Annotated in this window: 47 protein-coding genes, 2 rRNA genes and 1 riboswitch (1 of these 50 running past the window's edge); of the genes, 11 read left to right on the top strand and 38 right to left on the bottom strand. The window is 43.6% G+C overall.

Annotated elements, in window-relative coordinates:
• From GGQ95_RS10035 to gatC, 4 genes are all read right to left on the bottom strand, one after another.
• Nucleotides 1–899, bottom strand: partial view of a glycine betaine ABC transporter substrate-binding protein gene (locus tag GGQ95_RS10035; RefSeq protein ID WP_066148443.1) — the 5' portion only. It extends 4 nt beyond the left edge of the window; 899 of the gene's 903 nt are visible here — the first part of the coding sequence; its start codon is at nucleotides 897–899; the stop codon falls past the left edge of the window.
• Nucleotides 900–2,579: 1,680 nt separating this feature from the next.
• The gene (gene gatB, locus GGQ95_RS10030) at nucleotides 2,580–4,010 is read right to left on the bottom strand and encodes an Asp-tRNA(Asn)/Glu-tRNA(Gln) amidotransferase subunit GatB (protein WP_044741363.1); all 1,431 of its coding nucleotides are present in this window, start codon (nucleotides 4,008–4,010) and stop codon (nucleotides 2,580–2,582) included.
• Nucleotides 4,011–4,024: 14 nt separating this feature from the next.
• Complete coding sequence (gene gatA, locus GGQ95_RS10025; protein ID WP_066148436.1) at nucleotides 4,025–5,482, bottom strand: Asp-tRNA(Asn)/Glu-tRNA(Gln) amidotransferase subunit GatA; 1,458 nt, start codon at nucleotides 5,480–5,482, stop codon at nucleotides 4,025–4,027.
• A 13-nt stretch (nucleotides 5,483–5,495) separates the two neighbouring features.
• A complete protein-coding gene (gatC, locus tag GGQ95_RS10020; protein WP_044741361.1) occupies nucleotides 5,496–5,786 on the bottom strand; it encodes an Asp-tRNA(Asn)/Glu-tRNA(Gln) amidotransferase subunit GatC in 291 nt (96 codons plus the stop codon).
• Between the two features lie 511 nt (nucleotides 5,787–6,297).
• Between gatC and ade the strand changes: the two genes are divergently transcribed.
• From ade to GGQ95_RS09990, 6 genes are all read left to right on the top strand, one after another.
• Entirely contained in the window at nucleotides 6,298–8,028 is a 1,731-nt protein-coding gene (gene ade / locus GGQ95_RS10015) for an adenine deaminase (protein WP_080859694.1), read from the top strand.
• Nucleotides 8,029–8,294: 266 nt separating this feature from the next.
• The gene (locus GGQ95_RS10010; RefSeq protein WP_044741359.1) at nucleotides 8,295–9,245 is read left to right on the top strand and encodes a DPM/DPG synthase family glycosyltransferase; all 951 of its coding nucleotides are present in this window, start codon (nucleotides 8,295–8,297) and stop codon (nucleotides 9,243–9,245) included.
• On the top strand, nucleotides 9,229–10,965 hold the full coding sequence (locus GGQ95_RS10005; protein WP_183186695.1) for a DUF6020 family protein: 1,737 nt from the start codon (nucleotides 9,229–9,231) through the stop codon (nucleotides 10,963–10,965). Before GGQ95_RS10010 ends, GGQ95_RS10005 begins: the two co-directional genes overlap by 17 nt.
• On the top strand, nucleotides 10,962–11,309 hold the full coding sequence (locus GGQ95_RS10000; RefSeq protein ID WP_044741357.1) for an EamA family transporter: 348 nt from the start codon (nucleotides 10,962–10,964) through the stop codon (nucleotides 11,307–11,309). Before GGQ95_RS10005 ends, GGQ95_RS10000 begins: the two co-directional genes overlap by 4 nt.
• Nucleotides 11,296–11,631 (top strand): EamA family transporter, encoded by a 336-nt coding sequence (locus GGQ95_RS09995; protein ID WP_311975581.1) that lies wholly within the window; start codon nucleotides 11,296–11,298, stop codon nucleotides 11,629–11,631. The genes GGQ95_RS10000 and GGQ95_RS09995 overlap by 14 nt, the downstream gene beginning before the upstream one ends.
• Nucleotides 11,632–11,937: 306 nt before the next feature.
• Entirely contained in the window at nucleotides 11,938–13,689 is a 1,752-nt protein-coding gene (locus tag GGQ95_RS09990; protein WP_244963673.1) for a DUF6020 family protein, read from the top strand.
• 102 nt (nucleotides 13,690–13,791) lie between these two features.
• Here GGQ95_RS09990 and galU read toward each other — a convergent pair whose 3' ends face one another.
• Entirely contained in the window at nucleotides 13,792–14,673 is an 882-nt protein-coding gene (gene galU / locus GGQ95_RS09985) for a UTP--glucose-1-phosphate uridylyltransferase GalU (RefSeq protein ID WP_183186694.1), read from the bottom strand.
• A 710-nt stretch (nucleotides 14,674–15,383) separates the two neighbouring features.
• On the opposite strand from galU, the gene GGQ95_RS09980 reads away from it, so the two are divergent.
• Nucleotides 15,384–16,589: a polysaccharide deacetylase family protein gene (locus tag GGQ95_RS09980; RefSeq protein ID WP_183186693.1), complete on the top strand. Its 1,206-nt coding sequence runs from the start codon at nucleotides 15,384–15,386 to the stop codon at nucleotides 16,587–16,589.
• Nucleotides 16,590–16,661: 72 nt separating this feature from the next.
• On the opposite strand, the gene GGQ95_RS09975 is transcribed toward GGQ95_RS09980, so the two are convergent.
• The 4 genes from GGQ95_RS09975 to GGQ95_RS09960 all read right to left on the bottom strand — a co-directional run bounded on the left by GGQ95_RS09975 (nucleotide 16,662) and on the right by GGQ95_RS09960 (nucleotide 22,558).
• Nucleotides 16,662–17,921: a dihydrolipoamide acetyltransferase family protein gene (locus tag GGQ95_RS09975; protein WP_183186692.1), complete on the bottom strand. Its 1,260-nt coding sequence runs from the start codon at nucleotides 17,919–17,921 to the stop codon at nucleotides 16,662–16,664.
• A gap of 513 nt (nucleotides 17,922–18,434) precedes the next feature.
• Complete coding sequence (locus GGQ95_RS09970) at nucleotides 18,435–19,469, bottom strand: alpha-ketoacid dehydrogenase subunit beta (protein WP_044741354.1); 1,035 nt, start codon at nucleotides 19,467–19,469, stop codon at nucleotides 18,435–18,437.
• A gap of 24 nt (nucleotides 19,470–19,493) precedes the next feature.
• Nucleotides 19,494–20,489 carry a thiamine pyrophosphate-dependent dehydrogenase E1 component subunit alpha gene (locus GGQ95_RS09965; RefSeq protein ID WP_066148430.1) on the bottom strand — a complete coding sequence of 332 codons (996 nt, stop codon included), beginning with the start codon at nucleotides 20,487–20,489 and terminating at the stop codon, nucleotides 19,494–19,496.
• A gap of 221 nt (nucleotides 20,490–20,710) precedes the next feature.
• A complete protein-coding gene (locus GGQ95_RS09960; protein WP_159719266.1) occupies nucleotides 20,711–22,558 on the bottom strand; it encodes a sigma-54-dependent Fis family transcriptional regulator in 1,848 nt (615 codons plus the stop codon).
• A gap of 294 nt (nucleotides 22,559–22,852) precedes the next feature.
• Here GGQ95_RS09960 and GGQ95_RS09955 point away from each other — a divergent pair, with 294 nt between their 5' ends.
• Nucleotides 22,853–23,647: a VOC family protein gene (locus GGQ95_RS09955; RefSeq protein ID WP_183186691.1), complete on the top strand. Its 795-nt coding sequence runs from the start codon at nucleotides 22,853–22,855 to the stop codon at nucleotides 23,645–23,647.
• Between the two features lie 83 nt (nucleotides 23,648–23,730).
• Here GGQ95_RS09955 and GGQ95_RS09950 read toward each other — a convergent pair whose 3' ends face one another.
• From GGQ95_RS09950 to GGQ95_RS09880, 15 genes are all read right to left on the bottom strand, one after another.
• A complete protein-coding gene (locus GGQ95_RS09950; protein WP_159719264.1) occupies nucleotides 23,731–26,160 on the bottom strand; it encodes an ABC transporter permease in 2,430 nt (809 codons plus the stop codon).
• Nucleotides 26,157–26,834, bottom strand: a complete 678-nt coding sequence (locus GGQ95_RS09945; RefSeq protein ID WP_044741348.1) for an ABC transporter ATP-binding protein — start codon at nucleotides 26,832–26,834, stop codon at nucleotides 26,157–26,159. The genes GGQ95_RS09950 and GGQ95_RS09945 overlap by 4 nt, the downstream gene beginning before the upstream one ends.
• Nucleotides 26,835–27,344: 510 nt before the next feature.
• Entirely contained in the window at nucleotides 27,345–28,286 is a 942-nt protein-coding gene (locus tag GGQ95_RS09940; protein ID WP_244963672.1) for a hypothetical protein, read from the bottom strand.
• A complete protein-coding gene (locus tag GGQ95_RS09935; RefSeq protein ID WP_080859651.1) occupies nucleotides 28,264–28,746 on the bottom strand; it encodes a hypothetical protein in 483 nt (160 codons plus the stop codon). The genes GGQ95_RS09940 and GGQ95_RS09935 overlap by 23 nt, the downstream gene beginning before the upstream one ends.
• Nucleotides 28,747–28,907: 161 nt before the next feature.
• Nucleotides 28,908–29,558: a response regulator gene (locus GGQ95_RS09930; RefSeq protein ID WP_080859653.1), complete on the bottom strand. Its 651-nt coding sequence runs from the start codon at nucleotides 29,556–29,558 to the stop codon at nucleotides 28,908–28,910.
• Nucleotides 29,559–30,037: 479 nt separating this feature from the next.
• Nucleotides 30,038–30,190: a hypothetical protein gene (locus GGQ95_RS09925; RefSeq protein WP_161491015.1), complete on the bottom strand. Its 153-nt coding sequence runs from the start codon at nucleotides 30,188–30,190 to the stop codon at nucleotides 30,038–30,040.
• A gap of 305 nt (nucleotides 30,191–30,495) precedes the next feature.
• Nucleotides 30,496–31,227, bottom strand: coding sequence for an HI0074 family nucleotidyltransferase substrate-binding subunit (locus GGQ95_RS09920; protein WP_080859679.1), 732 nt, complete (start codon nucleotides 31,225–31,227; stop codon nucleotides 30,496–30,498).
• Nucleotides 31,228–31,729: 502 nt separating this feature from the next.
• The gene (gene pruA, locus GGQ95_RS09915) at nucleotides 31,730–33,277 is read right to left on the bottom strand and encodes an L-glutamate gamma-semialdehyde dehydrogenase (protein ID WP_183186690.1); all 1,548 of its coding nucleotides are present in this window, start codon (nucleotides 33,275–33,277) and stop codon (nucleotides 31,730–31,732) included.
• A gap of 94 nt (nucleotides 33,278–33,371) precedes the next feature.
• Nucleotides 33,372–34,499, bottom strand: coding sequence for a CamS family sex pheromone protein (locus tag GGQ95_RS09910; protein WP_080859656.1), 1,128 nt, complete (start codon nucleotides 34,497–34,499; stop codon nucleotides 33,372–33,374).
• A 5-nt stretch (nucleotides 34,500–34,504) separates the two neighbouring features.
• Complete coding sequence (gene ligA, locus GGQ95_RS09905; protein WP_159719254.1) at nucleotides 34,505–36,517, bottom strand: NAD-dependent DNA ligase LigA; 2,013 nt, start codon at nucleotides 36,515–36,517, stop codon at nucleotides 34,505–34,507.
• A gap of 18 nt (nucleotides 36,518–36,535) precedes the next feature.
• On the bottom strand, nucleotides 36,536–38,734 hold the full coding sequence (gene pcrA / locus GGQ95_RS09900) for a DNA helicase PcrA (RefSeq protein WP_183186689.1): 2,199 nt from the start codon (nucleotides 38,732–38,734) through the stop codon (nucleotides 36,536–36,538).
• 51 nt (nucleotides 38,735–38,785) lie between these two features.
• Nucleotides 38,786–39,481 (bottom strand): heptaprenylglyceryl phosphate synthase, encoded by a 696-nt coding sequence (gene pcrB / locus GGQ95_RS09895; RefSeq protein ID WP_159719252.1) that lies wholly within the window; start codon nucleotides 39,479–39,481, stop codon nucleotides 38,786–38,788.
• 286 nt (nucleotides 39,482–39,767) lie between these two features.
• On the bottom strand, nucleotides 39,768–40,097 hold the full coding sequence (locus GGQ95_RS09890; protein ID WP_044741340.1) for a YerC/YecD family TrpR-related protein: 330 nt from the start codon (nucleotides 40,095–40,097) through the stop codon (nucleotides 39,768–39,770).
• Nucleotides 40,098–40,124: 27 nt separating this feature from the next.
• The gene (locus tag GGQ95_RS09885; protein ID WP_044741339.1) at nucleotides 40,125–41,141 is read right to left on the bottom strand and encodes a DUF3048 domain-containing protein; all 1,017 of its coding nucleotides are present in this window, start codon (nucleotides 41,139–41,141) and stop codon (nucleotides 40,125–40,127) included.
• A 28-nt stretch (nucleotides 41,142–41,169) separates the two neighbouring features.
• Complete coding sequence (locus GGQ95_RS09880; RefSeq protein WP_183186688.1) at nucleotides 41,170–42,912, bottom strand: adenine deaminase C-terminal domain-containing protein; 1,743 nt, start codon at nucleotides 42,910–42,912, stop codon at nucleotides 41,170–41,172.
• A gap of 96 nt (nucleotides 42,913–43,008) precedes the next feature.
• Here GGQ95_RS09880 and GGQ95_RS09875 point away from each other — a divergent pair, with 96 nt between their 5' ends.
• Both GGQ95_RS09875 and GGQ95_RS18840 read left to right on the top strand, forming a co-directional pair.
• Nucleotides 43,009–43,251, top strand: a complete 243-nt coding sequence (locus tag GGQ95_RS09875) for a YgaP family membrane protein (protein WP_080859668.1) — start codon at nucleotides 43,009–43,011, stop codon at nucleotides 43,249–43,251.
• Complete coding sequence (locus GGQ95_RS18840; protein WP_370514181.1) at nucleotides 43,203–43,424, top strand: EYxxD motif small membrane protein; 222 nt, start codon at nucleotides 43,203–43,205, stop codon at nucleotides 43,422–43,424. The genes GGQ95_RS09875 and GGQ95_RS18840 overlap by 49 nt, the downstream gene beginning before the upstream one ends.
• Here the strand turns inward: GGQ95_RS18840 and purD are convergent.
• From purD to purE, 12 genes are all read right to left on the bottom strand, one after another.
• Nucleotides 43,387–44,670: a phosphoribosylamine--glycine ligase gene (gene purD / locus GGQ95_RS09870; protein WP_159719250.1), complete on the bottom strand. Its 1,284-nt coding sequence runs from the start codon at nucleotides 44,668–44,670 to the stop codon at nucleotides 43,387–43,389. The two genes, GGQ95_RS18840 and purD, sit on opposite strands and share 38 nt — an antisense overlap.
• 12 nt (nucleotides 44,671–44,682) lie before the next feature.
• Nucleotides 44,683–46,221, bottom strand: coding sequence for a bifunctional phosphoribosylaminoimidazolecarboxamide formyltransferase/IMP cyclohydrolase (gene purH, locus GGQ95_RS09865; RefSeq protein ID WP_080859671.1), 1,539 nt, complete (start codon nucleotides 46,219–46,221; stop codon nucleotides 44,683–44,685).
• A gap of 19 nt (nucleotides 46,222–46,240) precedes the next feature.
• Nucleotides 46,241–46,807: a phosphoribosylglycinamide formyltransferase gene (gene purN, locus GGQ95_RS09860; RefSeq protein WP_066148397.1), complete on the bottom strand. Its 567-nt coding sequence runs from the start codon at nucleotides 46,805–46,807 to the stop codon at nucleotides 46,241–46,243.
• On the bottom strand, nucleotides 46,804–47,844 hold the full coding sequence (purM, locus tag GGQ95_RS09855; protein WP_183186687.1) for a phosphoribosylformylglycinamidine cyclo-ligase: 1,041 nt from the start codon (nucleotides 47,842–47,844) through the stop codon (nucleotides 46,804–46,806). The genes purN and purM overlap by 4 nt, the downstream gene beginning before the upstream one ends.
• A gap of 13 nt (nucleotides 47,845–47,857) precedes the next feature.
• Nucleotides 47,858–49,273, bottom strand: coding sequence for an amidophosphoribosyltransferase (gene purF / locus GGQ95_RS09850; RefSeq protein WP_066148396.1), 1,416 nt, complete (start codon nucleotides 49,271–49,273; stop codon nucleotides 47,858–47,860).
• Nucleotides 49,249–51,474, bottom strand: a complete 2,226-nt coding sequence (purL, locus tag GGQ95_RS09845; RefSeq protein ID WP_183186686.1) for a phosphoribosylformylglycinamidine synthase subunit PurL — start codon at nucleotides 51,472–51,474, stop codon at nucleotides 49,249–49,251. Before purL ends, purF begins: the two co-directional genes overlap by 25 nt.
• Nucleotides 51,458–52,144, bottom strand: coding sequence for a phosphoribosylformylglycinamidine synthase subunit PurQ (gene purQ / locus GGQ95_RS09840; protein WP_044741331.1), 687 nt, complete (start codon nucleotides 52,142–52,144; stop codon nucleotides 51,458–51,460). The genes purL and purQ overlap by 17 nt, the downstream gene beginning before the upstream one ends.
• Nucleotides 52,141–52,395, bottom strand: coding sequence for a phosphoribosylformylglycinamidine synthase subunit PurS (gene purS / locus GGQ95_RS09835; RefSeq protein WP_044741330.1), 255 nt, complete (start codon nucleotides 52,393–52,395; stop codon nucleotides 52,141–52,143). The genes purQ and purS overlap by 4 nt, the downstream gene beginning before the upstream one ends.
• On the bottom strand, nucleotides 52,383–53,111 hold the full coding sequence (purC, locus tag GGQ95_RS09830) for a phosphoribosylaminoimidazolesuccinocarboxamide synthase (protein WP_183186685.1): 729 nt from the start codon (nucleotides 53,109–53,111) through the stop codon (nucleotides 52,383–52,385). The genes purS and purC overlap by 13 nt, the downstream gene beginning before the upstream one ends.
• 78 nt (nucleotides 53,112–53,189) lie before the next feature.
• A complete protein-coding gene (purB, locus tag GGQ95_RS09825) occupies nucleotides 53,190–54,482 on the bottom strand; it encodes an adenylosuccinate lyase (RefSeq protein WP_183186684.1) in 1,293 nt (430 codons plus the stop codon).
• Between the two features lie 31 nt (nucleotides 54,483–54,513).
• On the bottom strand, nucleotides 54,514–55,647 hold the full coding sequence (gene purK / locus GGQ95_RS09820; protein ID WP_183186750.1) for a 5-(carboxyamino)imidazole ribonucleotide synthase: 1,134 nt from the start codon (nucleotides 55,645–55,647) through the stop codon (nucleotides 54,514–54,516).
• A complete protein-coding gene (gene purE / locus GGQ95_RS09815; RefSeq protein ID WP_183186683.1) occupies nucleotides 55,634–56,122 on the bottom strand; it encodes a 5-(carboxyamino)imidazole ribonucleotide mutase in 489 nt (162 codons plus the stop codon). The genes purK and purE overlap by 14 nt, the downstream gene beginning before the upstream one ends.
• 109 nt (nucleotides 56,123–56,231) lie before the next feature.
• A riboswitch (purine riboswitch) is annotated at nucleotides 56,232–56,333 on the bottom strand.
• Between the two features lie 231 nt (nucleotides 56,334–56,564).
• Between purE and GGQ95_RS09810 the strand changes: the two genes are divergently transcribed.
• Nucleotides 56,565–57,017, top strand: a complete 453-nt coding sequence (locus GGQ95_RS09810; RefSeq protein WP_066148383.1) for an Hsp20/alpha crystallin family protein — start codon at nucleotides 56,565–56,567, stop codon at nucleotides 57,015–57,017.
• Nucleotides 57,018–57,193: 176 nt separating this feature from the next.
• Here GGQ95_RS09810 and rrf read toward each other — a convergent pair.
• Together rrf and GGQ95_RS09800 are read right to left on the bottom strand one after the other, a co-directional pair.
• Nucleotides 57,194–57,310: ribosomal RNA gene (gene rrf / locus GGQ95_RS09805) — 5S ribosomal RNA — on the bottom strand.
• A 215-nt stretch (nucleotides 57,311–57,525) separates the two neighbouring features.
• Nucleotides 57,526–57,671: ribosomal RNA gene (locus GGQ95_RS09800) — 23S ribosomal RNA — on the bottom strand; the annotation flags it as partial.

Genomic DNA, 57,671 nt, shown 5'->3' with positions numbered 1-57,671 from the left:
TCAATGAGTCCTTCCGATTTGAGGAAGTCGATCGCTACTTGTTTTGGCTGCTTCCCTTCGATATTGACCTGTCCGTTCAACTCCATCATTTTTTCATCAGATAAGATATTTTCAAGCTTGTTTAGCGCTTCTTCTAATCCCGGATTGGCATCCAAAACCTCTTGGCGAACAATCGGTACAGCATAGTATGGAGGAAAATAATGTTTGTCATCTTCAAGCACAACGAGGTTGTATTTTTTGATACGCGCATCGGTTGTATAAGCAGTAATGACATCAATATCGCCGTTTTTAGCGGCTTCATATTGCAAATCAGGGTCGATATTCGTTTTTTTCTTAAACTGAAATCCATATTCCTTGACTAACCCGTCGTATCCATCGCTCCGCTCAAAAAACTCGGCATCTGAACCGAATACGAGCTGATTCGATTTTTTTGCTAAATCCGAGCTTGTTTTCACCCCAAGCTCATCCGCCAGCTCTTTTCTCATAGCCAAAGCATACGTATTATTAAATCCAAGCGGCTTAAGCCAAGTAATATTAAATTTTTCCTTATATTCTTTTTTCGTTGCTTGATAGATATCATCTGGCGTTTGCGATGCGTCATATTGATTTTTTAAAATATTTAAGTAACCGGTACCCGTATATTCTACATAAGCATCGATGTCGCCACCTTCGATCGCCTGTTGCAGCATAAACGCGCCGCCCAGGCTATCCTTTACCTCTACATCCAAATCTGTATTCGCTTTTACGTATTCGGCCAGCAAATGCGTTAAAATCATTTGTTCGGTAAATTTTTTACCGGCAATCACAATCTTTCCTTTCTCTGCTTTTTCTCCCGTTCCGCAGGCCACCAGTGATAAGACTAATAAAATCGTTCCGATCAAAGCTGCACATTTACGCAATGAAATTCCTCCCCTTTACATGATTGAGCTAGCTCAAAGCTGTGATAGAGGATGTACAATCATCATTTAGAAACAATCACGTAACTATTCAGCATGTTATGCCTCATCACTAGAAACTTTATAAGAAAAACTCTTCCATAGCCAAAAACAAATCCCACGCCATTCAAGCGCTGCAAATTACTTTAAATGAACTTTCAAGGTCACATGACGATTAGCTGATTGTTTTAGATAGCGGAGACATATAGATGCGATGTACCATATTTCCAATGGCCGTTCCTTTAGACAGTGAAGAAACAACGAACAAGCGCCTACTCTTTTCTGTTTACCGGACTTGTATCAAAGGATGGAGCGCCGCTCTCATTTCTTTTCACGCTGAAGACAGATGACGGAAGCTGTCTTCAAACACTAAAAGATGGCGTTCATGCCAACAAACGAAGCAATGGAAGTCGTATGTTGCATCTGCTTCATATGCGGGTATGAAATGTGTGACTGGTAGAATTCGCTACGGAATTTGATGAAAGAGGAGATTAAACATCTACTGGATATTCAACTGATGAGGAAACAAGACGAAGGGAAATCCGATCATACATAAAGCGATTGGTTATTCAAACATTTGAACGATTACCTTCATCAAAACAAAGCACCCTTCTGTCCAAAATGGACGAATTATCTTTTTTGCTCTAAGCAAAAACAAAAATCTCATGACCTCATTTGTATAAAGCAGACCTACTGATTCATCTTGCCAGGCAAGATCGCTTCATACGCGCCACGAGCGTCAAACAAGATTTCATAGATTACGAAGCATCCTGCTCCATACAGATCGTTGAGCCAACAAGGCTCTGCCTTCTAAACGATGATCGTTCATCCACTAGGAAAAACGATAGAATGTTTACAAAATGAAAAAAGACTCTTGTCTCAGCGCTGTCTCACAGTGAAAACCCGCCTCCATAGATAAAGGAAAATACAGCTTAAGATGAAGCAAGGGATGAACGAAGATCACTCCATCATACATGGATTTCTAAATTTCAACTCATGATTCCCTTTCATCTTCTGTATTCTTGGGCATGCTGCTTTCATAGCCCTGTTATGATCATCTTCACTCTTTATTTTTGATGCCTTCCGCCAGAGCAAATCCCCTCTTTCCATGGTTCTGAAAACAAGATCCAGCGATAATATGCTGAATAGTTACATAATTACAATGATTATTATACCGATACATAGATATGGTTTACAAATGGGAAATAAGTGTATATAAAGCGATATGTGCGAATTTCCCACGATACTAGTCGGATATATCCAGAATCCTCAGAAATACATCAATATCCTCCCATATGCTCTTATATACTTCCATATCCTTTCCTTTCAATACTCTCATTACAAAAAATGGAATCATCCCCCAAACGGCATGACCTTTATATTCAGAAGCGCTGCCACCAGCCGAAAGGACAACATCCATGAAAAGAAGGTCCAATACCCTTTCATTGATATAGACACCTGCGCAAAAACATTTTGGCACCATCAGGAGGGTGAAAATCTCTTTTTCCTGTTTGATAAACAAGGAATTTTCGAGATAAATGTACCTTTTCAGCTCATACAATCAGCGCTTGCACTGAATGATCAAATAAAAAGGCTGTCCCAAAAGGTTTCGCCTAGTGCTTTTTTGGGACAGCCATATATTGGTTATCGTTGATTGATTTCTTCTAACAGCAACTTATTCACAAGCTGCGGATTCGCTTGTCCTTTTGTTGCCTTCATAATTTGGCCAACTAAGAAGCCAATGGCACGGTCTTTTCCATTTTTATAATCCTCAATGGACTGCGGGTTGGCATCAAGCACTTCCAGCACAATTTTGCGCAGCGTTCCCTCATCAGAAATTTGGACAAGCCCTTGTTCTTTGACGATTTTTTCTGGGTCGCCGCCTTTTTCAACAAGCTCTTTAAAGATTTTTTTAGCGATTTTCGATGAAATCGTGCCGTTTTGAATCAGCTTAATCATGCCTGCCAAGCTTTCTGGAGTAAGCGCAATGTCGTGAAGCTCTTTTTGTTCGGCGTTCAAATAGCCTGATACTTCTACCATGAGCCAGTTTGACGCTAATTTCGGATCAGCGCCATTCGCAACTGTCGCTTCGAAGAAATCGGCCATTTCTTTTGTGATGGTTAACACTTTCGCATCATACTCCGGCAGACCAAGCTCTTTAATATAACGAGCCTGACGAGCATCCGGCAACTCAGGAATCGAGGCGCGAACGCGCTCCTTCCATTCATCGTCAATATAAAGCATGACAAGATCTGGCTCTGGGAAGTAACGGTAGTCTTCAGATCCCTCTTTTGTGCGCATCAAAATAGTGGTTTTTGTCGCTTCATCGAAACGGCGCGTCTCTTGGTGAATGACGCCGCCAGAAAGCAGAATTTTTTCTTGGCGTTTCGCTTCATATTCCAATCCTTGACGCACAAAGTTAAACGAGTTTAAGTTTTTTAACTCGGTTTTGGTACCGAATTTGTCCGATCCGATCGGACGGAGCGAAATGTTCGCGTCGCAGCGAAGCGAGCCTTCTTCCATCTTACAATCAGATACGCCTGTATATTGAATAATCGATTTTAACTTTTCCAAATAGGCATACGCTTCTTCTGGAGAGCGAATGTCCGGTTCAGAAACAATCTCAATCAACGGCGTGCCCTGGCGGTTGAAATCCACCAATGAATAGCCATCGCCTGTATGCGTCAGCTTTCCGGCATCCTCTTCTAAGTGAATGCGCGTAATCCCGATTTTTTTCTTTTTGCCGTTGACTTCAATTTCAATCCAGCCGTTCTGGCCAATTGGCTGATCGTATTGCGAAATTTGATACGCTTTCGGGTTGTCTGGATAAAAATAGTTTTTTCGGTCAAATTTCGTTTCCGTGGCAATTTCGCAATTTAATGCCATCGCCGCCTTCATCGCAAATTCAACCGCTTGTTTATTCAACACAGGGAGAACCCCTGGATAGCCTAAATCAATCACGCTCGTTTGTGTATTTGGGGGTGCTCCGAATGCGTTTGGACTGCTGGAAAAAATTTTCGATTTTGTTTTCAGTTCGACATGGACCTCAAGCCCGATGACAATTTCAAAATTCATCTTCATTTCCCCCCTTACAATACCGGTTTTTGTTTATGATAGTCCGTCGCTTGTTCAAATGCATGCGCAACGCGATAAATCGTGCTTTCATCAAAGTGCTTGCCGATGATTTGCAAGCCGACCGGAAGCCCGTTCACCAATCCGCATGGAATGGAAATGCCCGGAACGCCGGCAAGGTTAACTGGAATCGTTAAAATGTCATTCGCATACATGGTTAGCGGATCGCTCGTTTTTTCGCCGATTTTAAACGCTGGTGTCGGCGTTGTCGGACCAATGATGACATCATATTTTTCAAATACGTTTTCAAAATCCTGCTTAATTAATGTCCGCACTTTTTGCGCTTTTTTATAGTACGCATCATAATAGCCAGAGCTTAATGCAAACGTTCCAAGCATAATGCGGCGCTTCACTTCATTGCCGAAGCCTTCGCTGCGCGTCTGCTTGTACATATCAATTAAGTTTTTCGCATTATCCGTACGATAGCCGTAGCGGACACCGTCAAAACGGGCAAGGTTCGCAGATGCTTCAGAAGAGGCAAGTAAATAATAAGTGGCCAATGCATATTTAGAATGCGGCAACGATACTTCCTCCCATGTTGCGCCAAGTCCTTCCAATACTTTTAATGCATGTAATACAGACTGGCGCACCTCCTCAGAGACACCTTCGCCTAAGTATTCTTTTGGCACGGCAATTTTTAGACCGCGAATATCGCCTGTTAATGCCGATACATAGTCTGGTACATCGACATTGGCTGATGTTGAATCCATTGGATCAAGCCCGGAAATCACCTGCAACAAATAAGCGTTGTCTTCAACGGTACGTGTAATTGGTCCAATTTGGTCCAACGAAGAAGCAAAAGCAACAAGACCAAAGCGCGATACCCGTCCATATGTAGGTTTTAAGCCGACGACACCACAAAACGCAGCCGGCTGGCGAATCGAACCGCCTGTATCAGATCCTAGCGCAAATGGCACCTCTCCTGCCGCAACAGCCGCAGCCGAACCGCCGCTTGAGCCGCCAGGTACGCATTCGATATTCCATGGATTGCGTGTTAATTGAAAACCGGAGTTTTCCGTGGAAGATCCCATCGCAAACTCATCCATATTCAATTTTCCGACTGTCACGGCATCGGCTTCCTGCAAGCGCTGTACAACCGTCGCATCATAAATTGGATCAAAATTGTAAAGAATTTTGCTGGCGCACGTCGTACGAAGGCCTTTTGTCACGATGTTATCCTTCACACCGATCGGCATGCCAAAAAGCAAGCCGAATTCTTCTTCGGTTGCTAGCTTTTCATCTAATTCTTTTGCTTTCGCACGTGCACGCTCCTCATCAAGTGTTAAAAAGGCTTGTACCTTCTCTTCGACTTCATGAATCCGCTTAAAGGATTCGCTCACTAAATCGGAAACGGAAATTTCCTTTTTATGCAACAGGCTATGTAATTCAGACATTTTGTAATCAAACAGCGACATGCTCTTCCCTCCCTTATTCTAAAATCGCTGGCACCCGGAATTGTCCATCTTGCTGATCTGGTGCATTTTTCAACACGTCTTCAAGCGGAAGGCCTTGTGCCGGCACATCTTCACGCATCACATTTTTCATATTCAGCACATGCGACGTTGGCGGAACATTTTCCGTATCCAGTTCATTGAGCTGCTCTGCAAATGTAATGATCGCATCTAGCTGCTTCGTAAACATTTCGGCTTCCTCTTCAGTAATCGCTAAACGTGCCAAATGAGCTACGTGCTTAACTTGCTCGATCGAAATTCTTGACATTTTCGTTCACCTCCAACATTCTCGACCTTTCACAATACTATGATGATACCAAACTTTCACTGATTAAAGCAACATGCGCTACTGGATTTAAATGCTTGGTCTTTTATCTTAACGAATCATTTGACGAGCGGACCCTCTCAATCATACAATGAAAACAATTTACATGGACTTATCCGTCATGATGGGAAAGCGGCCATGATGCTGTACCTGTCCTCCTATTTTTGATAGATTCACTTTACAGATTACCATTTTTTAGATATGAAGTTAGGACTGTGCTTCCACGGCCGATTTCGTTACAGGGATGTTGGACAAAAAAGCAAGGCATCAGCCGCTTCCAAATGCGCCATTCATTCAGGCTTGATTTAAGCAACTATGCCACATTGTGGAAATGGCGCTTTGAAGCGTTGTCAAACTCCCTTTTCAGCTACTATTGGAAGATTCGCTCACATTTCAATCAATAGCGAACACGAATCAGGTGATTTTGGTAAAAATGATGAGAGGAGCAAGACTAATGAAATCGTTATTATGGAAGCGGCTCGCCGTTGCCGCCCGGAAAGAGCCGGCTGATCTCGTGGTCAAAAACGGGAAAATTATCAATGTATTCACTCATGAGATCGAAGAAGGAGATATCGCCATTGTTGACGGAATGATTGCAGGCATTGGACAATATGAGGGCCATTCGATCATTGATGCCGGAGGAAAGTATGTTTGTCCGGGATTCATTGATGCGCATGTGCACATTGAATCTTCCATGGTCACCCCAAGCGAATTTGCTCAAGCCGTGATCCCTCACGGTGTGACAGCCGTGATCGCCGATCCTCATGAAATCGCCAACGTATCTGGAGTGGAAGGAATACAATTTATGCTGGACGATTCCAAGCATGTGCCGCTGGACGTTTATATCATGCTCCCTTCCTGTGTTCCAGCGACATCGTTTGAACATGCGGGAGCTGTATTGACCGCGCAGGAGCTGGCTCCATTTCTCTCCGACTCTCGAGTTCTCGGATTGGCAGAAGTGATGGATTACCCGTCTCTTTTGCACGAGCGCTCACATATGCTCGATAAGCTCATCATGGCAGAAGAAGCGAACAAACGCATCGATGGGCATTTGGCCGGCTTGGATCATCAAGCGGTAAACGTGTACGCCAGCGCAGCCATAAAAACAGACCATGAATGTGCAACGGCCGCAGAAGCTTTAGAACGAATTCGCCGCGGCCTATATGTCATGATTCGCGAAGGATCCGTCGCTAAAGATTTGCTTCAGCTGATTCCGGCGGTTAACGTCCAAAATGCACGGCGATTTTTATTTTGCACAGATGATAAGCATTTAGATGAACTAATGGCCGAGGGAAGCATCGATCATAACATCCGCCTTGCTATACAGGCAGGAATCGATCCGATCACGGCCATTCAAATGGCGACACTTAATGTGGCTGAGTGCTATCGTTTAAATACAAAAGGAGCCATCGCTCCCGGATATGAAGCCGACTTTTTACTGATTGACGATTTGCGTTTATTGCAAATTTCACACGTTTATAAAAAAGGGGTGCTCGTGGCCGAAAACGGCAAAGCCGTCTTTTCCACATCAGCAGAAAAGAAAAATTTAGGAGACCGAATTCTCCAATCTGTTCACGCCCCCGTCATCACAGAAAGAGATCTGCAAATTCCTTTTTCAAAAGGGACGAAGGCCCATGTTATTGAAATTATTCCCAATCGCTTACAAACGAAGCGTATGATCGAATCAGTCGATGTCCACCAAGGACGATTCGTCCCTTCCATAACAAAAGATTTATTGAAGCTTGTTGTTGTTGAACGGCATCAACAGCGCGGAATCGGACTTGGCATTGTGAAAGGGTTTCAACTGCAAAACGGCGCGATTGCTTCATCCATCGCCCACGATTCGCATAATATTATCGCCGTCGGCACAAACGATCGCGATTTACTGCTGGCCATCGATCATATCAAGCAGCTTAACGGTGGACTCGTTGTCGTGAAAGACGGAGCAATCATAGCCGACCTGCCGCTTGAAGTTGGCGGTCTTATGACGACAAGAAGCTGCAGCGATGTGTGCGAAAACTTGCAAAAAATCAAAGAGGCATTGATGGATATCGGGGCATCTCAAGCGTTTAATCCATTCATTACCCTCGCTTTTTTAGCTTTGCCAGTCATCCCAGAACTGAAATTGACGGACCAAGGATTGTTTGACGTACAGACCTTTCAATTTATTCCGGTAGAAGCATAAGTCGGATCCCCTCTTTCGGATGAAAGAGGGGATTTTTTACTTATTTATGTATGATTTTGGAAAATAAACAGAACCAAACTAACAAAAATTCACAAAATCAAGCTTCATGTGGAAAAAATAAATGGAAAATGATATTCTTAACCGTGTAGTTTTTTACAGCGCTAGCTTAGATAGACCAAACCCGTTTGTCCCTATGACGAAAAGCACATATTGATAACAAAGTGCTATTCATGGCATATAAACCATAATAGAAAAGGAGTGAAAACATGAAGATCGCCGTACTCATTCCTTGCTATAACGAGGAACAGACCATTGGAAAAGTGATCTCAGATTTTCAAAGAGAATTACCAGAAGCCGATATTTACGTATATGACAACAACTCAAAGGACCGCACTTCAGAAGTTGCGTCCCAGCATGGCGCTATTGTTCGAAAAGAAACTCGCCAAGGAAAGGGACATGTCGTTCGTTCGATGTTTCGGGAGATTGATGCCGATATTTATGTCATGGTTGACGGCGATGACACATATCCGGCCGAATTTGTTCATCGGCTAATTGAACCGATTAAAAACAAAGAAGCCAATATGGTGATTGGTGACCGCTTGTCAAACGGCACCTACTTTCAGGAAAACAAACGACCTTTCCACAACTTTGGCAATAATTTGGTAAAAGGATTAATTAACTTCCTTTATAAAAGCGATATTAAAGATATCATGACTGGCTATCGCGCGTTTGATAAGTGGTTTGTCAAATCCATGCCCGTCATGAGCCCGGGATTTGAAATTGAAACGGAAATGAGCATCCATGCTCTTGATAAAAAGTTTTTAATTAAAGAGGTGCCGATCGATTATCGCGATCGTCCAGAAGGCAGCGAATCCAAGCTTAATACGTTCTCTGATGGATGGAAAGTGTTAAAAATGATTTTCACCTTATTTAAAGATTACAAACCATTCTTATTCTTTTCACTATGGGCGCTGTTATTTTTCATTCTTGGACTAGCCGCAGGGATTCCGGTTATCGTAGAGTTTGCCAAAACAAGCTTCATTACTCGTATCCCGTCGGCGATTTTAGCCGTTGGATTAATGATTTTTGCCTTGCTATCTTTCGCATGTGGATTGATTTTAGATACCGTTGCCGCTGCACACCGAAAGCAGTATGAATTGGAGTTGAACCAAATTTATAAGCAAATGCGGAGGGAAGAAAATGACTACATCTCTTAATCGCTACGCTATAAGCGTAGCTGCCGCTTTGCTCAGCGGTATAGCAGTCATCTTTTTTTTCACGCCAATTCTTGATGTTTCCTTTCTTGTTATCCTTTTGGTGATCGCATTGCTCGCTTTTTGCTATTATCAGCTTTTTTTTATGGCTTCGTCCCTTGCATCCTTTAACAAACGCAAAAAGCACATCACCATTGGGTTTACATTGGTCTTTTCATTCTTAGCCTTTCTTAGTTTAAAAGGAGAGCAATTTTATTTATCAGATAATTCTTGGTTGACGCGCGCATATGTATATATTGGTACATATGCAACGATTTGCTCGCTCGTCCTATGGATCATTTTGTCGCTTGTAAACATTAAAATGAATGAAGTTCCTCGCTCTGTCAGCAAATGGAACATCCTTAAATATGCTCTCCCTTCTCTAGTAGTTTGGACCCTTTATCTGTTGGCGATTTTTCCTGGGGGAATGACCGCTGACTCCATTTATCAATGGGAGCAAGCTCATACAGGAAAATTTAATGATTGGCATCCCTTAATGTATACATTTTTCATTATGATTCTAACAAAAATCTGGGACTCACCTGCCGTGATCGGCCTCTCGCAAATCATCATCATTTCGTTGATTTTTGGCTATTGTATGCGGCAATTTGAAAAAGCTGGGGTTAAACCATTTTTGCTTTGGATCATATCGATTATTTTTGCTTTAAGTCCTATTAATGGGATTTATTCTATCACCATATGGAAAGATGTTTTATATAGCACCTTTATTTTATTGTTTACTACGCTCGTTTTTAATCTTGTCATTACCAACGGAAAATGGATTAAACGCAACACCCATTTCTTTCTTTTTATCATGACAGCTCTAGGAGTGATTTTTTTCCGGCACAACGGCTTTGCCGTCTGTTTAGTCATGCTCGTGATCTTGCTTATTTGCTTCCGGGAAACATGGAAGCAATGGGTCTTTTCCATTTTCTTTATCGTTGCAGCCCATTATATTGTCACCGGTCCTGTATTTACCTATCTGAAAGTTGTGTCAGCGGATCCAAACGAGGCATTAAGCATTCCGACGCAACAGCTCGCTCGGGTTGTTGCTTATAATGGGAACCTGACGGATGAACAAGCAGATTATTTAAATCAAATTTTACCTTTGGAGCTCTGGAAGAAAAACTATAATCCATACCTTACAGACCCCATTAAATTCGCCAAGCAATACAATCGAAGCGCGATTTTTCCTGACCACCTTTCTGATTATTTACGCACATGGTGGGATATTTGTATGCAAAATCCAAAGCTTGTGATACAAGCCGCGCTCAAGCAAACATCTCTTGTTTGGCAAATGAACCAGCCTAATGATGGGTATACATCGACGTTTGTCACCAATGTCTTTTACGGAAATAAGTTTGGTCTGAAAAACGAAATCATTTTCTCTCCGCTGACATTGGCAGTGAAAAAATATTTATCGATCTCTGACACAACATTCAAACCGTTGATTTGGCGGCCGGCCATCTATACCTTTTTCATTTTGCTATTCACATTTGTCGCCTTTTTACGAAACAATTGGAAAGCCTGGCTTGTGCCACTCATAGTTCTTTTAAATACCGGAACCGTATTAGCCGCTTTGCCAGCGCAAGATTTCCGTTATTTATATTCTAATTCGTTAGTATTCTTTATTGCCTTTTTATTTGCCTTCGTTTCTTATAAAAAGAAGGAGATGAGGACATGAATCGGTTTGTTCAGTCCTTGCAAAAAAACAAAATCGGCATTTTATTCATTCTGATTGCCTCTGTCAGCACCGCCAGCGGACAGATGCTTTGGAAGCTATCGGACGGAAATTGGAACGTTTATCTGTTATTCGGGTTCTCCCTTTATTTTATTGGAGCTGTTTTAATGATCGTCGCTTTTCGCTTCGGAAGTCTTTCTGTGCTGCACCCTCTTCTCAGTATGGGATATGTGTTCGGTCTTCTGTTGGGAGTCGCCTTTCTTCATGAACCAATCACCACCATGAAAGTAATAGGGACTCTTCTCATTACGAGCGGCGCCATACTGATAGGAGGTGGCGATCATTAGTTCGTTTCTCTTGCTTTTAATCATGACCTTGTCCGGGGCGTTAGGAGGCTATTACTTTAAAAAAGCATCCAGCCAGCGCTTAGGATTCCAAGCAGCGTTTTTGCTCCCGTTATTCATTGGCGGTATGCTTTATGGGATAGGAGCCGTGCTTAATATTATCATTTTAAAGCAGCTCCCTTATACTATCGTGTTCCCTTTAACATCCATCACTTATATTTGGACGCTCGGTTTATCGTATGTTCTGTTAAAAGAACATATCACCCGCAAAAAAATGGCAGGGGTCTTGTTGATTTTAATCGGCTCCATTTTCCTTGTGTTATAAACGGCAAAAAGCTGCTTCAAGGGAGCAGCTTTTTGCCATTATCCTTCTATTCTCCTCTCCTTCCCCTATCTTCTACCGCAAAAATTCAACATTTATAGATTTCATAAAAAATGACATTTTTATAATTCTGTCGATCGGTGTATAATAGGATAATGGAAAATAAATACATGAATGACTGATTGAAGTAAGACCCCCTCTAGTGATCGATGTCGCCATCACAAAGACATTGCATAGAGTCAGTGTTAGGAATGGATTAGCGCACGTTCAACATCATATGATTACCTATTCTGAGGAGGAAATAATGTAATGAGCACGAGGATGATCATTTATATAGCTAGTATCCCGTTAGCCCTTTTTAGCAGTGTGGCCCTCATTTTCTTTTTTATCCCCATTCAAGATACGTCACGGGCGACCGTTGCTTTTGTCACGACACTATTGACTTTCATCCATATTCATTTGCTGTTCTTAATGAAAGATGAATGGCGCCGTCTTTTAAAAAGACAACGGATAGCGATTATCGTCTTTACGCTTTTATTTTCATTCTTAGCCCTTCTTAGCATGAAAGGAGAACAAGATTTTTTGCTTGCCTACTCTTTTAAAACAAGAGCATATGTTTATATCGGCACCTTTTTTTTCCTAAGTAGTCTTGTATTGTGGATTATTTTCTCCTCTCTAAAAATAGAGGTAAAACCAGCTGATCACTTAGCTTCAAGCAAATGGAGCCTATTCAAATACGCCGTTCCTTCCATCATCCTGTGGGGGGGATATGCACTGGCAATTTTCCCTGCCGCTATGACCTTTGATTCTGTTGATCAGTGGCACCAAGCTCATACCGGACATTTTAGCAATTGGCATCCGCTGATGTATACATTATTCATTATGGGACTAACGAAAATTTGGGACTCTCCCGCTATTGTTGCATTATCGCAAATCATCATCATTTCGCTCATCTTTGGATACTGTATGGCCCAATTCGAAAAAGCTGGCATTCGACGCTTTTGGCTTTGGATTGTATCGATTCTTTTTGCGATTAACCCTATTAACGGTATTTACTCTATCACAATTTGGAAAGATATCCTATATAGTGCATTCATATTACTCTTTAGTACGACTATCTTTCATTTAGTCATTACGAATGGGAAATGGCTAAACAGCAAGAAAAGCACGTGGATTTTCTTTCTAGCCGCTTTCGGTGTTGTATTTTTCCGTCATAACGGCTTCCCGGTGTTCCTTGTCATGCTCATCGTTTTGCTTATGGTCTTCCGTCGTCAGTGGAAACCGTTGATATTATCCGGGGGCTCTATTATCGCGTTTTACCTCATCTTTACAGGGCCTGTCTTTCATTATCTGAAGGTCGCACCTTCGGATCCAAACGAGGTTTTAAGCATTCCTACCCAACAAATAGCTAGAGTGATTGAGCAAGGTGGGAAACTAACAGAGGAACAGGCGCAATACTTAAATCAAATTTTGCCATTACCGTTGTGGAAGCAATATTATCATCCATATATCACCAATCGCATTAAATTTTCCAAGGAATATAATCGAAGTGCGATTTTTCCCGATCATCTTTCCACTTATATGCGGACATGGCTCGAAATTTGCGCACAAAATCCAAAAATAGCAAAGGAAGCTTTTTTAAAACAAACTTCTCTTGTCTGGCAAATGAATGAACCACAAGACGGCCATACGTATACATTTGTGACAAATGTTTGGCCTCACAATAGGGACGGGCTGAAAAGCCAAGTCATCGTTAAGCCTTTGACTGAATTCATCACTCAATATTTAAAAACATCGGATACAGATTTAAAACCATTTATTTGGCGGCCAGCCAACTACATGTTCCTGATCGTTTTGTTTACTTTTATTACAGCTTTGCGGAACGACTGGAAGGCTTGGTTAGTTCCTTTTGCGTTGTTTCTCAATATCGGAAGCATTTTTATCGCTCTGCCGGCTCAAGACTTTCGTTATTTGTATGCCAATACACTCGTATTTTATCTTTCCGTTTTATTCATGTTCATACGTTATAAAGACAAGGAACCTTCGAAGCAGAGCTCTTGATTTCATTAACAGAGCTGGCTCTCAAAATTTCTTATTCCATGTGCATAAAAAACCTCTCCCCCCTTCACTTCGTGAAAGGAGGGAGAGGTTTCTATGAGTATGTTAAAGCGACTTTTCCTGATGGAGCAATTGCTTCAAAAAGCTAATCAGCTCCCCGCGCAGTTCTTCCTTCTGCAGCGCGAATTCCACCGTCGTTTTTACAAATCCAAGCTTCTCGCCTACATCATAGCGCTTGCCCATAAAGCTGTATGCATATACAGACTGTTTTTCATTTAATTTTTGGATCGCATCCGTCAGTTGAATTTCTCCTCCAGCCCCAATCTCCTGTTTTTCTAAAAACTCGAATATATCCGGCGTAAACACATAACGACCCATAATCGCTAAATTGGACGGAGCTGTGCCTAACGGAGGTTTTTCAACAAACTGCTTTACTTGATAAAGCTCTCCCATTTTCTTTAGCGGTTCGATAATTCCATAACGGTTTGTTTCATCGTCCGGCACAGGTTGAACACCAATCACTGAGCATTGAGTATGCTCAAATTGTTCAATCAATTGGCTTAAACAAGGTTTTTCCGCTTGGACGATATCATCTCCCAATAACACCGCAAACGGTTCATCGCCAATAAACTTGCGGGCACACCATACCGCATGGCCCAATCCTTTTGGGGACTTTTGGCGAATATAATGAATATCCACTAAATTAGCGGAATGACGCACCTCTTCCAATAAATCGTACTTTTTCTTTTCCATTAAATTTTGCTCCAGCTCTGGCGCATTATCAAAATGGTCTTCAATGGCGCGCTTTCCTTTTCCCGTTACAATGATAATATCTTCAATGCCAGAAGCAATCGCTTCTTCAACAATATACTGAATGGTCGGCTTATCCACAATCGGAAGCATTTCCTTGGGCATCGCCTTAGTAGCTGGTAGAAAACGAGTGCCCAAACCGGCAGCAGGAATAATCGCCTTTCTAACCTTTTTCATGCTAAACTCTCCTTTATCATCCAATTCCTTATTAATTATATATGACTAAAAATGGATAAACAATAAATCTGGAATGAATAGTATATTACACAATTAGAAAAAATAAACTGATTTCCCAAAAAAAACAAGGTTATTTGTTTGATCGGGTCATCCACACACTAACAGATAAACGCTTTCCGCATCAAAACCTCTTTTTAACATACGAAAACATGTACTTCCCTGACATAACAAAATTCTTCGTTAATACATGGAATCTTATTCATAATATGTATAAAAAAATACTATTGAAACAAATCATTTGTAAGATTATATTTATAATATGGTTTAATCTATCATTATTACCATATATCGTAATAAAACAAATGGCAAAAGAATTCAAGTCGGCCTCTATTGATCGATCGGGAAAGGTTGAATGAATTGTTCACTCCAAAAAATCAACCTATTTTTTAACAATATGGAAACTTGCCTTGAACCAACGAAACACACCCTAAATTTCATATCGATATAAATGATGAGTTCAAATGGAAAACCGATAGAAACGAGCTCATTCAACCGTTTGAAAATGATGAGGCCATATAAGTATACATACGCACCTTTAAGCAAAAAAATGGAATAAGGCGATTCATCATAGGCTGGCAATGGAGAATGAAAGCCGATATTGCCGTTCTCCCCCTATCAGTCAATCAAATAGGAAAGGAGGTGATCATGACATGCCGCGCATCTTCCTCTTTATCTTTTCGTGCTTAGCTGCTTTTTTGGTTTTATTCACTCATAAAGTAACTGCCGACGGACAAAAAATGTATATTAAAGCGATTCAGTCACGCGTTCCACTGCTTGACAACAGCACAGGCTCATTACTTGAAGTAGGCTATATGGAAAAAGGAGATATATTAAAAATCTATGCAGATGCAGGGAAAAATTGGTGGAAAATAAAATTTGGCAATAGCTATGCTTATGTGTATAAGGGTGCTGTTCATCCCTTTTGCAGCCAAACGGTTTCAGGAGAAAATGCAAAAAATCTAAAAAACTCAAACCGCACGATTTTAATCAATAAAAATGAACGCGTTTATGATAATAGCAAGGGCAAACTGATTCCTTTCGTCACGATCAAAGGCAATATGCGTTATCCGATTATAAAAAAAATCAATCATTGGTACCAACTTGATGTCGGCGGACGAATCGGATATTTACATGATTCAAAAGCTAAGTGGGACAATGGTGTCCCTGTCCTTATGTATCATCATATTTTAAAGCCAGCAGAAAATAAAAATTATCGCAATGTATCGACGACTATTTCGGATCTTCAGTTTAACCAACAGATGAATTGGCTGAAAACTCATGGGTACGAGGCGATTACGCTGGAGCGCTTAGAAAATTACGTAAAAGGAACGGCCAATCTCCCGGCCAAAGCGGTTGTCATTACCTTTGATGACGGTTTAAAAACGAGTTTTTTGTATGCTTATCCTGTATTAAAATCGTACGGATTTAAAGCAGCTAATTTTGTCATCACGAGCAGAATGACGAAAACACCGCAGCCATTTAACCCAGATAAGCTGCAATTTTTAAGTCAAACGGAAATGAACAGCATGAAGGACGTATTTACATTTGAATCCCATACCCATCAGCTACATCATTTAAACGGCAACAAAAGTGATGTGATCACAAAGCCTTATGCAACCGTCAAAGCGGACATTAAACAAAGCATAAGCATACTGGGAGGAAGCAAATATTTCGCCTATCCGTTCGGCCAATACAATGCTAATACAATAAAGCTATTAAAAGAATTAAATATTCATATGGCCGTGACAACCAAACCAGGGAAAGTCCAGGTTGGCGATGCATTGCTGGAAATTAAGCGACTTGGTGTAGAGCCAAATTGTACGTTAAATCAATTTGCTAAAATGGTGGAAAACTAAACAAACTAAACCGAGGCAGATTCATATGTAAAGGAGGAATCTGCCTCGGCGAACGTTTGCGATCGGCAATGACTATGATAACCAAAGCAGCCGATACGGCGCTTCTAAATAAGTCTTCACGGTGCGGAGAAAATCGCTCGCTGGAGCTCCATCAATGATTTGGTGGTCAAACGTCAAGCTGAGTGGCAATCGTTTTCTGCGTTGAATGTCCTCCCCGATAAAAACAGGGACATCGGTTGCCGTCCCTACCCCAAGAATCCCTACCTCTGGAGGATTGAGCACCGGCGTAAAAAATTCGACTCCATAAGCACCAAGACTAGTAATGGTAAAGGTCGATCCTGTCATCTCTTCACTGTTTAAAGCCCCTTCACGCGCCTTTTTACTTAACGTCTTGATTTGCTGTGAAATTTCTCTTAAAGAAAGAGATTCGGCATGTTTGACGACGGGAACAATAAGGCCGTTTTCCAACGCAACGGCTATCCCTAAATGGACCGCATCATACGTTTGAATCTGTCCATTTTGATAATGGCTGTTTATTTGTTTATGTTGAAGCAACGATAAAACGACAGCACGGGCAATAAAGTCCGTGATCGTCAGTTTTCCGATCGCTTCATCCTGTCTCAGCTTTTCCTGCAGCTCCAACAAATGAGTGACATCCGCGTTCATATGAATGGTCAACTGCGCCGTTTGCTGCAGGCTAGCAAACATTCTTGAGGCAATGGTTTTACGCATGCCTGTCATCGGTTTGACCGTCACACCGCTTGGCTCAACTTCAACATTCGTTTGAGGCTTTAGCTGCTTTTCCGCAACAGAAGGGGCAGGAGCCTGTGCCATTTGTATGGCCTTTTCAATATCAGCTCTTGTTATCCTTCCCTTTGGGCCAGAACCGGAAATTTTGCTTAAATCAATCCCCGCTTCGCGAGCGAGCTTCCTCGCCGCAGGCGAGACACGGGCCATCATCTGCGGAGCGGGCTTCGTCTCTTCTGCCGCGATCGCTGTCGCCGCTTCCTGCCGTGCTGTTTGGCTTGCTGTGCTGATCACTTGTTCTTCTTTCTTGACAGCTTCTCTTCCTTCCGCTTCATGCATGCTTTCTCCTTCTTGACCGATATAGCCGATGGCTTGCCCTACTGCAACCGTTTCGTCTTGCGCCGCAATAATCTTCAATAGCACTCCATCCTGAGGGGCTTCAATATCTTTTTCGATTTTTTCCGAACTGATGACCGCAATCGACTCACCTTTTTTAATCGCGTCTCCTTCTTTTTTGAGCCACTCGACTACCGTTCCTTCTTCCATGCTCATTCCTAGCTTTGGCATAATAATTTCAACCGCCATGATTTCCCTCTCCTTTTCCGATGAATACAAGGAATGAAAAATGCTGCAATCAATGTAGGCAGCATGCGCCTGAGCGTCCATGTCGCCAGCCGCTCTTGTGAACCACCCGCCACGCCACCGTTTAGAGGAGGGCTTCAAGCGACTTGTGCGTGTTCGCTGAACGGTAAGCCCCACACAAGAACCCTTTACGCTTCCCTTCGTTCCGCAGGGGTCCGTTCGAACGATAGAGTATCCTATCCGTTGGCGGATCGCCGACCGAAATTCATCTCCCCCTACTCACTGGGCTGTCACCCTTCATGGTCCTCGAGGATGGGAGACTTCTTTTGGAAAGCTGTTAAATCGCTCATTATACTAGCGCCCTATATTCACTCTTATCTTTTTGAGAAAATGTCAGCTGCTGGACTCCAGCTGAAATGAATGACCTATTGATTCACGCTTTAAGAAAGAAAGGCGCATGCCAGCTGATTGAAATAAAACAAAGTTTTACTATGTCCCGCACGATTCGCGTCTGCTTCACACGGTTACAATCGTTTCATCGCCGATAATTTCAGCTGCTGCCCGCAACACTTTTTCCGGAGTTGGCAAATACAGGTCCTCCAATGCCGGCGAAAATGGAACCGGGCAATGCGGAGCGGTAATCATTTTGATCGGCGCGTCTAAATAATCAAATCCTTTATCGGCCACGAGCGCGGAAATATCCGTAGCAGCGCTGCAGCGCGGATTTGCTTCATCGATGACAATAAGCCGGCCCGTCTTCTCCACAGAAGCTAAAATCGTCTCCTCATCAAGCGGGGATAGCGTTCTTGGATCGACGACTTCTGTTTCAATTCCTCTCTCTTTTAATAATTCTGCCGCCTTTAACGCGGTATGCACCTGTTTTCCGATTGCGACAATCGTCAAATCGCTGCCTTGCCGTTTAATATCGGCCTTCCCAAGCGGAATCGTATAAAACTCCTCGTCTACTTCTCCTTTCATGTTATAAAGTGTTTTATCCTCAAAAAAGATCACGGGATCATCATCAAAAATCGAAGCGAGCAAGAGCCCTTTTGCGTCAGATGGAGTCGATGGCACAACCACCTTTAAACCTGGTATGTGGGTAAATAACGCATAAAGGCTTTGCGAATGCTGGGCCGCCGCCCGAAACCCTGCACCATGCATCGTCCGCACAGTGAGCGGCACCTTCGCCTTTCCGCCAAACATATAGCGCAGCTTTGCTCCCTGATTCATCACCTCGTCCAAACAACTGCCGATAAAGTCATTAAACATTAATTCAGCGATTGGCCGCATTCCAGTGGCCGCCGCCGTGACAGCCGCTCCCATATATCCCGCTTCAGCAATCGGCGTATCAAGTACTCGTTCTCTCCCAAACTCCTGCACAAGTCCTTTCGTGACTCCCATCACTCCTCCCCATGCTTCGTCATCCTGCAAATGGTCGACTGTCGCCCCGCCGGCGACATCCTCTCCGAGCAAAATGACATTCGGATCTTTTCGCATCGCCAGCTTCATCGCCTCATTGACCGCTTCTGAGAAAGAAATTTTTCTTGTCATCTTTCGCTCCCCCTCACTTTTTCATTAATAGGATACATATACATCCCGCAAAAGCTCCTCTTCGGTCGGAAACGGACTATTCTCCGCAAACTCGACAGCCTTCTCAATCGCTTCTGCCACATTTTGTTCGATATGCATTAGCTCCTGCTCAGAGACAAGCCCATTCGCCAGCAAATGCTTGCGGAATCTGACAATCGCATCAAGCTCCTGCAAATGCTTCTGCTTTTCTTCCGATGATTTGTATGTTTGCGCATCTCCCTCGAAATGTCCGTAGTTTCGATAAGTTTTACACTCAATCAGCGTCGGGCCTTGTCCGTTTCTTGCTCGCTCAATCGCCCTTTCCGCCGCTTCATAAACAGCGACCACATCCTTACCGTCCACAATTTCTCCCGGAATATTATAAGCAGCCGCACGATCGGCAATATTTTGGCAGCTGGAAGCATATTCAAAAGGAGTAGCTTCCGCGTATCCATTATTTTCGGCCACAAAAATGACCGGTAGCTTCCAAATCGCCGCAAGATTGATCCCTTCATGAAACGTTCCATGGTTGTTGGCGCCATCTCCGAAAAAGCAAACGGCCACTCCGCCCGTTTTCTTTAACTTCGCCGTCAATCCGGCACCAACAGCGAGAGGAAAGCCTCCTCCAACGATTCCATTGGCACCAAGCATTCCTTTTTCCACATCGGCAATATGCATCGATCCGCCTTTTCCTTTACATAGCCCTGTCGCCTTTCCATAAATTTCAGACATCATTCCATTTAAGTCACATTCCTTTGCAATGCAATGACCGTGCCCTCTGTGTGTGCTCGTAATATAGTCTTTTTCGCTTAAATGGGCGCAAATTCCGACTGCCACCGCCTCCTCGCCAGCATACAAATGAACAAAACCAGGCAAAACACCTTTGCTAAAAATTTCATGCACTTTGTCCTCAAACTGGCGAATTTCATTCATTTTTTGATACATCCACTTCGCTTTTTCTTGAGTGATGCTTTTCGTTTGTGATTTTGCGATTGTCATCATGCTCCCTCCTATTCGATTCATTTCACTTTTATATATTGCAAGTATCGTGCCAGCAAAAAAGCGCTTACAAAATCAATCCTTTTGCAAGCGCCTGATACACAAAAGCGACATTGTTTCTCATTTTGTTTCATACTGTATCATTTTGTTTCATTTTTGTTCATTGGCGAACCTTTTCCCTTTTGCGCAGAACGCGGAGAAACGGAACACTTTTCTAGGATGTTCTACATGAGCTGGTATTTTTTCAGTTTACGATAAAGGGTGCTTCGCGAAATATTAAGCGTAGCCGCTGCTTTGCTGACATTTCCGTTCGTGATCTGCAATACGTTCATCATTCGTTCTTTTTCGATCTTCTCTCTGTAAGATAGTGCTTGATTCTGCTCCGCTTTTTCTTTATTTTGATTCCAAGCTACAAGCATCGACTGAAGCTGAGAAACCGATGGGAGATGCGTCCCATATTCCACACGGATTCTTTCCAAAACATTCAACAGTTCGCGGATATTTCCAGGCCAGTGATAATTCATCAATAATTGCAGCAGCTGATCTGAAAAGGTTACCGTCCAATGGTGTTTTTGACAGTAATGCTCAATAAAAAAGGGAATATCTTCTTTTCTCTCTCTAAGCGGCGGTACATGAATGGGGTACACATAAATTCGGTAGAACAAATCCTCCCTAAGTTTTCCTTCCTGCACTAGCTTGTATAAGTCGCGATGAGTGGCCGTAATGATTCTCACATCAACCGGAATGGCTTTATCGCCCCCAATAGGTACCACCTCACGCTCTTGAAGCACCCTTAAAAGTGCTACTTGCATCTCTGGAGGGATCTCGCCCATTTCATCAAGAAACAAGGTTCCACCATTCGCCTGCACAAATTTCCCCTTATGTCCTGTCCGCTTGGCCCCTGTAAACGCTCCTTCTGCATAGCCAAACAATTCACTGCCAATCAGCTCTTTTGGAATGGCGCCGCAGTTGACCGCCACAAACGGTTTGTTTTTCCGGTTGCTATTTTGATGAATAAAGCGGGCGAGCATTTCCTTTCCGGTACCGGTTTCTCCCGTCATATAAACCGTGGTCTCTGTTTTTGCTGCTTTTTCGCAGCTTTGCAAAACATGGGCAAACACCTCGCTTTCTCCCGCAACACCATCAAAATGAAAGGATGGCGCAGAGAAGTAAAAGGTTTGTGGATAAACGGCGGTTCTCTGAAGCGTCACCTCATAGCCGATCAACTCACCATCAACGGCAGAGTGAATCGGTTTTTTTGTTTGAATTCTCCATTTTTGTTCACAAAGGGATTCCAGTGGCTGATCGGTTAAATTAGGCAAGAAAGCGCGCAACCCATGGTTCATCCATACCGTTTTTTCATGACAGTCGCAGATGACAACCGGAGAATGAGGATTGGGAATGTGATGTGTATACTTAAATAGTTCTAATAGATCTTCTTTCTTTTGTAGCTGAAATCGCTGTTCGATGGTATAAGCGGCGGCAACAACAGTGGCTAAAGCATGGTCTTGAAGCAGAGAGCTGTTGATGGGGCAAGAAAGATCAATCGCTCCAACTAATTCTTTCTTTTCATTATAGATAGGCGTAGCTGAACATATCCATTGCTGGGAAGCGACTGAGTAGTGCTCATCGCCGACAACGGTGATCGGCTCCTGAATTCTTAGCGCTGTGCCAATCGCATTTGTTCCAACCTCATCCTCGGTCCATTTCACTCCTTCTGTAAAACGAATCGCTTTAGCTTTCTTGATCGCTTGCTGATGTCCATTCGCGTATAAAACATATCCATCGCGATCAATTAACAACAAAAGCGATTTTGTCTCCTGAATCAGCTTCTGTAGCTTTTCTAAAACAGGAACTGCCAGCTGCAGCAATCGCCGATTTTTTTGCTTCCGCTCCAGCAATAAAGGCGGTTCCAGCACAACTTTCCCCTTTCCATCGTATGGATTAACATTATAGCGGCGGCAAAGCTGCCATGATTCTTCAATTCTGTGATGGATTCTTCCTTGATCCAATATTCCTTCTCGTATAAAACGCTGCCAAACCTCCCTTTTGGATAGATCTACCATACCCATCCTATGCCCTCCTCTCTATCGGATTCATACTATACTACATTCGCTTTTGTTAAAAAAATTCCTCTTTGTGAACCCTTTCTACCTTTCTATGCGAATGGCCAATCCGCCGAGACGCCAGCGAAGTATAGAAAAGGGGGTATTGGCGCTTTTTCCTTCTTATTTTTATAATAAATACAAGCTGATTTCATCATGCAGCCACATGACCAAAGCATCACTTCGGCGATCATCAAACAGCCATATTGAAACATGCCGCAATCAACCGTTTCTATGGATATATGAAAAGGAGAGAGACCCATGCAAGTGACCTTTGACCATCTTGTTCATCTAACAGCATCCCCCAGAGAAGCGAAAGCTGCTTTTGCACAAATGGGCTTCCACGCCGTACAGGGCGGTATTCATCACGATTGGGGAACGTATAATTGCCTATGCTATTTCCGTGACTTGCGCTACATTGAATGGATTGGCTTTATGGACCTTAACAAAGCGAAAAAGTCTGATAATAGACTGATCCAGCAAATCGTCACAGACTCCGCCCAAGGGGCCGGCTTTTCACAAATCGCCTTTCGCACAAATGACATCCATGCCATCATGAACCATATTTCTGAAAAAGGATTAACCCCCATTGGCCCATTTGCCGGAAACCGGCAACGAGAAGACGGGACCGTGCTCAGCTGGTCGATGCTGTTTATTAGAGATGAGTCCCATCGCACATACCGCTATCCATTTTTTATTCAATGGGGGCAACAAGACAGCATACGGAAGCAGGAAATGAAACAGCTGATGCAGCATCATCATGGACAGCCAACCCTTTCCTATATCGGCATTCAAGCGGACCACCTCGACGAGTCGGTCCAAAAATATTGCCACTTATTTGATATTCCTTCTTCTTTAGTCCGCTATCATGCTGACCGATTTGGCTCTTATGCGGAGATTCCCGCTGGCCATATCAAGATGCGTTTTTATGAATCTGCGAAGCTTTCATCCGGAAGGGCTCTATATATCAATCGCCCTTTTTTATGCGGAATCACGGGAATGCCACAAAATCAAACGATCTTGCTCGAACAAGCGATTTACGATTTTTCTGTCTGAGAGGCAGGCAACCGGCATAGGGCAAACAACCCAAAACCCATTCCCTCTCCAGGCAAAGCTGGAGAGGGAAGATACCATTTAGGCTAAACCGCATCAAAATGGCGCGTCCATACGATAACCGCGATCATGATCGCCAAGATCACAAACGAACTGCTTAATCCCATCACGCTCCACATAAAGGAAACATGAAGCAAATAAAGGGCAAGGCTGGCAAAAGCCAATCCGAGAATGATGGCAGAAAGAGCCCAAACCGCTATTTCCTTTGCAAAATGCCAGAGCCTCGTTCTTCTTGTCCAACCGATCATCTCATACATTTGAAACTCGCTTTTTCGTTCGCTCAATAGCGTATGAACCCCTTCGCTCACACCGATGGCGGCAAGGCCAGTTGACGATAAAATGATCGAGATTTGCACCCAAAAGGTCGCATTTCTTATATACTCCCCTAAGGCGGTCTCTGCCGTCTCCTGCAGGGCAGCGGTCAACGCGGCGATCTGTACAGCCAGCAACACGGCGGCAAGCGATAAAATCCCCATCATCGGAACAATCCAGCGCCGATAATAACGAATGGAAGAAAAACGGCGATAAGCGATCGTTCGCTCCTTTCGTTCTTCTTTTCTGTGAAGCAAAAATGTCACAAGCACTATGGAAAACATCCACAAACCAGCGGCCACCCCATATAGCGGCAGGGCGGCATCCAAACCATATAAAATGCTAAAAGACGCCGCTAAGGCAACCGTCATAAGCAAATATTGCTCTATGGCATTTCGCTTGCGAATCTGTCCTTCTCGCCAACCAAGGAGAGTTAGATATTCATTTTCAAGAGCCAGCAGATTTTTTTCAAAAACGAGTCTCATAGCGAGCCAAAGCAGGGCAAAGCAAGAAAACAAAAATGTGGTTACAAGACTCATATCATTCCATGTATGTGTCAGCCGTTGGGCGACTCCTAACGTTGTCCACGGCTCCTTGACTTTGCCGATCCCCTCGACATCAAGCGTCATTTCCTTAAACGAAGCGCCGGCTACGACATCTACCTCATATCCCTGCTTCAACAACTTAGCGGCCACCTGTTCAATTTTCCGGCGGGCTGCCTCATCATACTTTTTAATTCCAGCAATTCGAACGCGAATGGCATCAATCGGTTTCTTTCCTTTGATCAGTTCAGCCGCTTCCAACGTCGTCACACCGCTGGCGGGCGCTGGAATGAAACTTCCGGGTACTGTTGTCGGCGTTAATGTGCGGCCCTCTTCGGTTGTTGCCTCCATCCCTCCATAAATGCCCAGAGGGCTTGAAGCAAGCTTGTTGCTGGGCTCTTTTTTCGGAGAAAACGTGCCTACCTGTTCAATAATAAAAGGGAGTTTCGTTGCAGTCGCCATCGAGACGCCCCGTTTTTCTACCTGCTTATAAGACGGCGGCTCACCAGGCTGTACGATATGGATGGTCGGAATGGAATCAAGATGCTGATAAACAATTTTAGAGGCGACATAATAAACGGACGTATCGCCGCCAATTGAATATCTTTGCGCAACATTTAACTGCCACTGGTCATTAAGAATCAGCGCCGTACCATCAAACGGCTTTTGAAACTTCGATAAATCTAAATCGATCGTTTTCGATTGCACGACTCTCTCCTTTTTCAGTTCCTTTAAAACCTCGGCGATTTTCTCCGGGCTTGCACTCATCATCCATTGCCCTTGCTGCAAATGGAGGCTGCGAAGATACTTCTCGATGCTTACCTCAAGCGTATCCACTTGCAGGCGAAGAAAAACGGGGATATTCAAATCATCACGCTGAAGCACCTTTACAACAGGGGGATTCCCGTAATTTTCAAGCGTCATTTTTAGCATCATCGCTTTTGGATCCTGAGGGCGATCCAGTTCCAGCGGTTCTTCTAATTTGGAAAAGTCAATGCCGGTTAACTGCTGTTCGCTTTCCGGGTCAATGGCGACCAAAAGGTAATAATTCTCCGGCATCTCAATCATCATGGCTGCGCTTCCAAAACGCTGTGCTGTGGTAACATACTGAGTCGTTCCAGGATCGAGCTGTTCAAAATAGACAAATGTTCCCGAAGAACCGAGCGGATAGTTTTTATATCCGTCTGATGTATAAAATTGATAGGTGAATCTCGACGGATTTTCCAAAAAAGGGAGCTCTAGGGAAAACTGCTTGCCGCGAAAGTAGCCTAATGAAGCAACAGGAGCAGCCGCTTCAATCAGCGGATCGGCTTTGATCCGCTTCCACTCGGCGATGGAAAAGCCGCCCTTTCCATCGCCAATATAGTTTTCCTCGACGACGCCAAGCGTTTTTTCCACTTGCGTTCTTGATGAGGCAGGACGAACTAATAGATCATATGTACCCCTTCCATATTTCTCAATGCTGCTGTCGACCGTTGATTTCGCTTCTTTCGCTTGGAAAAGGCCGAACGGAATCAGCGTATAGACGCTGATAAGAGCGGCCAGCATCGTCATTGTTGCCATTTTCCGGTGAACGAGACGACGCCAAACGATCCGGATCATACATTCACCTCATTTGGCAGAAGAAGCCCATCTTTTAATAAATAAATGCAATTAGAGTGGGCCGCCACTTCCATATCATGGGTCACTAAAATCATCGTTTTTCCTTGCTGGTTGAAGGAACGCAAAATCTCAATCATATGATCGCGATTCTCCCGATCTAAATTCCCTGTCGGCTCATCGCAAACCAATACGTCCGGATCGGCAATGAGCGCACGCGCAAAGGCAACGCGCTGCTTTTCTCCTCCGGATAAGTCATTCGGCAGCCGGGAAAATAACGGCTCTTGAATGCCGAGCGATAGCAACAGCATTTTCGCTTTTTCATATAATTCCTGTTTCTTTTTATCATAATATAAAGGGAGGATCACATTGTCTAAAACCGAATAATACGGCAATAATTTAAAATCTTGAAATACAAACCCAATATGACGTCGGCGGAAATCGCTTTTTTCTCGTTCGCCCATTCGATAGAGATCGAGATCCCGGTAATAAACAGTCCCTGTATCCGGTTTTAATAAGCCCGTCATAATTTTTAATAAAGTCGATTTCCCTGATCCGGACGGACCGACAATCGACACCCAGCTCCCTTGCTGAATCACTAGATCAACATGATTTAAAATTTTGATTTTGCTAGAATGGTGCTTAAATGATTGGCTGATATTTTCTAATCGAATCATCTTTTCCCTCCTTCTCCTTAGCTAAAAACGAGGCTGTATATCACAGATTACACTGATCGCCCATTCACCAATAAGGATGCATATAACATTCATATGTCCTTCTAACAGCCGTAGGCCGTCAAGACGATTCGATCTTTAAGGCTTAAACATACTCTCTAGGCATGCGCGACTTTTTTCTATTATACTTCTCTTTCTGTTTGCCTCTACCGCCAACCTGTGGCGGAACTCCGCCACTAAATGGCGGGCTTAAAAAGAAAACGCCTCACCGCGGGGCATTTTCACTGTTTTTATAAATTCCTAACATACGGATATAAATATTTCCGAATAGATAAATCAAAATAAAATTCCTGATACATAACAATCAAACCTCTTTGTCATTGCAAAGAGGCCCGTATGTTTTAATACATTATTTTTGATTCAATGTGTATTCATTTAAGTTAAAAAATTATATCTTAATGATCTACCTCTATTTCATTAATTTTTTATAATAATTTTAATGAAACATAATCATCAAAAAATCGAGAACAAATTGACATCTAAATTTTTATTAATTTCAATATTTTTCGTTTTTATTGATTCCTTAATGATACCTGAGGAATCAAAAACTTCCATTTGTATCATTATTCCAGTTTTTGGATCTATATTTAATTTGAAAGTTTTTGCGTTATATCGTTTTGAATATTCGCTATTGAGTTTACCTTCTATTACTATTGTCTTAATTCCTGCTATAATTTCCTGTCCTGTGATATCCCATAGTGTACTATCTACTAAGAATCCCATTGCTATATCTTCTGGAAATAAAGAAGTCTTCGCTATCCCCATATAGGATGGATCTACTCTGTGTATATAGGCTTTTTCTCCATCTACTGTAGTAATCCGTTCATGAATACTCGTGTTTTTTAAATAATTACGCTCCTTTTCACTCACTTTTCCTACTTTTACGATAGTTTTTATAGGAACATTGCTCTTAGTAACACTATTCGTTTGATGATCGCTAGAACCACTATTGTAGTTAATCAAATTTTCTCCATCATATATACTCACTTCATAGCCCAACTCAGTCGCATTAACTATACCATTATTATTTTCCTTACCCAGTCCATACACTTTTTCATAAGATTGTGGGCTATCAGAAAGATTTGTTTGATAATCTACACTGATATAAAAATCACCTGATTCACTAAAATATTCAAACGATCCTTTTGCTGTTTTATAATGGTCAATAGAATTTAACATTAAGGTTTGAATTTTAGTTTTTTGTTCATTTGTATTTTGAACTTTTACTTTTTGGATATTTTCACTTGCCTGAGCCACGTTTTCTCTTTTCCCAGTAAAATCCATACCATTAGATATTACAAGTGAAATGGCTAATATCACACCAGTAACTCCAGCAACCAAAAATTCTTTTTTCAAAGTATTCACCCCCAAATTAATAAGTAATTTTTGTAGCATCTGCTCCCACATTTCCTACCTTGGTAGTTAAAGATGTGTTAATTACAATCATATGATTCCACTCTTTATTAGTTTTTAGAAAATTCCAGCCTCCGGGTGCTGTATTTTGATTAATATAGACAATACCACCAAGCTCATCTATTTGATAAGCTGTTCTTGGATTTGTAAAATCTTTATTGTTTAAATAGACATAATGAGCGGCATTTTTATCGTGTGCATAAAATCTCCAAATATAGGCATAATCAGGATCAAAGCCATTAACGGTCGCTGAAACGATCCGATAATCATTGTAGTATCCAGAACCTGTCTTGTAGATCCAATTTCCCTTTTGTTCAGAGAATCCAGGAGCGTTGCTTAAAGCATCATTATCCACAATATCAGTAGTTGCAAAAGTATTAGTTGAGAAGAAAGCCAACCCTGTAACTAGCGAAAAAATAGATAAATAACCCTTTTTGAACATAAAAATCCCCCCATCTGTCTGATTTTTATACTATAAATATAAATCAAAACTATCACTTTTTCACCGCCAACCTGTGGCGGAACCCCGCCATTTTTTGGCGGAAGCCCGCCACAGGTTGGCGGGTTTAAAAAAGAAAACGCCTCACCGGTTGGAAAGAGGCGTTAATTTTCCATGTGAATCGCGGGGATCAGCCCTAGCCTTCTAGCTTTTTCCACCGCTTCGATCCTTGAAGAGACTTGCAGTTTGGCAAAAATACGGGATAGCTGCCGTTCGATGCTGCGTTGGCTGATATGACATTTTTTTGCAATCTCCTTATTGCCTAAGCCATTGGCAACTTCCATTAATATTTCCTGCTCAAGGGGGCTCAGTGCGACCGGTTCGCCTTCTTGCGTTCGGTCCTTCACCTCAGAAAGCTGCATCCGGCGCAACAAATGCACAGGAACCACCGCTTCGTTCCTTAATGCGCAACGAATCGCTGTGATTAATTGCTCGCTTGTCGCCGTTTTACTGACAAAGCCGGTGATACCTGATTCGATCAAGTAATGAAAAAAAGGCGCAATGTCATATCCGGTATACATAACAATTTTCGCATCTGGTTGTTTTTGCAGAATTCGCTTACCTAATTCGACTCCACTTATCCCCGGCATCTGCCAATCCAGCAAATATGCATCATAGGTGTACCTTTCTATGATTGGTTCCACATCTTTTCCAGATGTTACAAGCTCCACATGAAAGTCTGATTCATTTTCCAGTACTTTCTTTGTCCCCTCACCAACAAGCCGATGGTCATCGACAACCAAAATATGAATCATCTTAGCCTCTTCTCCCCCTTTCCAGATTTACAGCGCAAGGATGATTCCTTTTGAAATGCGGTATGCCAAGCTTGGCATGTGGTCTTTGATACCACCGATCCACCTCTTATCAGCCATCGGGCAAAAGCGCAGGCAATGCGCGATTGATTTCTTCCGTCATTTGTCTCACATATTCATATAAACGCTTTCATCTCCCCTCCTTATTTTGTCCCCCCACATATCTACACAAATATTTACAATTAACCAAAATTCGACAAAACCAGTAAATTTCCTTCCACTGATGTAAATAAATTTATTACTAAAAAAGGAAACCATTTTGTATCAACAGTGATCTTCGGACATTTAAAGTGTCTAAAACTAGTTCTACTTACACAAAGCAAAAGAAGGGAAAAAGCGGCTTTGTACATCACTTGAAGGGGATAAACGCGGGAATGTAGCATAATGAAAAACCTCCCTGCCTAGGCAGAGAGGGATTTTCATTAAAACATTTCCGATACCGTTTTTGCTTGCACGTGAAGAATCAAGTAGTCAGGGCCGCCTGATTTTGGATCTGTTCCTGACATGCTGAAGCCGCCAAATGGCTGATAGCCGACCATCGTTCCTCTATTTAGAAAAATTCTGTCCATAAACAAAAAGCGTTTTTTCCAAGCTGGCTTTATTCAGTCGGGAAGTCTCGCGTTTCTGAATCTTGTACAGCTTGATGAAAGCGGGAGATGAATCGACTTCGGACAAGGACAAGCGTTGTCTGTTCCATGATCCGACTCTATCATAAAATAAATCGATGCTGTTCTTTGATCACTGGATTGAGAGATTGATGGAGAAATCAAATGAGAAAACCAAACGGAGCCTTCCATACGTAAAATATCCAAGGTACAAAAAAGAACTCCGAATCGTCGGACATCTAGGGTGGGAAAACCTGTGGGGACAACATATCGCGTTATTTCTCTAACTCCTCCACTCGCTTTTTCATTTCCATCAATAACCGATCAAATAGATAAACGTATCTCTGGCGAATGTGTTCATAAATTTCCATCGCTATTTGCTCATCATACGTGTGTGATGTTCTGTTTCTGTCTTCCAGCATTTGAATCCACGTTTCTCCGTCTTGAATGAGTCCTTCTTTAAACGCTTCCTTTATCGTCTTTCGCGGGCTTGTTACTTCGTTGTTTCCGTTGTATTCCAAATAACTTTTCATCCATTTCCATGCCAGATCATATGTAAATTCAAACCGCTGAATCGTCGCATCAAGAACAAGGTCGTCTTTCGTGACATCACGCCCGACGCTTTGATGAAGTTTATATAACGCCTTCTCAAAATCAGAAAGCTTATCTATGATTTTATTCATCGTCACAACTATCTCCCCCCGATCATTCGTTAAAAAGATCGTTTTCCCTTCTTGATCAATATACGATTTGAGTTTTCCGTTACTTATTTTGTCATAATCGATCACATCTACTGTATAAATTATATTGACTTCAGCCAAATCGTCTTGAATGCGATATAGCTGCTCGTTGTTTTTTCTAAATTTAATCGCAATATCAATATCCGATGTTTCTTTATAATCACCTCGTGCCCGCGAACCAAACAAAATGATTTTTTCAATAATGTCCGCATAGCTTTGGAAGAAATGAAGAAGCTGATAAAATGTTTTTCTCTTTAATCCATACATATTTACACTCAAGATCACCGCGCCTCCTAATGATTTTCTTCAAATATCCAAACCTGAACACGAAATCATGATGAGAATTTAGGAGCTATTCCAAAAGTCTTCATATTTCCGCCCCCCAATTTAATGTTTGTTACCTAACCACACTCTTTATTCATTGTTAGAATACTTCATCTGGCTCCAAAGCCCCTTACTGGATATATCAGAGGTATGTCTTCATAAGTGAGGAGCTAAGTCCTTATCCATTTTATGCTCTGTAAAATGAAACCCACTCTTTTTCCAGTCTGGCTTTACACCTCTCCCCATAACACGAGGGTTTCTTTATGTTACCAAGTATATGAGGCTCTTCAAAGAAACGTAAGTATAACAACAATATTTTTACCATTTGGACAGAGGAATTTTAGAAAAATCCACCTCAGTCGCCGTTTGGACAGAGGTGGATTTTTTGCGCATCGACAAATTCACTAGACCCCCTCCCAGCATTCGCCAAGAGGGGGTTTTTACTTTAAAACATTTCCGATACCGTTTTTGCTTGCATATGAAGAATCAAGTAGTCAGGGCCGCCTGCTTTTGAGTCTGTTCCTGACATGTTGAAGCCGCCAAATGGCTGATAACCGACAATCGCGCCTGTGCATCCGCGGTTGAAGTAAAGGTTACCGACATGGAATTCTTCGCGCGCTTTGTCAAGGTTAAAGCGGTTTTTCGAAATGACCGCTCCCGTTAAGCCGTATTCGGTGTTATTGGCAATTTCAAGCGCATGATCGAAATCTTTCGCTTTTGTGAAAGCCACAACTGGGCCGAAGATTTCTTCTTGCATTAAGCGCGCTTTTGGATCGACATCGGCGAATACTGTTGGCTGAATGAAGAAGCCTTTTGAGTCATCTCCTTCGCCGCCTGTCATCAGCTTGCCTTCTTGTTTGCCGATTTCAATGTATTCCATAATTTTATTGTAAGCAGATTGGTCGATCACAGGGCCCATGAACGTGCTTTGTTCTTCTGGATTGCCGACTTTCAACTGCTTTGTTAGCTCGACGACGCGATTTAATACTTGATCGTATACCTCTTCAAGAACAACCGCACGAGAGCAAGCGGAGCATTTTTGTCCTGAGAAGCCAAAGGCAGAGGCAACAATCGATTGAGCTGCCAATTCTAAGTCAGCTTCTTTGTCGACCACGATTGTATCTTTTCCGCCCATTTCCGCGATGACGCGTTTGAGCCAAATTTGGCCTGGATGTACTTTCGCTGCGCGCTCGTAAATGCGGATGCCGACATCACGAGAGCCTGTGAAGCTGATAAAGCGAGTGCGCGGATGGTCCACTAAGTAGTCGCCGACTTCTGCGCCGCTTCCCGGGATATAGTTCAATACGCCGGCTGGAAGACCTGCTTCCTCCAACACTTCCACAAATTTATAAGCGACAATAGGCGTTGTGCTCGCTGGTTTTAAAAGAACGGTATTGCCCGTAACAAGAGCAGCTACTGTTGTTCCCGCCATGATCGCAAACGGGAAGTTCCAAGGCGAAATCACCACACCGACGCCAAGCGGAATATAGAAGAAACGATTCGACTCACCTGGACGGCTTTCTACCGGAATGCCCTCTTTCAGCTTTAACATTTGACGAGCATAATACTCCATAAAATCAATCGCTTCTGCTGTGTCCGCATCCGCTTCTCTCCAAGGTTTTCCGGCTTCCTTCACAAGCAATGCGGAAAACTCATGCTTGCGGCGACGCACAATCGCAGCAGCACGGAACAAAATATCAGCGCGCATTTCCGGTTTTGTTTTGCTCCACCATTTGAATGCGGCATCTGCTGCTTGCATAGCCTTTTCAGCTAACTCTTTATTCGCTTTTGATACGCGACCAATTACTTCTTCTTTATTAGCTGGGTTGATTGAAACGATCTTATCTTCCGTCGTCACCCGTTCTCCGCCAATCACTAACGGGTGGTCTTGGCCAAGATACGCTTGTACTTGTTGTAAACCGGCTTCAAAAGCCTGTTTATTTGCTTCCACTGTGAAATCTGTGAATGGTTCATGTCTATAAGGTTGTACCATACTTGTGCCCCCTTTGCCGAAATTAAACGTTTACAACCCACATCTATCATTCTAACGGATAATAAAAACTTATTCAATCGCTATCGTTTTCCGTCTATTGATATATATGGACAAATGGCTGTTCGGCCTTCGCTTCGCGGATGATAATGCTTTCCGGGCCGTTAACAGACGAAATATAGACATTGACCGTGATATAATCCGGGAATTGCTCCATCACAAGCCCCGTTACATATTGCGTAAACGCAATGACCTCTCCCTTGCCATAAAATTGCATCGGAATATTGACCGTCAGCTGCTGAAGCTGATCGTCTACATAAAATGCTTTGCCGATGACGCCTGTATAATTTGGAAAAAAGTCTTCGATATCGGATTTAAAATTTAAAAACTTCATTAAATCTTCGCGGTGATTTTTTTCCGCGTCATCTGATGGAAATAAAGTGTATTCTTCATTAATTTTTTCCCATTTGTCGATCGTCGTGCTTCCCTCGTCTACATTCGTCACGGCAAAGAAATGGCCTGGAATAATCGCCGATTGCGGCTGTTGCTTAAATAAGGCAATGGTAATCGGCACGCTTTCTAATCCTTTAATCTGACGAACCCGCGACAATATTTCAGAAGCCAGTCGCTTGCCTTCTTTTTCAATGACGCCATCCTCGATTTGCACCTCGCGCGGATATCCCTGCTCCGTCTCATAATAATGGACGGAATTTAAGGCGAGTCCTAAAACAATACCGCCAAGCTTTACTTTATTATTATCGTTTTTCATTAAATAATCATGCTCTAAAATATTGGCCAAATAAATCGGACTTTTTGTATTTTTTTCTTCATTGGTTCCTTTGTTGCCTAGCGCCGGATTCAAGCCCTTATCATCTTCGCTTTTCCTCTTAAGCCAGCTCTGAATCGTTTTTTTGTCCAAATATTGCCCTTCTTGAAATAAATAGTCCTGCGGTGAGAAACGATCTTGAGCTACACGCATCAAGCCCGTTTCAAACTCGTCCACATCCAAACGTGTATTCAAATCCTCCACCACAAGTCCTCTCGCTTCCGAAGGCTTAAATGGCAAAATCATTCGATAGTACGAATCAGAAATATTGTATTTTGGAATCACAGCTTTTTGCTGTTTATTATCTTTTTGTTGTACGACTTCTTCTTGGCCAAATTTCGGAGCACAAGCCGATAGCAAGAACATCATTGCTATAGATAATATCGCCATTTTTTTCATGGTCCTTACACCTGCCGCTCAAGTTCTTGAAGAAAGCGCGCTTCATTCCAAATTTCAATATGGAGCTGCTGCGCTTTCGTTAATTTCGATCCGGCTTCTGCACCGGCAATGACTAAATCGGTCTTTTTGCTGACGCTTCCCGTCACGTTGCCGCCAAGCTGTTCGATCCTTTCTTTCGCTTCACTGCGCGATAATGCTTCCAGCTTGCCGGTTAATACGACCGTTTTTCCAGAAAAATAAGACGTTCCTTCAACTGCTTTTACTGATTTTGTTCCTTTGTAAGTCATATTCACTCCATAAGAACGGAGCTCATTCAACAGTTCTTTTACTTCCTGCCGCGAAAAATAAGTGACAATGGAATCGGCCATTTTTTCGCCGATTTCGTGAATCTCCAGCAAATCTTCCTGCGTAGCCGACTCAAGACGTTCCATTGTTTCAAAATGCTCGGCAAGTACTTTCGCCGCTTTCGCTCCGACATGGCGAATGCCAAGTCCGAACAAAAGACGTTCCAGCGAATTTTGCTTTGACGCTTCAATCGCTGCAAGCAAATTCGCGGCAGACTTTTCGCCCATCCGCTCCAAAGGAACGAGCTGCTCTTTTGTTAATGTATACAAATCGGCCACGTCATGTACAAGCCCTTGTTGAAACAATTGAGCAATCACCTTTTCGCCAAGTCCCTCAATGTTCATCGCCTGTCGGGAAACAAAATGGATTAAACCTTCGCGAATTTGGGCTGGACATTTTGGGTTTAAACAGCGAAGCGCCACCTCTCCTTCTAAGCGGACAAGCTCGCTTTTACATTCTGGACAATGGGTCGGCATTGCAAAAGGAATTTCGTCTCCCGTTCGCCTTTCAGGCAAAACATTTACAATTTCAGGAATAATGTCACCTGCTTTTTTGACAACGACGGCGTCGCCAATCATAATATCCTTCGCTCGAATCAAATCTTCATTATGAAGCGAAGCTCTCTGCACCGTTGTGCCAGCAACGCGAACTGGCTCTAAAAGCGCGGTTGGCGTGACCACTCCCGTACGGCCGACGCTTAATTCAATGCCAAGCAGCTTTGTGACTACTTCTTCGGCTGGAAATTTGTAAGCGATCGCCCAACGAGGGCTTTTAGCCGTTGCGCCGAGCTGTTCCTGCTGTTCAAATGAATCCACTTTAATCACAATGCCATCAATCTCATAGGAAAGCTGCGGACGTTTCCCATTCCATTCCTTTATAAATTCAATTACTTCTTCCATATTCGCACATCTCCGCCGCTCCGGATTGGTTTTAAATCCAAGCCGTTGCAAATAATCAAGCGCCTCACTGTGCGAATCGATTCCCATTTCCTCTGCATTAGCTAAACCATAAATAAACATGTCTAAATGGCGAGAGGCCGCAATTTTTGGATCAAGCTGACGCAACGATCCAGCGGCTGCATTGCGCGGGTTGGCAAACAGTTCCTCGCCGCGCTGGCGGCGCTGTTCATTTAATCGCTCAAACGATCTTTTCGGCATATAGGCTTCACCGCGCGCCTCTAACGTGACAGGTTGCTGCAGCCGCAACGGGAGCGAACGAATGGTTTTTAAATTTTCGGTGATGTCCTCTCCTGTTATTCCATCGCCCCGTGTAGCCCCTTGAGCAAAATAGCCATCCTCATAGCGCAAGGAAACAGCAAGTCCGTCGATTTTCAGTTCACATACATACGCGACATCATCGCCAACTTCTTGACGAACGCGGCGGTCAAACTCCCGCAAATCTCCTTCATTAAAAGCATTGGCAAGACTTAGCATCGGAGCACGATGCTCCACTTTTTGGAAAGCATCTAACGCTTGTCCGCCTACACGCTGGGAAGGAGAGTCTTTCGTTTTTAAATCAGGATGCGCCTCTTCAAGAGCGATGAGCTCCTGCATCAGCCGGTCATATTCAGCATCAGGCACCGATGGTCGATCCAATACGTAATACTCATAGTTATATTGATCTAAAAGACGGCGAAGCTCCTCAATGCGCCCAATAGCTGTTTGTCGATCCATTGTTCGTTCATCCTTTCTCTAGACCTTCGTAATCGGGGCAAATTTAGCTAATAATCGCTTAATTCCAATCGGACTTTGGAAAGCGATATCCAGCTCTTTGTCGTCTCCGTCTCCGCGCACGCTCACAACGGTTCCGATTCCCCACTTTTTATGCTCTGCTTTATCGCCTACCTTCCAAGCGACCGCTTCTCCTCCTGTCGCTGTCGGCACCGCAGCTAAACGAACGGACTTCGTTCTCGCTTGTTCGCTTGCTGGCCAACGCTTCGTTTTATTCACCTGTTCGACTAATTCATCAGGAATTTCCCCGATAAAGCGCGAAGCTGGATTCACATTCGTTCGGCCGAACAGGGTGCGCATTTGGGCGCTTGTTAAAAACAATTCCTCTTCGGCGCGGGTAATGCCGACATAGGCCAAGCGCCGCTCTTCTTCCATTTCCTCTTCATCGTCGAGTGAGCGGCTATGTGGAAAAATGCCTTCTTCCATGCCGATCAAAAAAACGACAGGGAATTCTAACCCCTTTGCCGAGTGAAGCGTCATAAGCACAACGGCTTCCTTGTCTGTTTCCTCTTCATTGTTTAACTGGTCAATGTCAGCCACTAAAGCAAGATCCGTTAAAAAGGCGATGAGCGATTTATCTTCACTTACATTTTCAAAATGTTTGGTTACGGATAAAAATTCATCAATATTCTCAAGCCGGCTTTGCGCTTCCAATGTTTTTTCCGCTTCAAGCATCTCGCGGTACCCCGACTTCTCTAAAACATCCTCTACCAACTCCGTAACAGATACATATTCTTGCAGCTGCCCCCAATGCTCTATTTGCCGACGAAATTCATGCAACGAAGCGGCAATGCGCGCACTAATCCCCATATGCTCAAGCTCGCCAAGCGCCTGAAACATCGAAAGACCGTATGCGGAAGCGTAGCTTGCAATTTTATCAAGCGATGAAGCGCCGATACCGCGCTTTGGCACATTGATAATTCTCGTCAAACTAATATCGTCATTTGGATTGGCGATCAAACGCAAATACGCCAAAATATCTTTAATTTCTTTTCGGTCATAGAACTTTAAGCCGCCGACGATTTGATAAGGAATATTCGATTTAATCAACACTTCCTCCATCATCCGCGATTGGGCATTCGTGCGATACAATATGGCGAAATCCGAATAGCGGCGCTTGCTGCTGTCCACATACTCTTTAATTTTACCAGCGACAAATTGCGCTTCATCTGATTCGCTCATCGCCTCATAATAGGCGATTTTTTTTCCTTCCGGATTTTCGGTCCATAATCTTTTTGGCTTGCGGTTGTAGTTATTTTCAATGACCTTGTTCGCCGCTTGTAAGATGCGCTTGGTCGAACGATAATTTTGTTCAAGAAGTACTACTTTGGCATTGGGATAGTCCGTTTCAAATGATAAGATATTTTGAATGTCCGCTCCACGCCAGCGATAAATCGATTGATCGGAATCACCGACAACGCATAAATTCTGAAATCTCGCGGCCAGCATTTTAACAAGCATATACTGCGCTCTGTTCGTATCCTGATATTCGTCAATATGAATATACTGAAATTTATATTGATAATGCTCAAGCACTTCCGGCACGCGTTCAAACAGCTGAATCGTCACCATAATTAGGTCGTCAAAATCAAGAGAATGGTTGCGCAGAAGACGCTGTTGATATTCGGTATACACATCGCTTACCACTTTTTCATAATAAGTAGCTGCTTTTTTAGCAAATTTCTCCGGAGAAAGCAGCTCGTTTTTAGCGCTGCTGATCGTTCCTAAAATGGCACGCGGATCAAATTTTTTCGGATCGATATTTTTATCATTTAAAATCGTTTTGAGCACTGAAAGCTGATCGGTCGCATCTAAAATAGAAAAGTTGCGATTAATGCCAATACGGTCGATATCGCGCCGCAAAATGCGCACGCACATCGAATGAAACGTCGAGATCCAAATCTCTTCCGCCGCTCCGCCGACAAGCGATTGCACCCTCTCCTTCATTTCACGGGCTGCTTTATTTGTAAAGGTAATCGCTAAAATGTTCCAAGGGGCAACATGCTTTTCCGCCATCAAATAAGCAATACGGTGCGTCAATACGCGCGTCTTTCCGCTTCCCGCTCCAGCCATGATCAATAAAGGCCCTTCCGTCGTTTTGACGGCCGCTTGCTGCTCGGGATTCAAATTCGCAAGCAGCTTATTGGATAAGAAATTCAATTCTATCACCACCATACAAACATTTGTTCTATTTTACTACATTTTTTCTGTTCAGACAATTTCTCGTTTCACAGCTTTCACTGTTTCTAACGCTTTCGGCAAATCGTGATATATCGCATTTCCGACGACAATCGTATCCGCATATTGCGCCATTTCCTTTGCTTGTTCTGGGCTTTCAATGCCGCCACCGTAAAATAGCCGCGTATGATGCAGCGCCTCTTTCACTCGGCGTACCGTTTCTACATTTCCATAAGTTCCGCTGTACTCTAAATAAAAAATCGGCAGTTGATACATTTTTTCCGCTATTAATGCATAGGCGACGATATCTTCGTCAGAAAGCTCCGTCTTCGCTTCCGTAAGCATTGCCGCTTTGCAGTTTTTGTTTAAAATGCAATATCCCTCCATGAACATTTCATCCCAATTCATAAGCTCCCCAAATTGCTTCATCGCCTCATGATGCAAATCGACTATCCACTTTGTCTGTCTGCTATTTAAAACCGTCGGGATGAAATATAAATCAAATCCGGGCGTCACAGATTCGATATTCGATATTTCTAAAACGCAAGGAACCGCAAATCGGCGAATGCGCGCCATTAGATCGAGGACATTCTCGAGCGTGACATGATCCGTTCCGCCGACAATGACTGCATCCGTTCCAGATTCGCAAATTTGTTCCAGATGCTCCTCGCTGATTTCTTTATGGGGATCCAGCTTAAACACGTGACGCCACTGGTGAATATCGTACATAGAAAAACCTCCATTTACTTCTCCGTCATCAGACGTGGGGATTTATTGGCAAAAACGACGAATCTCGCTTTGTCTACTGCTAACAAGCAACCATTTGTCTGGTTATGATTAAACACTCTTTATCCATCATCTTATTATAACAAATCCTTAAGCTGATGGATGAACCTATAAGCCTTATTCATCGCAAACCTATATATACCATTACAAAAAAGAGCCGAGGACCGCATAAGATCCAATGTCTCTTCTTCAAAAAAGAAAAGGAGCACCAAAACAAGGCTCCTTCCTTTCATTTTATATGATTCGTTTCTTTGAAGTCGTCAGCTTGCTCTTCTTTAATACGTTCAAGCACCATTTCATAAGCATCGCTTCCATAGTTCAAACATCGTTTGACACGAGAGATAGTGGCTGTGCTAGCCCCCGTTTCTGTTTCGATTTTGTGGTACGTATAGCCTTCTCGGAGCATACGGGCCACTTCAAGGCGCTGGGCCAACGACTGAATTTCGTTGACCGTGCATAAATCATCAAAAAAACGATAGCATTCCTCTAAGTCACGAAGCGAAAGAATGGCTTGAAACAATTGATCGACTTCTCTGCCTCTCAGCTTATCAATTTGCATATAGTATTCAACCCTCCATTTACTATACTAACGATATTGGACCATATCAAGTGATGGCACAACATTAATCCAAGTCTTTCCCGGAGTAAATCCGACCGGCACACCATGATCATACGGCAGCAACCGCCCATTGACATTTTTCCATTCCACACGCTTGACGGTGCCGTTTTGAAATAAATATCCATCTCCACCGGAGGTCAAATCGATATCGCGCCGGCCATATTCATCCGCAATCGTGTGGACTGCCGCAACAATGAACACGTTTTGAACCAAAATAGGATCATGTGTATCATAATCGATCGTTTGCTCTCCTCCGCTGTAACGGATGTAGCCTTTTTTATCCGAAATGTATTGATATTGAACATGAGCATACGATCTTTTGGAATACGAAATATCCACTTGCTCTGCTGGTTCACTTTGCGCTTCATTTTTGAAAAAAGGAAGCGCTTCTACCGTTTCTTCTAAAGAATAGCCTTTTTCTTTTGCTCCTTTTTCGATATTAGCAAATGTAATATACGAATTATGTGGAGCCTTTCGGAACGAAGCTCTTTTAAAGAGCGTTCCGTCATAAAACAACCCATTCAAATAATCTGTTCCACCAGCTTCCAGCATACTTTTTGCCTCAGGGCTCCAGCCGTGACAAATATAGAGCGCGTCAAATCCTTTGCTTAGCTCAATATAATAATCACGAGCGCTGCGAACCGGCCCCACTTTTTCAGGGAACTCGCTTTGATATAAGGCTAAAAAACGTGTAATATCCCCTTCTGCCAGCACCTCATATACAACATCCGCTTTCTGCAATCCTGATTGGGGGCGGGCCGCCGGATGGTTGTTAATCATCACACCTACCACACGATGATTCGCGTCCTGTTTGGCAGGCAACCCTGTCAATGGCGAGAGTACCTGTTGTTGCCCAGTCTCGTTTTCCGGTTCCTTCTGTGGCGTTTCTATAGCTGTCGCAGGCTGACGTTCCTTTTTTTCGGCTTTTGTACAGCCGCTAAACAGAAGACATGTTCCACTTATGGCAATTAACCAGCGCTTCAATCCTCACACAACCTTTTTCTTTTATATTTTAACGCATTATCGACGGAAAGAGTACCGTTTTATTCATGACATCATAAATTCCTTTTTGCGTAATGCGAATATAAGGCAAATGAGTAGATTGAAAAAATAATAAAGAATAAATAGGATCAACAAAGCGATAGCCTCGTTCTTTTAATAGCTCCTTTAACTTGTTCTCTTCGCGGATCAGGCTGTCGACACGTTCATTGGACATCATCCCGTTCAGCACAAGCGGAATTTCATGAATGATTTCCCCGTTTTCAGCCAGTACAATTCCGCCGCCAATTTCACACATGCGCTGAAATGCCATTAGCATATCCCGCTTGCTTTTGCCAATTAATAAAATATCGCCGGTATTAGAATAAGAGCTGACCAATCCTTTCACATGGGTGGCAAACCCCTTAACCACTGTATTGACACGCCATCTCCCCTGACGATCTACAAGCATTAAAAAGCTCTCATCATGGCTCTCCGCCAATTCATCGTGCGCAGTGTCAATTAATACAGAATATGGGCGCATAATCACCGAATTCTCCATATACATTCCAAGAGGCATGGAAAATTGTAAATCATCCATTGACAATTGCCAAGTCAATTGAAGTGGACCTATACCATACGTTCGCCAGTCGATACCGTGATCCCACGTTTCAAAATCTCCGTCTCGCAGCATCCATTGCCCTTTTGAAAGCACACTTACAGGCGTCGGGTCTTCCTTATCGCACAAAAAGTTAATATTGGCGAACCGTCCTGTCGTGATCGTACCGTGTAAATGTTCCATATGATAATGGCGCGCCACATTGAGTGTTGCCATATGATACGCATCAATGACAGGAACCCCTTTTTGGATCGCGATGCGAATCATCTGATCAACAATGCCGTGTTCATAAAATGAAGGCGGTGAACCATCTGTTGTAAAAATGATGTGATCATATTGCTCAATCCCTAATTCTTTCATCTCTTCAAGCAGCTTCGGCAAATCCGGACGAATCGATGAATACCGTAATGAAACCGTATACCCGTGCAAAAGCCTATGGTATACCTCTTTGCCTGTCATGGCTTCATGGTCGCAGTCCGTGCCAGCCAGCATCATTTTTGTAAGCGTTTTCTCTGAAGCTCCCGGAAAATGTCCCTCAATTCGCTTTTTCATGCTTTTAGCCTCTTGAATCCAATGAAGCATCGTATCATCTCCGGCAAGAAGCTTCGGCCAGCCTGTTAACTCGCCAGCCTGTATGACCGATTTTTGCTTAAGCCATTCTTTAATGATGGCATAAGAAAAAGTATCATCTTCTTTAGCGAGTTCTGTCTGCCCATCCAAACGGCACCACCAATAGATCGTTGCCGGTAACGATTCCATATCCCTTAGAAAAGAAAACGCTTTCTTTTTTGCGAGCTGCAAAACAAGGAATAAGTTATCATTGATGATCGTTGTCGTACCAAACTTTGCTGCATATTCGGCAAACGTTTGGGGATTATATAACTGAAAAGGATGGGCGTGTGGTTCGATATAGCCAGGGACTAAATAGTAGTCGCTGCAATCAATCACTTCGCACTGTTCCAGATCGCTTGGCAAACGCTCGCCCGCATAAACAATGCGATCATGTTTTATCCAAATATTACCTCTTACCCATTTACGTAAATATGAATGCAAATACGTCGCATTGGTAAGCAACTTTGCTGGTGATCGCTTTCCATCAATGATCGCCATTTGTTCGCGAAGCTGCTCGGTGTTCCATTGATAGCGTTGTTCGGCCATATATACATCCCCGTTCCTTTTTTTCCAAAATTGTACCATATGATCATTTTACCGTATTAAAGTCATTTACACAAACAAAAAAAGAGGAGGAAATATATGGTCAAAGTAAATATTGGCATCCTGAATGCCTTCATTCGAATAACATGCGGATTAACCATGCTTGCCTGGGCCACTTCCAAAATGGTCAAGCATCCTTGGCGCGATTCCTATATGGTGATTGCTTGGTTAGCCGCTATGAAAGTGGCAGAGGGCATTACACGCTTCTGTCCGCTCACAGCATTGTACGAAAAATGCCGGAAGCAAGAACAAACAAAGGAAACAGCAAACAACCCAACCTAATGATAAAAATAGGGCTGACTTTCATAAGCCAGCCCTCTAATCTATGCATGATAAGGAGAGAATTCATAATGCTGCTTGAATATATGACCGATATGTCATTTGTGCTTGCTACCTTAATCGGGAGCATTGTCGCCCTTACTTTTGTTTATGTGAAGAAAAAGCGCGTGCGGTAGCTTTGCGACCAATATCGCTTCGATAAAATAATTGATCACATTGGATATGAGAAATTTCCGTATACACTTCTTGCTGCGCAGCTTGCAACGTCTCACCTTTTGCCGCAACGAGCAGCACACGACCGCCATTTGTGCATACGATACCATTTTCAACCTTCGTTCCAGCATGAAATACAAGTGTGTCTTCTTTCAACGCGTCCAGCCCGATAATCGGCGCTCCTTTTTCGTATGCATCGGGATAGCCTTTAGAAGCTAAAACGACGCCAACAACCGCTTCATTAGACCACTTCGGCTCCGCCTCTTTCCCTTCCAGTAAATCGACCAGCAGCTCAACCAAATCTGTTTCTAAACGGGGCAGCACCACTTGCGCCTCCGGATCACCGAAACGGGCATTGAATTCAATGACTTTTGGTCCTTGAGGGGTTGCGATTAGCCCTGCATACAAAACGCCTGTAAATGGATTTCCTTCTGCGACAAGCGCTTTTGCGATGGGATGAATGATTTGCTCAATGGCTTGCTCCACGACTTCTGCAGAAATCTGCGGCACAGGAGAGTACGCTCCCATTCCTCCTGTATTCGGACCCTCATCGTTATCAAAGGCGCGTTTATGATCCTGGGCGATCGCCATTGGGTAAGCTTTTTCACCGTTGACAAAAGCCATCAACGAAAACTCTTCCCCCTCTAAAAACTCTTCAACCACGACTTGCGCACTTGCTGCCCCAAATTTCTTTTCGATCATCATATCATATAAAGCGGCTAAGGCCTCTTGTTCCGTCATCGCCACAGTAACACCTTTTCCAGCCGCCAGTCCATCCGCTTTGATGACAATCGGCGCTCCCTTTTCCTCCACATACGCTTTGGCCTCTTCATATGAAGTAAAGGAGCGATACTCCGCTGTCGGTACGCCATATTTTTGCATCAATTCCTTTGCAAACGCCTTACTTCCCTCGATCAGTGCGGCTTTCTTTTTCGGTCCAAAAATACGTAGCCCTTCTTCTTCAAAGCGATCGACAATTCCATTCAATAACGGTGCTTCTGGACCGACAATCGTCAAATCGATTCTTTCGTTTTTAGCAAAATGCACAAGCGCTTCGATATCCTGTTCATCGATGGGAATCAGTTGGGCTGCTTGAGCCATTCCCGGATTCCCCGGTGCGGCATACAGCTTTTGCACAAGCGGACTTTGCGCCGCTTTCCAAACGATCGCATGCTCCCGTCCCCCACGACCGATTACGAGTACTTTCATTTGCTTCACTCCTTAATGCTTAAAATGGCGCACGCCAGTAAAGACCATGGCAATGCCGTATTCATCTGCCTTTTTGATGGAATCCTCATCGCGGATCGATCCGCCCGGCTGAATGATCGCGGTGATTCCTGCTTTGGCTGCTGCTTCTACTGTATCATCCATCGGGAAAAATGCATCAGAGGCTAAAGCGGCTCCTTGCGCTTTATGACCCGCTTGTTCAATCGCAATTTTAGCTGCGCCCACGCGATTCATTTGCCCTGCTCCGACCCCGATTGTCATATGGTCTTTCGCGAGCACAATCGCATTGGACTTGACATGCTTGACCACCTTCCATGCCAACTTTAAATCTTCCCATTCCGTTTCGGTCGGCTGCCGTTTCGTGACAATTTTTATCTCGGCATCGTCCAATGTGTATCGATCTTCATCTTGTACAAGCAGGCCGCCATGCACGGACACGAAAAACGGTTCATTTTTGTGCTGCGCTGCAAAATCAATGGTTAATAAGCGAAGATTTTTCTTCTGCGTTAAAATTTCAACGGCTTCTTCACTGAAGGATGGAGCGATAATAATTTCAAGAAAAATTTCATGCATTTTTAATGCCGTATCGCGGTCCACTTCTCGGTTCAAGGCGACAATTCCGCCAAAGATTGAAGTTGGATCCGCTTCATACGCTCTTGTAAAAGCGGCCAAAATCGTATCGCCGATTCCTACTCCGCACGGATTCATATGCTTAACCGCAACGGCGGCCGGTTCAGCAAATTCTTTGACAATTTGCAATGCCGCATTCGCATCATTAATATTGTTATAGGATAGCTCCTTGCCATGCAGCTGTTTAGCCGCCGCAATGGAAAAGATAGAGCCAAGCGGCTTTTGATAAAAAGCAGCTTGTTGATGCGGATTTTCGCCATAGCGTAAATCTTGTTTTTTCGTAAAGGTCATGGTCAAGGATTCTGGATAGCGTTCCCCCGCGAAATTTGTTAAATACTCAGCAATCATGGCATCGTAAGCGGCCGTATGACGGAATACTTTCGCCGCCAATTTTAAATTCGTATCATGAGAAACCGCCCCATTTTCCTCGAGCTGCTGCAATACGATTTCATAATCAGCCGGATCAACAACAACCGTTACATATTGATGATTTTTCGCCGCCGCCCGAAGCATGGTCGGACCGCCAATGTCGATATTTTCAATCGCCTCGGCAAATGTAACGTCTGGCTTGGCGATCGTTTGCTGGAACGGATATAAATTCACAACGACTAAGTCAATTGGTCGAATATGGTGCTCATCAAGCTGCTTGCTATGGCGCTCATCATCGCGAATCGCTAAAAGTCCGCCATGGATCATTGGGTGCAGCGTCTTCACACGCCCATCTAAAATTTCCGGAAATCCTGTGACCTCAGAAATGCTGATCACCGGAATCCCTTCTTGCTCTAGAGCTTTCTTCGTTCCACCTGTTGAAATGATTTCGATTCCCAATTCTGACAAGCGCTTAGCGAAAGCAATGATACCTTCTTTATTCGAAACACTTATTAAAGCACGTTGAGCTTTCATGCATGTTCGATCCTTTCTCTCAATGTTCAAACAATGTTTGTAATACTTCGGGATATAGCTGATGCTCCAGCTCATGAATTCTCGCTTCTAATTGCTCCAACGATTCTCCTTCATAAATAGGAATGGCACGTTGTTCAATAATCGGTCCTGTATCCATTCCTTCGTCCACATAATGAATCGTCACTCCCGTTGCCTTCACACCGGCGCGATACGCTTGTCCGATTGCGTCTTTTCCAGGGAAGGCAGGCAGAAGCGAAGGATGAATATTCACCATTTTTCCCTCGTAAGCCGATAAAAGCGTTGGCCCAATTAGGCGCATATAACCGGCTAAAACGATCCACTCAATCCCTTTTTCTTTTAAGCGCATTAAAATATCGCGTTCAAACTCGGCCTTTTCTGCATAATCTTTTGGATGAAAAACAAAGGTAGCGATCCCTTCTTTCTTCGCTCTCTCAATCACCTTTGCTCCCGGGCGATCGCATACAAGCAAAGCAATGTCAGCTTGCAGTCTTTTTTGTTTGACAGCCTCGACAATCGCTTGAAAATTCGTTCCGCTGCCAGATGCAAAAATAGCGATTCGTTTCATTCCATTTTCCCTCCAGCAAAGACAACTCCTTCTCCTTTTTTCACCCGTCCGATCAGATACGCCTTCTCTCCGAGCTGTTCTAAACGTTCCAATAGCGGTTGAATCATTTCGCTATCTACCGCCATGACTAGACCGATCCCCATGTTGAAAATATTGAACATCTCCTGGCGCATCAGATGTCCCTTCTCCTGAAGCAAATCGAAAATCGGCGGAATCGGCCAAGAGCCATAATCAATTTCGGCACAAAAACCGCTTGGCAGCATGCGAGGGATATTTTCAACAAAGCCGCCCCCAGTAATATGGGCCATGCCTTTGATCGCAAATTCTTTCATCACTGCCAGCAACGGCTTCACATAAATGCGCGTCGGTTTTAGCAGCTCTTTACCTAGTGGAGCAGCGAATCCCTCATACGTTTTATGAAGGTCAAGTTGGGCTTCTTCAAGCACAATCTTCCGCACAAGCGAATAGCCGTTGCTATGAATGCCGCTTGAAGCAAGCCCAATAAGCGCATCGCCTTCTTGAATGTTTGCTCCCGTGATAAGTTGGGATTTCTCCGCTACTCCCACCACAAATCCAGCCACATCATATTCTTCTTCGCCATACATTCCAGGCATTTCTGCTGTTTCGCCGCCAATGAGGGCGCATCCCGCTTGCACACAGCCATCGGAAATACCTTTAACAATTTGCGCAATTTTTTCAGGCACCGCTTTTCCGCACGCGATATAGTCAAGGAAAAACAGCGGTTCTGCGCCTTGAACGACAATATCATTGACACACATTGCCACACAGTCGATTCCAATGGTATCATGCTCATCCATCATAAAAGCTAGCATTAATTTCGTGCCAACCCCATCTGTTCCCGATACAAGAACAGGTTCACGATATCCGAGCTGCGATAGGTCAAACATGCCGCCAAAACCGCCTAGTCCGCCCAATACTTCTTTCCGATTCGTTTTTTGTACGTGCTTTTTCATCAGCGAAACCGCTTGATATCCAGCCTCAATGTCGACACCCGCTCGCTTATACGACTCCGCCATTTTAAGTCCTCCTTTATTGCTTAACTGTTTGCTCTAATAACTGGCTGCATGTATTAGTTGGGTATTCTCCGGTAAAACATGCCATGCATTGACCGCGAAACAGAGAGCCGTTCGCCGAACGCCCAATCGCTTCCAGCAATCCTTCATGGCTTAAAAATGCTAACGAATCGGCGCCAATCATCTGCCGCATCTCTTCAACCGAATGGGCGGAAGCAATGAGTTCCTCTTTTGTTGGCGTATCAATTCCATAAAAACAAGGATGAGTAATAGGCGGTGAGCTAATGCGAACATGGACCTCTTTCGCCCCAGCTTCTCGAAGCATGTTGACGATTCGTCTGCTTGTCGTTCCGCGCACAATCGAGTCATCAACCATGACGACCCGCTTGCCAGCTACGACTCCACGGACAGGAGATAACTTCATTTTCACGCCTTGTTCACGCAATGCCTGCGACGGTTGAATAAACGTCCGCCCTACATAACGATTTTTAATTAATCCTAGCTCATATGGAATTCCTGTCACCTCTGCATAACCAATCGCGACAGAAATGCTGGAATCAGGCACACCTGTCACAACATCTGCATCGACTGGCGCTTCAAGCGCCAAGCGTTTTCCTAAATTTTTGCGGGCTGTATGAACATTGATCCCATCGACATTGCTGTCAGGACGGGCAAAATAAATGTATTCCATACTGCAAATCGAGCGCGGGCGTTTTTCCGCATAACGTTCTGCATAAATGCCGTGTTTGTTAATGATAATCAGTTCTCCAGGCTCTACTTCGCGCTCGTACACAGCTCCCACTACATCAAACGCACACGTTTCCGAAGCGACGACATAAGCATTGCCAAGACGGCCGATGGAAAGCGGACGGAATCCTTGCGGATCAAGAGCGATGTACATTTCTGTTTCCGTCAACAAAAGGAAGGCGAATGCTCCTTCCAGATAGTTGAGGGCCACCTTGATTTGCTCCTTTAACGTTGGCGCCATGCTACGACGAATTAAATGAGCAAATACTTCCGTATCCGAAGTCGTTTGAAAAATGCTTCCTTGCTGTTCAAGACGGAGCTTAAGCTCAGCCGCGTTGACTAAATTGCCGTTATGGGCTAAAGCAATGCTTCCGCTTTGCGAGCGGAATAGCAGAGGCTGAACATTTTCGTAGCCTCCGCCTCCTGCTGTTGCATAGCGCACATGCCCAATCGCTGCCGCTCCGTTTAATTGCTGTAGCTGGCCATCGCTAAATACTTCCGTCACAAGCCCGAGACCTTTATGTCCCTTCAATGTTTCACCATCGGAAACGACAATCCCTGCCCCCTCTTGGCCGCGATGCTGTAAGCTGTGCAATCCATAATAAGTGACTTGTGCCGCTTCCTCGTGTCCCCAAATCCCAAAAATTCCACATTCTTCGTTTAATCCTTTGATTTCAGCAAGCATGGAATAGCTCCTTTCCACACGCTTCTCATTTGTGTAACCGAAAGCTGGACAACTGTTTTACCGCTTTCTGCCTCGATATGAAGCATCCCATCACTAGTGACTTCTCCAAGCAAAGTCGCTTCTATGAACTGTTCAAAGGCCGCCTGATGTTCCTTTTTCACGGACACAATAAAACGCGATTGTGTTTCGCTGAATAATTCGGCAACCGCATCGCCGCTGATCTTTACCTTTGCTCCTAATCCATCCGCATTCATTAAACATTCAGCTAACGCTACGGACAAACCGCCTTCAGATACATCGTGAGCGGAAGCAACCAATCCGGCGCGAATCGCCGCTAAAAGCGCTTGCTGGCGCTCGGCCTCCACATGCAAGTCAATGCTTGGCGCTTTGCCGAAAATGCGGCCTTCTAATAATTTTTGTAATTCACTGCCGCCAAATTCCTGCTTTGCTTTTCCAATCACATAAATGAAATCGCCAGACTGTTTGAACGCTTGCGTCGTGATATGGCTCAATTCATCAACGAGCCCGACCATTCCGACAACAGGGGTTGGGTACACCGCTTCACCATTCGTTTCGTTGTAAAGCGATACATTGCCGCTAATGACCGGTGCATTTAATAAACGGCACGCCTCGCTCATTCCATCGACCGCTTTTTCAATCTGCCAAAAAATTTCTGGTTTTTCAGGATTTCCAAAATTAAGACAATCTGTAATCGCTAGCGGCTTAGCGCCTGAGCAGACAATATTCCGGGCCGCTTCCGCAACGGCGATTTTTCCTCCTGTCTCTGGATCTAAATAAATGTAGCGTGAGTTGCAGTCCGTCGTCATCGCCAATGCTTTTTTTGTCCCGCGAATACGCACAACCGCCGCATCTGATCCCGGCGCGACTACCGTATTCGTTCGCACCATATAATCATATTGATCATATACCCATTCCTTGCTCGCAATCGTCGGTTGCGCTAACAATGAAAGCAGTGTTTCCTCATAGTTCTCTACCGTCGGAAGATAATCGATTTGTTGAAATTCTTGATAATAATCCGGTTCTTTGGACGGCTTATGATACACGGGTGCATCTTTCGCTAAAGCATCGACTGGAACCTCAGCGACCACTTCGCCATGGAAATAAAGACGAAGCATTTTGTCATCCGTTACTTTTCCGATCGCAGTGGCCTCAAGCCCGTATTTAGCAAACAAATCATAAATTTCTTGCTCGCGGCCCTTTTTCACAACAAGAAGCATCCGTTCCTGCGATTCTGAAAGCATCATTTCGTACGGAGTCATCCCTGTTTCGCGCTGTGGCACAAGATCTAAATTCATTTCAATGCCAAAGCCGGCTTTGCTGGCCATTTCAGCAGAAGAACTAGTAAGCCCGGCAGCGCCCATGTCTTGGATGCCAACGAGCGCATCAGACTGAACGACTTCTAAGCAAGCTTCCAGCAGCAATTTTTCCATAAAAGGATCTCCGACTTGAACCGCTGGGCGCTTTGCTTCAGACTCTTCGGTCAGTTCTTCAGAAGCAAAGGTGGCCCCATGAATGCCGTCGCGCCCTGTTTTAGCTCCAACATACATCACCGTGTTGCCGACACCTGATGCTACACCGCGCTGAATATCCTCATGACGAATCAATCCCACACACATAGCATTGACGAGCGGATTGCCGTCGTAAGCACGGTCAAATTGCACCTCGCCGCCGACGGTCGGAATGCCAACACAGTTTCCATATCCGGCAATGCCAGCGACAACATGTTCAAATAAATATTTGACACGAGGAGAAGTTAACTCCCCAAAACGCAATGAATTCAGCAAGGCGATCGGCCGAGCTCCCATGGAAAAGACATCGCGAATAATTCCTCCAACCCCAGTTGCTGCGCCTTGGTACGGTTCAATCGCAGAAGGATGGTTATGGCTTTCAATTTTAAACGCAACGGCTAATCCGTCACCAATATCGACAATCCCTGCTCCTTCACCAGGCCCTTGCAAAACATGATCGCCTTCAGTCGGGAATTTTTTTAAAACGAGCTTGGAGTTTTTATAGCTGCAATGCTCCGACCACATCACGGAAAAAATGCCGGTTTCCGTATAGTTAGGCAAACGCCCAAGAATGCGTTCTACCATTGCAAACTCTTCATCTGTTAATCCCATTTCACGATATAATTTTTCTTCTTTAATCATTGTCGGACTTGGCTCAAGAAGTAACGACATGTGCTTCCCTCCAATATTTCACAATTGACTGAAACAACTTCAAACCATCAGCGCTGCCGAGCAGCTCATCCACTGCACGCTCCGGATGAGGCATCATCCCTAGAACATTGCCTTTTTCATTGATAATACCGGCAATGTCAGCTAAACTGCCGTTCGGATTTTCCCCATGGTATCGAAAAACAATTTGGCGATTATCGATCAGCTGCTTTAACGTCTCTTCATCGCAGTAATAGTTGCCTTCGCCATGGGCGATCGGGATCGTAATCATTTCATCCTTCTCGTACATTGAAGTAAACATTGTTTCATGATTTTCTACGCGAAGCTCTACTGGACGGCACATAAATTTTAGACTGTGATTGCGGCGCATTGCTCCTGGCAAAAGCCCGGCTTCCAACAAAATTTGAAATCCATTACATACGCCTAAAATCGGTTTCCCTGCTTCTGCCGCTTGTTGGATCGCCTTCATCACGTTGGAAAAGCGGGCAATCGCCCCTGAACGAAGATAGTCTCCGTATGAAAAGCCTCCCGGAAGTAAAATTCCATCAAACTCATCAAGATGGTCGGCATCATGCCATACATACTCGACCTCTTCTCCCAATTCATCCTTAATCGCATGGTACATATCAACATCACAGTTGGAGCCCGGAAATACAATCACTGCAAATTTCACTGCGCCACTACCTCCTCAATCTCATACCGGTAGTCTTCAATCACTGTATTGGCTAATAGCTTTTCACACATATCGCGCACAATTTCTTCAATATCGCGATCGTTTTTTTCAATCATAAGCTCCATAAACTTGCCAATCCGCACATCTTGTACTTCTTGGTAAGATAAGCTGTGAAGCGCTCCTTTTACCGCACTTCCTTGTGGATCTAGCACGTTTTCTCGCAATGTGACATATACTTTTACTTTGTACATTTTGTTTGTCCCCCTAATCTTTGTAAAATCACTTCATAGGCATCCGTTAAGTTTCCTAAATCGCGTCGAAATACATCTTTATCAAATTTTTCATTGGTTTCCATATCCCATAGACGACAAGTATCTGGCGAAATTTCATCCGCCAATATTATGTTTCCTTCCGCATCAAAACCAAACTCTAATTTAAAATCAATTAATCGAACCTGACAGTTGTGAAAATGGCGGGTGAGGATCTCATTGATCTTTAAAGCCTGCTCCTTTAATATGGCGATTTGTTCTGAGGTCGCTAGCTTTAAAATAGCAATATGGTCTTCCAACAACAGAGGGTCGCCAAGCTCATCATTTTTGTAATAAAACTCAATCAGCGGTTTTTCCAAACTTGTTCCTTCGGCAATGCCAAGCCGCTTTGCAAGGCTTCCAGCGACATAATTGCGGACAACAACTTCAAGGGGAATAATCGTTACTTTTTTAACAAGCTGCTCTGTTTCCGAAAGTTTACGAATAAAATGATTATTGACGCCGGCTTCATGCAATTTGGCAAATAATAAGCTGGTAATTTCATTATTTAAACGTCCTTTTCCAGCAATAGTTGCCTTTTTCTCTCCGTTAAATGCCGTGGCGCTATCCTTATATTCAATCCAAAACACCGCTTCTTCATCTGTGCGATACACTTTTTTTGCTTTTCCTTCATAAAGCTGCTCTAATTTTTTGACCATGGGTAGAAGCCTCCCAAAACAGAATATTAGGAATTTTTTGGCTTGTGGGCAGGTAAGGGAAAACCTTACCTGCTTTGCTTATAATCCGAGACGCGTAAAAATCGTATCAACGTGCTTGAGATGATAATGGTAATCAAAGCAATCATCGATTTCCTCTTTCGTCAATCGCTGTGTGATCGCTTCGTCTGCCTCAACCAACGAACGGAACGGAACTTGTTTCTCCCATGCTTCCATTGCTTTTGGCTGAACTAAGTCATACGCTTCCTCACGTACCATGCCTTTATCAATTAACGCTAACAAAACGCGTTGAGAATAAATCAATCCAAGCGTGCGATCCATATTGCGTTTCATATTTTCTGGGAATACTGTCAAGTTTTTTACAATATTAGCAAAGCGATTGAGCATATAGTTCAACGCGATGGTGGCATCAGGCAAAATAATGCGTTCAGCTGACGAATGGGAAATATCGCGTTCATGCCAAAGCGGCACATTTTCGTAAGCCGTTAGCATATATCCGCGAATGACACGCGCCATCCCTGTCATATTTTCAGAGCCGATTGGATTGCGTTTATGCGGCATTGCAGAAGATCCCTTTTGTCCCTTAGCAAAAAACTCCTCCACTTCACGTGTTTCACTCTTTTGCAAACCACGAATTTCAACAGCAAATTTTTCGATGGACGTTGCAATGAGCGCCAATGTCGCCATATAATGGGCATGGCGATCACGCTGAAGAGTCTGAGTGGAAATAGGTGCTGGCTCTAATCCAAGCTTTTCGCATACATACTTTTCAACAAAAGGATCAATATTCGCATACGTTCCGACAGCTCCGGAAATTTTCCCAACTCGAACCGTTTCAGCAGCCTGTTTGAAACGTTCTAAGTTTCGCTTCATTTCCTCATACCAAAGAGCTAATTTCAACCCAAACGTTGTCGGCTCTGCATGAACCCCATGCGTCCGTCCCATCATGACCGTATATTTATGCTCTTGTGCTTTTTCCTTTAATACTTGAATAAAGTACTCTAAATCTTTAAGCAAAATTTCATTTGCCTGCTTCAGTAAATACGATAAAGCGGTATCGACAACGTCCGTCGATGTTAATCCATAATGCACCCATTTTCGTTCTTCTCCTAATGTTTCGGAGACCGCACGGGTAAAGGCAACCACATCGTGACGAGTTTCTTCCTCAATTTCTTTAATGCGCTGGATATCGAACGAAGCATTTTTGCGAATTTTCGCCACGTCTTCCTTTGGAATGACTCCCAGCTCCGCCCAAGCCTCGCAAGCTAAAATCTCTACTTCCAGCCATGCTTTAAAGCGATTTTCTTCCGTCCAAATCGCTCCCATCTCCGGTCTTGTATACCGTTCGATCATTTTTTTTCCTCCTTCTGCACTCAAACATCTGTCATTTCATCCAAATTTTCAAATCATCGATACGTTGCAGTGCGGCATCCACATTTTCAGCAAGCAGCGTAACATGTCCCATCTTCCGTTTGTGCTTCGCCTCTTTTTTTCCATATAAATGAAGGTGCATATCGGCCATTTCGGCAATGCGGTCTATTACTGGCTGGAGATGCTCGCCTAAAATATTGACCATCACAGCCGGCTTCAATAATTCTGTACCGCTTAAAGGCCAATTGCAGATGGCACGAATATGTTGCTGAAATTGAGAGGTCACACAAGCATTAATTGTATAATGACCTGAGTTGTGCGGTCTAGGGGCAAGCTCATTAATATAAATATCTCCTTCACTGGTTAAAAACATTTCCACTGCCAGTGTTCCGACTAATTCAAAATACGTCGCAAGTCTTTCTGCATAAGCGATGGCTTTTTGGGCGATGTGCTCAGCCATTCGTGCGGGAACGATCGTTTGGTGCAAAATATTATCAAGATGGATATTTTCTGCAACAGGAAATACTTTCATATCTCCTAGTCCATTTCTTGATACAATGACAGAGACTTCTTTTTCAAAGGAAACCCATCCTTCTAACACACAATGGCCTGATTGCAGCAACAAACTAGCCGCTTGGACATCCTTTTTGGAACGAATCACAAATTGCCCTTTGCCATCATAACCGCCTCGGCATGTTTTCAGCACACACGGCAGGCCAATCGCATCAACGGCCGTCACTAATTCTTCTTTTGTTTGCACCTCCTGATAAGGGGCAACTGGAAGTCCTGCTGTCACAATCGCTTGTTTTTCTGTAGCTCGATCTTGAGTGATCATGAGCAGCTTGCTTCCTTGTGGAACATAGGAGTGGCTGACAAGCCAATCGAGCGCTGCCGCATCAATGTTTTCAAATTCATACGTAATCACATCGCTTACCTCAGCCAGCTTTTGAATGGCACTTAAATCGCTATATTCTCCCGTAATTTCGATATCTGCTACTTGACCGCACGGAGAATCGGCGATCGGGTCAAGCACGGCAATGCGGAACCCCATTTCTTTAGCGGCAATAGCCATCATTCGACCAAGCTGTCCGCCTCCAATAATCCCAATGGTTTGTCCAGGTACGATCATCTGGTTATTCAAGATCATCACTGCTTTCTAATACTTCTTTACGAATTTGCTCTCTTCTCGCTTTTAAAGCATTCATATATTCGGAATCGAAAACCCCAAGAATGGCCGCGGCTAAAAGGCCTGCATTCGTCGCTCCTGCCTTTCCAATAGCAACAGTCGCAACAGGCACACCTCCTGGCATTTGTACGATCGATAAAAGAGAATCTAAACCATTTAACGTTTTTGATTGAATGGGCACACCGATAACAGGCAACGTTGTTTTTGCGGCTACCATCCCAGGTAGATGTGCGGCTCCCCCGGCTCCGGCAATAATTACTTTAATGCCTCTCTTTTCCGCAGATTCTGCATACTCAAACATGTAGTCAGGGGTTCGGTGTGCAGAAACCACTTTTTTTTCAAACGGAATGTGTAATTCCGATAATATATCACAAGCATGCTTCATTGTATCCCAATCCGATTGACTTCCCATAATGACACCAACAAGCGGGTTCATTTGCTCTCACCTCATTAGTTTTTACCATAGAAAAACCCAGAACGCGCGTTCCTTATTTGAGGGAAAGCACCGTTCTGGGCATAATTCGGCCATAAAAAAGGCGAAAAAGCCATTCGATCCTTTCCCTCATAGTCCAATAATTTACGGTTATTGGGTAGAGACTTTTGGGCCATATTCCCAAGATTATATGAGGGAATGTTATCAAGTTACCACTATCTTATCAATGTTTTTGTAACGATGTCAACACAGAATCGAACGTTTTTTTTAAAATAAAAAATAATGTTCGGATTCTCTATTTGTTTCACCAATTTATAGCCGAGACATATGATAAAATAGCAAAAGTGACGATTCCTGGTTTTTCTATTTAAGAAGAACGCAAGAAAGGCACCAGACAAAATTCTGTTTAGTCTTAAGTAAACAGGGAGAAGAAAGGAGAAACAACATGAAAACAAGCCCATTCGGTTCATTTCCTCCAGACTGGACGAAGCATTGGGAAAATTTTTTTAACGAAGATTTTTGGGGGAGTTTCCAATCTTTTCTCCCTGCTACAGAAAAATCAACGAACACGACAGGAGTGAATATATACAAAAAAGCAGAGAATGAGCTACTCATTGTGGTTTGTTTGCCTGGTTTAGAAGATATAGAGCATGTCGAATTATATACGTATTATAGAGCATTAGAAATTAAAGCAACGATTAATTTACATTTTCAAGGGTTTGAGCTCGTGGAGGAAGGGATTTTTCAAGGAACATGGGAAAAGACGATTCCTCTTCCTTTCCCAATAAAAGAGGAGAGAATCGAGGCAACCTATCATCACGGACTGTTAATCATTCATCTGCATCGCTTAATTCCTGATGTTCGAAAAAGGAGAATTGACATAAAAAAGACTGAATAAAAAAAGCGACTAACCTCTTCATTATAAAAGGTTAGCCGCTTTTTCTTCATTTTGGCACCTATTTTCCACGGTGCTTTTTTATGGGGGAGAGGATTTTAATGGCGTTAATAAAAACGCAAAATCTAATTGGACAAAAAAATTAGAGAACGGATTGACCAGTTCTCTAGCTTCTGTCCGCCTAGCAACGTCCTACTCTTGCAGGGGCGTTAGCCCCAACTACCATCGGCGCTGGAGAGCTTAACTTCCGTGTTCGGGATGGGAACGGGTGTGACCTCTCCGCCATCGTCACTAGACTATTCGAAGGATGGCTCCTTCAAAACTAGATAACAGATCAGAGAAGAAAGGATAGGCGGTGCTTTTCTTGATGTCTAGCTCCGCTTTTCGTATTGTCTAGTTCCGCAAGCTGCATCCTACGGTCGTTTCCGCTTCTTCTGTCCAAGTCTCCTGACTTGTCCGTCAGAAGCTTGAACGCCCTATGGATGCAAGCGAGCTTGCTCCGCTTTTCGTATTGGTTAAGTCCTCGATCGATTAGTATCCGTCAGCTGCACGTGTCGCCACGCTTCCACCTCGGACCTATCTACCTCGTCATCTTCGAGGGATCTTACTTGCTTATGCAATGGGAAATCTCATCTTGAGGGGGGCTTCACGCTTAGA

Source organism: Anoxybacteroides rupiense (assembly GCF_014196195.1).
Classification (GTDB): domain Bacteria; phylum Bacillota; class Bacilli; order Bacillales; family Anoxybacillaceae; genus Anoxybacteroides; species Anoxybacteroides rupiense.
Note: the sequence above shows the minus strand (reverse complement) of the source record. Positions and strands in the feature narration are given on the sequence as shown.

Coding starts and splice junctions, on each gene's coding strand:
- gatB (WP_044741363.1), bottom strand. CDS start 4,010: ATGAATTTTGAAATTGTCATCGGGCTTGAGGTCCATGTCGAACTGAAA.
- gatA (WP_066148436.1), bottom strand. CDS start 5,482: ATGTCGCTGTTTGATTACAAAATGTCTGAATTACATAGCCTGTTGCAT.
- gatC (WP_044741361.1), bottom strand. CDS start 5,786: ATGTCAAGAATTTCGATCGAGCAAGTTAAGCACGTAGCTCATTTGGCA.
- ade (WP_080859694.1), top strand. CDS start 6,298: ATGAAATCGTTATTATGGAAGCGGCTCGCCGTTGCCGCCCGGAAAGAG.
- GGQ95_RS10010 (WP_044741359.1), top strand. CDS start 8,295: ATGAAGATCGCCGTACTCATTCCTTGCTATAACGAGGAACAGACCATT.
- GGQ95_RS10005 (WP_183186695.1), top strand. CDS start 9,229: ATGACTACATCTCTTAATCGCTACGCTATAAGCGTAGCTGCCGCTTTG.
- GGQ95_RS10000 (WP_044741357.1), top strand. CDS start 10,962: ATGAATCGGTTTGTTCAGTCCTTGCAAAAAAACAAAATCGGCATTTTA.
- GGQ95_RS09990 (WP_244963673.1), top strand. CDS start 11,938: ATGAGCACGAGGATGATCATTTATATAGCTAGTATCCCGTTAGCCCTT.
- galU (WP_183186694.1), bottom strand. CDS start 14,673: ATGAAAAAGGTTAGAAAGGCGATTATTCCTGCTGCCGGTTTGGGCACT.
- GGQ95_RS09980 (WP_183186693.1), top strand. CDS start 15,384: ATGCCGCGCATCTTCCTCTTTATCTTTTCGTGCTTAGCTGCTTTTTTG.
- GGQ95_RS09975 (WP_183186692.1), bottom strand. CDS start 17,921: ATGGCGGTTGAAATTATTATGCCAAAGCTAGGAATGAGCATGGAAGAA.
- GGQ95_RS09970 (WP_044741354.1), bottom strand. CDS start 19,469: ATGACAAGAAAAATTTCTTTCTCAGAAGCGGTCAATGAGGCGATGAAG.
- GGQ95_RS09965 (WP_066148430.1), bottom strand. CDS start 20,489: ATGATGACAATCGCAAAATCACAAACGAAAAGCATCACTCAAGAAAAA.
- GGQ95_RS09960 (WP_159719266.1), bottom strand. CDS start 22,558: ATGGGTATGGTAGATCTATCCAAAAGGGAGGTTTGGCAGCGTTTTATA.
- GGQ95_RS09955 (WP_183186691.1), top strand. CDS start 22,853: ATGCAAGTGACCTTTGACCATCTTGTTCATCTAACAGCATCCCCCAGA.
- GGQ95_RS09950 (WP_159719264.1), bottom strand. CDS start 26,160: ATGATCCGGATCGTTTGGCGTCGTCTCGTTCACCGGAAAATGGCAACA.
- GGQ95_RS09945 (WP_044741348.1), bottom strand. CDS start 26,834: ATGATTCGATTAGAAAATATCAGCCAATCATTTAAGCACCATTCTAGC.
- GGQ95_RS09940 (WP_244963672.1), bottom strand. CDS start 28,286: ATGCTACAAAAATTACTTATTAATTTGGGGGTGAATACTTTGAAAAAA.
- GGQ95_RS09935 (WP_080859651.1), bottom strand. CDS start 28,746: ATGTTCAAAAAGGGTTATTTATCTATTTTTTCGCTAGTTACAGGGTTG.
- GGQ95_RS09930 (WP_080859653.1), bottom strand. CDS start 29,558: ATGATTCATATTTTGGTTGTCGATGACCATCGGCTTGTTGGTGAGGGG.
- GGQ95_RS09920 (WP_080859679.1), bottom strand. CDS start 31,227: ATGTATGGATTAAAGAGAAAAACATTTTATCAGCTTCTTCATTTCTTC.
- pruA (WP_183186690.1), bottom strand. CDS start 33,277: ATGGTACAACCTTATAGACATGAACCATTCACAGATTTCACAGTGGAA.
- GGQ95_RS09910 (WP_080859656.1), bottom strand. CDS start 34,499: ATGAAAAAAATGGCGATATTATCTATAGCAATGATGTTCTTGCTATCG.
- ligA (WP_159719254.1), bottom strand. CDS start 36,517: ATGGATCGACAAACAGCTATTGGGCGCATTGAGGAGCTTCGCCGTCTT.
- pcrB (WP_159719252.1), bottom strand. CDS start 39,481: ATGTACGATATTCACCAGTGGCGTCACGTGTTTAAGCTGGATCCCCAT.
- GGQ95_RS09890 (WP_044741340.1), bottom strand. CDS start 40,097: ATGCAAATTGATAAGCTGAGAGGCAGAGAAGTCGATCAATTGTTTCAA.
- GGQ95_RS09880 (WP_183186688.1), bottom strand. CDS start 42,912: ATGGCCGAACAACGCTATCAATGGAACACCGAGCAGCTTCGCGAACAA.
- GGQ95_RS09875 (WP_080859668.1), top strand. CDS start 43,009: ATGGTCAAAGTAAATATTGGCATCCTGAATGCCTTCATTCGAATAACA.
- GGQ95_RS18840 (WP_370514181.1), top strand. CDS start 43,203: ATGCCGGAAGCAAGAACAAACAAAGGAAACAGCAAACAACCCAACCTA.
- purD (WP_159719250.1), bottom strand. CDS start 44,670: ATGAAAGTACTCGTAATCGGTCGTGGGGGACGGGAGCATGCGATCGTT.
- purH (WP_080859671.1), bottom strand. CDS start 46,221: ATGAAAGCTCAACGTGCTTTAATAAGTGTTTCGAATAAAGAAGGTATC.
- purN (WP_066148397.1), bottom strand. CDS start 46,807: ATGAAACGAATCGCTATTTTTGCATCTGGCAGCGGAACGAATTTTCAA.
- purM (WP_183186687.1), bottom strand. CDS start 47,844: ATGGCGGAGTCGTATAAGCGAGCGGGTGTCGACATTGAGGCTGGATAT.
- purF (WP_066148396.1), bottom strand. CDS start 49,273: ATGCTTGCTGAAATCAAAGGATTAAACGAAGAATGTGGAATTTTTGGG.
- purL (WP_183186686.1), bottom strand. CDS start 51,474: ATGTCGTTACTTCTTGAGCCAAGTCCGACAATGATTAAAGAAGAAAAA.
- purS (WP_044741330.1), bottom strand. CDS start 52,395: ATGTACAAAGTAAAAGTATATGTCACATTGCGAGAAAACGTGCTAGAT.
- purC (WP_183186685.1), bottom strand. CDS start 53,111: ATGGTCAAAAAATTAGAGCAGCTTTATGAAGGAAAAGCAAAAAAAGTG.
- purB (WP_183186684.1), bottom strand. CDS start 54,482: ATGATCGAACGGTATACAAGACCGGAGATGGGAGCGATTTGGACGGAA.
- purK (WP_183186750.1), bottom strand. CDS start 55,647: ATGATCTTGAATAACCAGATGATCGTACCTGGACAAACCATTGGGATT.
- purE (WP_183186683.1), bottom strand. CDS start 56,122: ATGAACCCGCTTGTTGGTGTCATTATGGGAAGTCAATCGGATTGGGAT.
- GGQ95_RS09810 (WP_066148383.1), top strand. CDS start 56,565: ATGAAAACAAGCCCATTCGGTTCATTTCCTCCAGACTGGACGAAGCAT.